The sequence below is a fragment of the Amycolatopsis sp. NPDC104587 genome, assembly GCF_055583645.1.
Genome location: NZ_JBVJNO010000024.1, coordinates 1 through 57,671 on the forward strand (window position 1 = coordinate 1; position 57,671 = coordinate 57,671).

At 71.0% G+C, this 57,671-nt stretch carries 47 protein-coding genes (1 of these 47 running past the window's edge); 12 read left to right on the forward strand and 35 right to left on the reverse strand.

All coding sequences use genetic code 11. The features are described from left to right. Positions 1-112: 112 nt before the first annotated feature. From secA to ACZ61C_RS45570, 7 genes are all read right to left on the reverse strand, one after another. Positions 113-3,001, reverse strand: a complete 2,889-nt coding sequence (secA, locus tag ACZ61C_RS45540; protein ID WP_465314217.1) for a preprotein translocase subunit SecA — start codon at positions 2,999-3,001, stop codon at positions 113-115. 204 nt (positions 3,002-3,205) lie between these two features. After that, on the reverse strand, positions 3,206-3,892 hold the full coding sequence (hpf, locus tag ACZ61C_RS45545) for a ribosome hibernation-promoting factor, HPF/YfiA family (RefSeq protein ID WP_465314218.1): 687 nt from the start codon (positions 3,890-3,892) through the stop codon (positions 3,206-3,208). Between the two features lie 1,102 nt (positions 3,893-4,994). Next, positions 4,995-5,765, reverse strand: a complete 771-nt coding sequence (locus ACZ61C_RS45550; RefSeq protein ID WP_465314299.1) for a ComF family protein — start codon at positions 5,763-5,765, stop codon at positions 4,995-4,997. A gap of 72 nt (positions 5,766-5,837) precedes the next feature. Continuing rightward, entirely contained in the window at positions 5,838-7,610 is a 1,773-nt protein-coding gene (locus tag ACZ61C_RS45555) for an LpqB family beta-propeller domain-containing protein (RefSeq protein WP_465314219.1), read from the reverse strand. Further along, positions 7,607-9,328, reverse strand: a complete 1,722-nt coding sequence (gene mtrB, locus ACZ61C_RS45560) for an MtrAB system histidine kinase MtrB (protein WP_465314220.1) — start codon at positions 9,326-9,328, stop codon at positions 7,607-7,609. The genes ACZ61C_RS45555 and mtrB overlap by 4 nt, the downstream gene beginning before the upstream one ends. Before the next feature lie 7 nt (positions 9,329-9,335). Continuing rightward, the gene (gene mtrA, locus ACZ61C_RS45565; protein ID WP_005150760.1) at positions 9,336-10,013 is read right to left on the reverse strand and encodes an MtrAB system response regulator MtrA; all 678 of its coding nucleotides are present in this window, start codon (positions 10,011-10,013) and stop codon (positions 9,336-9,338) included. Between the two features lie 156 nt (positions 10,014-10,169). Then, complete coding sequence (locus ACZ61C_RS45570) at positions 10,170-10,484, reverse strand: bifunctional 3-phenylpropionate/cinnamic acid dioxygenase ferredoxin subunit (protein ID WP_465314221.1); 315 nt, start codon at positions 10,482-10,484, stop codon at positions 10,170-10,172. Positions 10,485-10,648: 164 nt separating this feature from the next. Between ACZ61C_RS45570 and ACZ61C_RS45575 the strand changes: the two genes are divergently transcribed. Continuing rightward, positions 10,649-11,434 carry an IclR family transcriptional regulator gene (locus ACZ61C_RS45575; protein WP_465314222.1) on the forward strand — a complete coding sequence of 262 codons (786 nt, stop codon included), beginning with the start codon at positions 10,649-10,651 and terminating at the stop codon, positions 11,432-11,434. Here ACZ61C_RS45575 and ACZ61C_RS45580 read toward each other — a convergent pair. Further along, complete coding sequence (locus ACZ61C_RS45580; RefSeq protein ID WP_465314223.1) at positions 11,431-12,399, reverse strand: helix-turn-helix transcriptional regulator; 969 nt, start codon at positions 12,397-12,399, stop codon at positions 11,431-11,433. The two genes, ACZ61C_RS45575 and ACZ61C_RS45580, sit on opposite strands and share 4 nt — an antisense overlap. Before the next feature lie 64 nt (positions 12,400-12,463). Here ACZ61C_RS45580 and ACZ61C_RS45585 point away from each other — a divergent pair, with 64 nt between their 5' ends. The 3 genes from ACZ61C_RS45585 to solA all read left to right on the forward strand — a co-directional run bounded on the left by ACZ61C_RS45585 (position 12,464) and on the right by solA (position 16,188). Beyond that, positions 12,464-12,913, forward strand: a complete 450-nt coding sequence (locus ACZ61C_RS45585) for a hypothetical protein (RefSeq protein ID WP_465314224.1) — start codon at positions 12,464-12,466, stop codon at positions 12,911-12,913. Positions 12,914-13,003: 90 nt separating this feature from the next. Beyond that, on the forward strand, positions 13,004-15,061 hold the full coding sequence (locus tag ACZ61C_RS45590; RefSeq protein ID WP_465314225.1) for an FAD-dependent oxidoreductase: 2,058 nt from the start codon (positions 13,004-13,006) through the stop codon (positions 15,059-15,061). Beyond that, positions 15,058-16,188, forward strand: a complete 1,131-nt coding sequence (solA, locus tag ACZ61C_RS45595; RefSeq protein WP_465314226.1) for an N-methyl-L-tryptophan oxidase — start codon at positions 15,058-15,060, stop codon at positions 16,186-16,188. The genes ACZ61C_RS45590 and solA overlap by 4 nt, the downstream gene beginning before the upstream one ends. On the opposite strand, the gene ACZ61C_RS45600 is transcribed toward solA, so the two are convergent. The 3 genes from ACZ61C_RS45600 to ACZ61C_RS45610 all read right to left on the reverse strand — a co-directional run bounded on the left by ACZ61C_RS45600 (position 16,177) and on the right by ACZ61C_RS45610 (position 18,231). Continuing rightward, positions 16,177-16,830, reverse strand: a complete 654-nt coding sequence (locus tag ACZ61C_RS45600) for a dTMP kinase (protein ID WP_465314227.1) — start codon at positions 16,828-16,830, stop codon at positions 16,177-16,179. The two genes, solA and ACZ61C_RS45600, sit on opposite strands and share 12 nt — an antisense overlap. A gap of 61 nt (positions 16,831-16,891) precedes the next feature. Continuing rightward, positions 16,892-17,656, reverse strand: a complete 765-nt coding sequence (locus ACZ61C_RS45605) for a hypothetical protein (protein ID WP_465314228.1) — start codon at positions 17,654-17,656, stop codon at positions 16,892-16,894. Then, the gene (locus ACZ61C_RS45610; protein ID WP_465314229.1) at positions 17,653-18,231 is read right to left on the reverse strand and encodes a papain-like cysteine protease family protein; all 579 of its coding nucleotides are present in this window, start codon (positions 18,229-18,231) and stop codon (positions 17,653-17,655) included. Before ACZ61C_RS45610 ends, ACZ61C_RS45605 begins: the two co-directional genes overlap by 4 nt. Positions 18,232-18,478: 247 nt before the next feature. Between ACZ61C_RS45610 and ACZ61C_RS45615 the strand changes: the two genes are divergently transcribed. After that, positions 18,479-19,477, forward strand: coding sequence for a hypothetical protein (locus tag ACZ61C_RS45615; protein WP_465314230.1), 999 nt, complete (start codon positions 18,479-18,481; stop codon positions 19,475-19,477). Here ACZ61C_RS45615 and ACZ61C_RS45620 read toward each other — a convergent pair whose 3' ends face one another. Beyond that, positions 19,478-20,083 carry a TetR/AcrR family transcriptional regulator gene (locus tag ACZ61C_RS45620; protein WP_465314231.1) on the reverse strand — a complete coding sequence of 202 codons (606 nt, stop codon included), beginning with the start codon at positions 20,081-20,083 and terminating at the stop codon, positions 19,478-19,480. 49 nt (positions 20,084-20,132) lie between these two features. Here ACZ61C_RS45620 and ACZ61C_RS45625 point away from each other — a divergent pair, with 49 nt between their 5' ends. Next, complete coding sequence (locus ACZ61C_RS45625; RefSeq protein WP_465314232.1) at positions 20,133-21,560, forward strand: MFS transporter; 1,428 nt, start codon at positions 20,133-20,135, stop codon at positions 21,558-21,560. Position 21,561: 1 nt separating this feature from the next. On the opposite strand, the gene ACZ61C_RS45630 is transcribed toward ACZ61C_RS45625, so the two are convergent. The 4 genes from ACZ61C_RS45630 to ahcY all read right to left on the reverse strand — a co-directional run bounded on the left by ACZ61C_RS45630 (position 21,562) and on the right by ahcY (position 24,213). Beyond that, a complete protein-coding gene (locus ACZ61C_RS45630; RefSeq protein ID WP_465314233.1) occupies positions 21,562-21,903 on the reverse strand; it encodes a VOC family protein in 342 nt (113 codons plus the stop codon). Further along, positions 21,900-22,349, reverse strand: coding sequence for a type II toxin-antitoxin system VapC family toxin (locus ACZ61C_RS45635; protein ID WP_465314234.1), 450 nt, complete (start codon positions 22,347-22,349; stop codon positions 21,900-21,902). The genes ACZ61C_RS45630 and ACZ61C_RS45635 overlap by 4 nt, the downstream gene beginning before the upstream one ends. Further along, positions 22,343-22,630: a FitA-like ribbon-helix-helix domain-containing protein gene (locus tag ACZ61C_RS45640; RefSeq protein WP_465314235.1), complete on the reverse strand. Its 288-nt coding sequence runs from the start codon at positions 22,628-22,630 to the stop codon at positions 22,343-22,345. The genes ACZ61C_RS45635 and ACZ61C_RS45640 overlap by 7 nt, the downstream gene beginning before the upstream one ends. A 110-nt stretch (positions 22,631-22,740) precedes the next feature. Further along, the gene (gene ahcY / locus ACZ61C_RS45645) at positions 22,741-24,213 is read right to left on the reverse strand and encodes an adenosylhomocysteinase (protein ID WP_465314236.1); all 1,473 of its coding nucleotides are present in this window, start codon (positions 24,211-24,213) and stop codon (positions 22,741-22,743) included. A 91-nt stretch (positions 24,214-24,304) separates the two neighbouring features. Between ahcY and ACZ61C_RS45650 the strand changes: the two genes are divergently transcribed. Further along, the gene (locus tag ACZ61C_RS45650; RefSeq protein WP_465314300.1) at positions 24,305-26,560 is read left to right on the forward strand and encodes a hypothetical protein; all 2,256 of its coding nucleotides are present in this window, start codon (positions 24,305-24,307) and stop codon (positions 26,558-26,560) included. A gap of 48 nt (positions 26,561-26,608) precedes the next feature. Here the strand turns inward: ACZ61C_RS45650 and ACZ61C_RS45655 are convergent, their stop codons facing one another. From ACZ61C_RS45655 to ACZ61C_RS45665, 3 genes are all read right to left on the reverse strand, one after another. Continuing rightward, positions 26,609-27,271 carry an LPXTG cell wall anchor domain-containing protein gene (locus ACZ61C_RS45655; RefSeq protein WP_465314237.1) on the reverse strand — a complete coding sequence of 221 codons (663 nt, stop codon included), beginning with the start codon at positions 27,269-27,271 and terminating at the stop codon, positions 26,609-26,611. Between the two features lie 270 nt (positions 27,272-27,541). Further along, on the reverse strand, positions 27,542-29,068 hold the full coding sequence (locus ACZ61C_RS45660) for an amino acid permease (RefSeq protein ID WP_465314239.1): 1,527 nt from the start codon (positions 29,066-29,068) through the stop codon (positions 27,542-27,544). 86 nt (positions 29,069-29,154) lie between these two features. Further along, positions 29,155-30,072, reverse strand: coding sequence for a cation diffusion facilitator family transporter (locus ACZ61C_RS45665; protein ID WP_465314240.1), 918 nt, complete (start codon positions 30,070-30,072; stop codon positions 29,155-29,157). A 153-nt stretch (positions 30,073-30,225) separates the two neighbouring features. Here ACZ61C_RS45665 and ACZ61C_RS45670 point away from each other — a divergent pair, with 153 nt between their 5' ends. Continuing rightward, on the forward strand, positions 30,226-33,144 hold the full coding sequence (locus ACZ61C_RS45670) for an AfsR/SARP family transcriptional regulator (protein WP_465314241.1): 2,919 nt from the start codon (positions 30,226-30,228) through the stop codon (positions 33,142-33,144). A gap of 599 nt (positions 33,145-33,743) precedes the next feature. Here the strand turns inward: ACZ61C_RS45670 and manA are convergent. The 5 genes from manA to ACZ61C_RS45695 all read right to left on the reverse strand — a co-directional run bounded on the left by manA (position 33,744) and on the right by ACZ61C_RS45695 (position 38,197). After that, complete coding sequence (gene manA, locus ACZ61C_RS45675; protein WP_465314301.1) at positions 33,744-34,973, reverse strand: mannose-6-phosphate isomerase, class I; 1,230 nt, start codon at positions 34,971-34,973, stop codon at positions 33,744-33,746. A gap of 54 nt (positions 34,974-35,027) precedes the next feature. Then, positions 35,028-36,122 (reverse strand): hypothetical protein, encoded by a 1,095-nt coding sequence (locus ACZ61C_RS45680; RefSeq protein WP_465314242.1) that lies wholly within the window; start codon positions 36,120-36,122, stop codon positions 35,028-35,030. Further along, positions 36,106-36,327 (reverse strand): Trm112 family protein, encoded by a 222-nt coding sequence (locus ACZ61C_RS45685; protein ID WP_465314243.1) that lies wholly within the window; start codon positions 36,325-36,327, stop codon positions 36,106-36,108. The genes ACZ61C_RS45680 and ACZ61C_RS45685 overlap by 17 nt, the downstream gene beginning before the upstream one ends. Positions 36,328-36,404: 77 nt before the next feature. Beyond that, positions 36,405-37,760: a phosphomannomutase/phosphoglucomutase gene (locus ACZ61C_RS45690; RefSeq protein ID WP_465314244.1), complete on the reverse strand. Its 1,356-nt coding sequence runs from the start codon at positions 37,758-37,760 to the stop codon at positions 36,405-36,407. Between the two features lie 80 nt (positions 37,761-37,840). After that, positions 37,841-38,197, reverse strand: coding sequence for a DUF3499 domain-containing protein (locus ACZ61C_RS45695; protein WP_465314245.1), 357 nt, complete (start codon positions 38,195-38,197; stop codon positions 37,841-37,843). 79 nt (positions 38,198-38,276) lie between these two features. Here ACZ61C_RS45695 and ACZ61C_RS45700 point away from each other — a divergent pair, with 79 nt between their 5' ends. Next, the gene (locus ACZ61C_RS45700) at positions 38,277-38,741 is read left to right on the forward strand and encodes a metallopeptidase family protein (protein ID WP_395926432.1); all 465 of its coding nucleotides are present in this window, start codon (positions 38,277-38,279) and stop codon (positions 38,739-38,741) included. Positions 38,742-38,830: 89 nt separating this feature from the next. On the opposite strand, the gene ACZ61C_RS45705 is transcribed toward ACZ61C_RS45700, so the two are convergent. Then, a complete protein-coding gene (locus ACZ61C_RS45705; protein WP_465314246.1) occupies positions 38,831-42,100 on the reverse strand; it encodes a glycosyltransferase in 3,270 nt (1,089 codons plus the stop codon). A gap of 299 nt (positions 42,101-42,399) precedes the next feature. After that, positions 42,400-42,687, reverse strand: coding sequence for a WhiB family transcriptional regulator (locus tag ACZ61C_RS45710; RefSeq protein WP_465314302.1), 288 nt, complete (start codon positions 42,685-42,687; stop codon positions 42,400-42,402). A 261-nt stretch (positions 42,688-42,948) separates the two neighbouring features. On the opposite strand from ACZ61C_RS45710, the gene ACZ61C_RS45715 reads away from it, so the two are divergent. Then, the gene (locus ACZ61C_RS45715; RefSeq protein ID WP_465314303.1) at positions 42,949-43,710 is read left to right on the forward strand and encodes a site-2 protease family protein; all 762 of its coding nucleotides are present in this window, start codon (positions 42,949-42,951) and stop codon (positions 43,708-43,710) included. 238 nt (positions 43,711-43,948) lie between these two features. Here the strand turns inward: ACZ61C_RS45715 and ACZ61C_RS45720 are convergent, their stop codons facing one another. From ACZ61C_RS45720 to mshB, 3 genes are read right to left on the reverse strand one after another with little or no spacing between them, the layout of a single operon-like run. Further along, complete coding sequence (locus ACZ61C_RS45720; protein ID WP_465314247.1) at positions 43,949-44,740, reverse strand: hypothetical protein; 792 nt, start codon at positions 44,738-44,740, stop codon at positions 43,949-43,951. Continuing rightward, positions 44,733-45,125 (reverse strand): hypothetical protein, encoded by a 393-nt coding sequence (locus tag ACZ61C_RS45725; RefSeq protein WP_465314248.1) that lies wholly within the window; start codon positions 45,123-45,125, stop codon positions 44,733-44,735. Before ACZ61C_RS45725 ends, ACZ61C_RS45720 begins: the two co-directional genes overlap by 8 nt. Continuing rightward, positions 45,122-45,967, reverse strand: coding sequence for an N-acetyl-1-D-myo-inositol-2-amino-2-deoxy-alpha-D-glucopyranoside deacetylase (mshB, locus tag ACZ61C_RS45730; protein ID WP_465314249.1), 846 nt, complete (start codon positions 45,965-45,967; stop codon positions 45,122-45,124). The genes ACZ61C_RS45725 and mshB overlap by 4 nt, the downstream gene beginning before the upstream one ends. Positions 45,968-46,080: 113 nt before the next feature. On the opposite strand from mshB, the gene ACZ61C_RS45735 reads away from it, so the two are divergent. Next, entirely contained in the window at positions 46,081-47,862 is a 1,782-nt protein-coding gene (locus tag ACZ61C_RS45735) for an ABC transporter ATP-binding protein (protein ID WP_465314250.1), read from the forward strand. Positions 47,863-47,965: 103 nt separating this feature from the next. On the opposite strand, the gene ACZ61C_RS45740 is transcribed toward ACZ61C_RS45735, so the two are convergent. The 6 genes from ACZ61C_RS45740 to typA form a co-directional block, all read right to left on the reverse strand. After that, positions 47,966-48,982 (reverse strand): ABC transporter permease, encoded by a 1,017-nt coding sequence (locus ACZ61C_RS45740; RefSeq protein WP_465314251.1) that lies wholly within the window; start codon positions 48,980-48,982, stop codon positions 47,966-47,968. An 83-nt stretch (positions 48,983-49,065) separates the two neighbouring features. Then, the gene (locus ACZ61C_RS45745) at positions 49,066-49,995 is read right to left on the reverse strand and encodes an ABC transporter permease (protein ID WP_465314252.1); all 930 of its coding nucleotides are present in this window, start codon (positions 49,993-49,995) and stop codon (positions 49,066-49,068) included. After that, complete coding sequence (locus tag ACZ61C_RS45750) at positions 49,988-51,004, reverse strand: ABC transporter permease (RefSeq protein WP_465314253.1); 1,017 nt, start codon at positions 51,002-51,004, stop codon at positions 49,988-49,990. Before ACZ61C_RS45750 ends, ACZ61C_RS45745 begins: the two co-directional genes overlap by 8 nt. Positions 51,005-51,192: 188 nt before the next feature. Then, positions 51,193-53,004, reverse strand: coding sequence for an ABC transporter family substrate-binding protein (locus tag ACZ61C_RS45755; protein ID WP_465314254.1), 1,812 nt, complete (start codon positions 53,002-53,004; stop codon positions 51,193-51,195). Positions 53,005-53,294: 290 nt separating this feature from the next. Continuing rightward, positions 53,295-55,031 (reverse strand): ABC transporter family substrate-binding protein, encoded by a 1,737-nt coding sequence (locus tag ACZ61C_RS45760; RefSeq protein ID WP_465314255.1) that lies wholly within the window; start codon positions 55,029-55,031, stop codon positions 53,295-53,297. 376 nt (positions 55,032-55,407) lie between these two features. Beyond that, positions 55,408-57,333: a translational GTPase TypA gene (gene typA, locus ACZ61C_RS45765; protein ID WP_465314256.1), complete on the reverse strand. Its 1,926-nt coding sequence runs from the start codon at positions 57,331-57,333 to the stop codon at positions 55,408-55,410. Positions 57,334-57,527: 194 nt separating this feature from the next. Between typA and ACZ61C_RS45770 the strand changes: the two genes are divergently transcribed. After that, positions 57,528-57,671, forward strand: the 5' portion of a protein-coding gene (locus ACZ61C_RS45770; protein ID WP_465314257.1) for a hypothetical protein. The gene runs 12 nt beyond the window's last position; the window shows 144 of its 156 coding nt (coding positions 1-144); its start codon is at positions 57,528-57,530; its stop codon lies off the right edge, out of view.

The following is a 57,671-nucleotide window of genomic DNA, read 5'->3' on the forward strand; positions in this document are numbered from 1 at the left end:
CCCCCCCCCCCCCCCCCCCCCCCCCCCCCCCCCCCCCCCCCCCCCCCCCCCCCCCCCCCCCCCCCCCCCCCCCCCCCCCCCCCCCCCCCCCCCCGGTTCCGTGGTCACTTCGTCAGCGACGCGGGCCCTTCTTGCCCTTCTTCGCGGCGTCGCGCTGGGCAGCGCGGCGGTCACGGCGAGTCCCGCCGCCGCCTCCGCTCGCGGCCTCGGCTCCGCCGTCGGCGTGGGACTCGACCTCGCCGTCCTCGCCCGGGCCGGACAGGGTCACGCCCGGCTGCTGACCACCGCCGCCGAGGCCCTTGCCGCGGAGGGCGGCCGGGACGGACTCGGTGTCGGTTGTCGGCGGCTGGGGCGGCGCCGGACGGGCGTGGCGCCCCTCCGCCGCGGCCTGGCCGTTGCCCGAACCGACTCCCGCGGGCAGCGCGGCCGCGTCCTCGGCCGGGGGCGCCTCGGCGCGCTCGACCTGCAGGTTGAACAGGAAGCCGACGGCCTCCTCCTTCAGCGAGTCGAGCATCGCGCGGAACATGTCGAAGCCCTCACGCTGGTACTCGATCAGCGGGTCGCGCTGCGCGAGCGCCCGCATGCCGATGCCCTGCTTGAGGTAGTCCATCTCGTACAGGTGCTCGCGCCACTTGCGGTCCAGCACCGTCAGCATCACCTGGTGCTCCAGGGTCCGCATGCCGTCCGGCCCGACGAGCGCGTTGATCTCTGCTTCGCGCTTGTCGTAGGCGTCGCGGGCGTCCTGCAGCAGCGCCTCGCGCAGGCCGTTCGCGTCGAGGTCGCCGTCCTCCATCAGCTCTTCCCAGTCGAGGCTGACCGGGTAGAGCTGCTTCAGCGCCGTCCAGAGCTTCTCGTGGTCCCAGTCCTCGGCGTAACCGTTGGCCGTCGCACCGTCCACATAGGCGTTGACGACGTCCTGGAGCATGCCCTCGATCTGGTCGCGCAGGCTCTCGCCGGCCAGGACGCGGTGGCGCTCGGCGTAGATCACCTTGCGCTGCTCGTTCATGACCTCGTCGTACTTGAGGACGTCCTTGCGCTGCTCCATGTTGATCTGCTCGACCTGCGTCTGCGCGCTCTTGATGGCCTTGGAGACCATCTTGTGCTCGATCGGCACGTCGTCGGGCAGCCGCATGGTCGTCATGACGCGCTCGACCATCGTCGCGTTGAAGCGGCGCATGAGCTCGTCGCCGAGCGACAGGTAGAAGCGGGACTCGCCCGGGTCACCCTGACGGCCCGACCGGCCGCGGAGCTGGTTGTCGATGCGGCGCGACTCGTGGCGCTCCGTGCCCAGCACGTACAGGCCGCCGGCTTCGCGGACCTCTTCGGCCTCGGCCTTCGACTCTTCCTTGACCTTCTCCAGGACGGCGGGCCACGCGGCCTCGTACTCCTCGGAGTGCTCGACCGGGTCCAGGCCCTGCTCGCGCAGCACGTGGTCGGCAATCAGGTCGGGGTTGCCGCCGAGCACGATGTCGGTACCGCGGCCCGCCATGTTCGTGGCGACCGTGACGGCGCCCTTCTGGCCGGCGCGCGCGACGATCAGCGCCTCGCGGTCGTGGTGCTTCGCGTTCAGCACCTCGTGCGGCACGCTCAGCTTCACCAGCAGCTTCGACAGCCGCTCGGACTTCTCGACGCTCGTCGTGCCGACGAGGACCGGCTGGCCCTTCTCGTGCCGCTCGGCGATGTCCTCGGCGACCGCCTCGTACTTCGCTTCCTCGGTCTTGTAGATCAGGTCCGGCTGGTCGGCGCGCACCATCGGCCGGTTCGTCGGGATCGGCACCACACCCAGCTTGTAGGTCTGGTGGAACTCGGCGGCCTCGGTCTCGGCCGTACCGGTCATGCCGGACAGCTTCCCGTAGAGCCGGAAGTAGTTCTGCAGCGTGATCGTGGCGAGCGTCTGGTTCTCGGCCTTGATCTCGACCTTTTCCTTGGCCTCGATCGCCTGGTGCATGCCCTCGTTGTAGCGGCGCCCGTGGAGCACGCGGCCGGTGAACTCGTCGACGATCGCGACCTCGCCGTTGCGGACGATGTAGTCCTTGTCGCGGTGGAAGAGCTCCTGGACCTTCAGCGCGTTGTTCAGGTACCCGACCAGCGGGGTGTTCGCGGCTTCGTACAGGTTGTCGATGCCGAGCTGGTCCTCGATGAACCGGACGCCCTTTTCGGTGACCGCGACGGTGCGCTTCCGGACGTCGACCTCGTAGTGGTACTTCGAGTTGATCAGGTTCGTCTTCTCGACGCGCTCACGCGAGCCCATGGTGGTGGTGTCGATGCCGTTCATCAGCGGGGCGAGCCGCGCGAACTCGACGTACCAGCGCGACGACTGGTCCGCCGGGCCCGAGATGATCAGCGGCGTCCGGGCCTCGTCGATGAGGATCGAGTCCACCTCGTCGACGATGGCGAACTGGTGCCCGCGCTGCACGCAGTCGTCGAGGCTCCACGCCATGTTGTCGCGCAGGTAGTCGAAGCCGAACTCGTTGTTCGTGCCGTAGGTGATGTCGGCGTTGTACTGGGCGCGCCGGACCTCCGGCTGCTGCTCCGAGAGGATGACGCCGACCTCGAGCCCGAGGAAGCGGTGGATGCGGCCCATCCACTCCGAGTCGCGCTTGGCCAGGTAGTCGTTCGTCGTGACGACGTGGACGCCCTTGCCCGGGATCGCGTTGAGGTAGGCGGGCAGCACGCAGGTCAGGGTCTTGCCCTCACCGGTCTTCATCTCGGCCACCTGACCGAGGTGCAGCGCGGCGCCGCCCATCAGCTGGACGTCGAAGTGGCGCTGGCCGAGCACCCGCTTGGCCGCCTCCCGGACGACCGCGAAGGCCTCCGGCAGCAGCTCGTCGAGGGACTCGCCATCGCCGTTCCGCTTGCGGAACTCTTCGGTCTTGGCCCGCAGCTCGGCGTCGGTCAGGTCCTTGACCTCGTCTTCGAGGGTGTTGATGTGATCGGCGATCCTGCCCAGCCGCTTCACCATCTTTTGCTCACCCGCGCGGAGCAGGCGGTTCAGCACCATCCGGTCGACCTCACTAGCTGATCATGACTGCGCCCGGGCCGGTCCCGGGCAGGTTTTCCCGCGGCGGCCGCCGTGGTCGGCGCCACCGTCCCACCCCATCGTAGGGAACGGTGGGCGTCGTGTGCACACGCCGTAGGTCCTGACATGCGGATGGCCCGCACGCGGGCGCGTGCGGGCCATCGGCGAGGCCTCCTTCGAACCGGCTCAGCCGAGCCGGATCACGCCGTAGTCGAAGCCTTTCCGCCGGTAGACCACGCTGGGCCGGCCCGCATCCGAGTCGTTGAAGAGGTAGAAGTCGTGGCCGACCAGCTCCATCTCGTAGAGAGCCTGGTCCACCGTCATGGGCTCCGCGGTGTGCTGCTTCTCGCGGACGACGCGGCCGGGCTGGTGACCCAGGTCGTCGTCGGCCCAGCTCTGCTGGTGCGGCAGGTGGATCTCTCCGGCGACCACGAAGCCGTTCGTCTGCGGTTCGGCTTCGGGTGCGTCCAACACCGCGGTCTGCGCGGCGGGACTGGCTGCGGCCGGGGATCCACCACCCGGCAGTGCCGAGGTCGCTTCGGCGACCGACTCCGGGCGGCTGCGCCCGTAGTGCACGCGCCTCCGGTCGTGTGTCCTCCGCAGCCGGTTCTCCAGCTTCGTGACTGCGGAATCGAGCGCTGCGTAGAAGTCGGCGGCACACGCTTCAGCGCGTACGGCCGGGCCACGCCCCTTTCCGGTGATTTCGACGCGCTGGCAGCTCTTGGCCTGGCGCCGATTGGGTTCGTGGAACAGCTCCACGTCGTACCGGATGACTTTCCTGTCGTAGCGCTCGAGGCGGGCCAGCTTTTCGCTGACGAGTGCCCGATAGTGGTCGGGCACCTCCACGTTGCGGCCCTTAACGACGATGTCCATACACGACCTCCCTCGCTGAGATGACTGCGAGCTGTTGAGTTCACACACGGCGCCGGTATTGCGGGGACGGAAGCCCGGATCGCGGGCTGAGAAGGAGTTCGGGAACGGTTCACGACGTCTCGTGCCGGAGCCCGAACGCGGACTCAGCGCACCTCCGGCGCCAGGGACATGGGCTCGTCACCTCCCTGCCTGCGGGGATTGCTGATTGCGGAGCACGTTAGCTTCCTCACGCCCGTTGCAACAGCCCCCGAGCCGGGGGATGTCGAGGAATGAGACTCCGTCACCCGGCGCAGTGAGCGGGGGGTGAACACCAGAAAACACCCGCTGGTCGGACGCGGTGCACGCAGCGTGCTTTCACACGGACGGCGCATCGCTGCCGGCTGGTGGACGCCGAGGGTGACGGCCCCGTCCACCGCAGCCGCCACTCCGGTGGAGTGGTGTGGCAGCCGAGTGGTCGTGATCAACACCCTCATGCCCGGACAACGGGCGCGAGGCGGGTTGCGTTCCCCGCGGATGTCACTCGTGTAGGTGACGGTGGGGTCACCCGGCCGCGAGGGTTGTTTGGTGGTTGCTCCTTTTGCTGGTGGGGGTGGTGGTCGGGGAATGGCTGGGTGGGTTCGCGCGATGGGTTGAAGTCGGTCTTGGGCTCACCTGCATCTCACTTCGCGGCCCGGGGGTTGGTGCGGAGGCCGGGATGATGGCTCGCTCGGCCTGAGCCGCTCGCCGAGATGGCAGGTGCGCCGGTCTCACCCGGCCGCGGGAGTTGCTTGGTTGCTCCTTTGCCGGTGGGACCGGGGGGGTCGGGTCGGAGGCCGCCGCGGACGGAGGTTGACGGGCCGGTGTACGCGACGGGCTGAACGCCGGCTGCATCTCAGTCGGCAGCTCGGCCCCAGCCGCCCGCCGAGGTGGCACGTGCGCGGGCACCGGTCTCAGCCAGCCGCGAGAGTTGTTTGGTTACTCCTTTGCCGGCAGGACCGAGTGGCCCGGTCGGCGACCGCCGCGACCCGGGGGACGGCGGGCTTGGTGTGCGCGACGGGCTGAACGCCGGCCGCAGCTCGGCCTGACCCGCCCGCCGACGTGGCACCTCCTCAGTCGCCGGCTCTCACCCGGCCACGAGCAGGGTGAGAACAGCCGCGACTTCGAATCCCTCCGAAGCCAGCGCTCGGACACAAGCCGCGGCCGTGGCTCCCGTCGTCACCACGTCGTCCACCACCACGATCGGGAAGCCCGGTGGTGGCCGGCCGGATTCGCGGAAACGTAGCCTTCCGGCGAGGTTGGCCATGCGCTCCGCCCGGTCCAGGCCGACCGCGTCCCGGGCTCCGCCCGCCAGTTCCAAAGCCGGGGCGACGACAACCTCGAAACCGCGCGTGACCAGTGAGCTTGCCGCGCAAGAGGCCAGCCGCTCGACGTGCGGGCCGCCGCGCACCCGCGACGCCGAGGGGCGGCTGGGCGCCGGGACCAGGCAAACCACGCGCGGCGGGGGCGTGGCGACGGCCGCGCGGGGCGCGGTGGCGGCATCCGCCGAGAACGCCGGAGAGGCGCCGCCCAGCTCGGCCGAGCGGGAAGCCGAACCCGGCGGACTGGCCCGGGCCGCCGAAACCCGCAACGGCAACACAGCCAAGGCCGCCGCCAATGCCCGCCCCAGCGAAGGCGCCAGATCCCGCCGTCCCCGCTCCTTGTACGCGATCAGCAACCGCCGTCCGACGCCTCGGTACCGGGCCAGGGCGAACACCCGCACCACACCCGCCGTCGGGACGCGGACCACCTCCGACACCGAGCCCCACACCTTCGCGCACTCCGCGCAGCACGGCGCCCCGCGGGCTCCGCACGCGGCGCAGCGGCTGGGTATCAACAGGTCGAGCAGTTTCTTCAGCACACGGACAGTGTCACCACCGGCACCGACAGTTTCGAACGTCCGGACGTCACCCGAACCGGTGAAACACGATCAGCCCGGGTAGAACGGATCCGCGTCCTTCATCGTGTGGTTCTGGGGCCGCCACACCTCGCCCAGGGCCGACGCCGTCCACAGGCCGGTCGCGTCCGCCACCACGATCTGGCGGCTGGGGGCCGCCGTCACGCCGTGGAGCGGGACCGTCAGGTTGGAGCTGTTGAACGCGTCCATGCGCTGGCCGTCCACCGTCACCTTGACCACCGGCTGGGAGTTCGACCTCGTCACCGCCACCAGCGAGTCCGGGCCCACCCAGTCCACGTCGACGACCTCCTGGAGGTCGTGCGGCTGGAGGTGGCGGGGCTCGCGCAGGGCCACCGTGTCGTTCGTGCCGACCACCGAAGCCACCCACAGCTGGCCGTTGACGATCGCCGCCACGCGGGCGCCGTCGCGGGAGAACCGCAGCTCCGTGATGCTGCCCTGCTGGGCCAGGTCCGTCGCGTTGACCTGCAAGGGCGTCCACTGACCGTTCGGGCCCACCACCAGGCGGCCCACCGAAATCTGGTCGACGACCGTCCACACCTCGCCGGTGCCGGGCCGCCACGTCGGGCGGCTCAGCGTGCTGCCGCCGAGGGTGACCGGGGTCAGGTCGTGGCCGAGGTCGCCGATCCGCAGCCGGACCTGGCCGCCGTCGCGCTCCACCACCGCCAGGCGCTTGCCGTCGATCGACTGGGCCGCGCTCACGACGTCGTAACCGCCGTTGCCCGCCGGCCCGGGCACCGGAGCGCCGTCACCCAGCGAGCGGACGCGGCCGCCCACCGTCATCAGTCCCAGCAGCTCCAGGCTGAGCGACAGCGGCGCGCCGTACGCGGGCAGCTCGTTCGACCGCCAGTCCGGGTGGTTCGCCACCAGCGGGGCGCCGTCGGCGAGGATGCGGATCCGCGCCGAAGTCACGTACTGGAGCGAAAGGACGATCTGCGCCGCGATCAGCTTCCGGACCTCGTCGGGGACGCCCGTCAGCCCCGAGAGCTGCACCACGAGCGTCCCGTCGTCGAGGCTCTTGACGTTCGTGTCGATCTCGATCGGCTCGCCGAGCAGGTTGCGCACCGCGCCGGCCAGGCTCGTCGACGGGCCGTTCACCAGCAAGTCCATCACCTTGCCCGGCAGCCCGGACTGCGGCTTCGCGACGACGTAACGCCGGTCCTGGACGAACGTCGCCGCCGTGTCCGAGTAGAAGCTCACCGGCACCGCGGTGTAGTTCTCGCTGAAGTCGGACTCGGTCGCGTACAGCTCGGGTGGCGGGTCGATGATCCGCCACTGGCCGCTCGCCTGCTTGCGGACCTTCACCTGCACCAGCGCCGAGCTGTAGTCCGGCACGAACGCGCTGTTCTGGTCCAGCGTGCCGATGTCGATCCCGCGCACGTTGACGACCACGGTGTTCGGGTCGGGCTGCGGGTTGGTGTCGAATACCGTGCCGAAGGTGTTCTGGATGATCGTCAGGCTGCGGCTCGGGCGCCAGTTCGCGCGGCCCGCGTCGTCCAGGTAGGCGCGGGCGGCCGCGTAGCCCTGGCCCGGCTTGAGCGTCGCGCCGATGAAGTCGCGGACCAGCGTCAGCGCGTCGATGCCCGGCTGCGGCTCGGGCACGACGTCACCCGAGCCCTGCCCCTGGCGTTCGCCCGAGACGACGACGGGCTGGGACTCCAGCGGCACGTTCGCACAGCCGGCGACCAGCACCAGACACACCAGGGCAATCAAAAGCTGCTTCAATCGGAGCTTCGCTCCGAGCCGGGGGCTCCGCCACCCGGACCCCCGGAATGCTTGTGGTGTCAATGCCCGATTTCCTCACGCTCGGCAAAAATCGCCTCAGGCGCCGGCACCTCGATGATCCCGAGCGGCACCTCGGCGGCGACGCGGTCGGGCGGCGGCAGCACCAGCGGCGGGTCACCGGCCGGCACGTCCTGACGGCGCGGCAGCAGGAGCCGGAAGCAGGCGCCCTGGCCCAGCTCGCCCCACGCGTCGAGCTCGCCGCCGTGCAGGCGCGCGTCCTCCTGGCTGATCGCCAGGCCGAGCCCGGTGCCGCCGGTGCGGCGGTTGCGCGACGGGTCAGCGCGCCAGAACCGGTTGAACACCAGGTCCGCCTCACCGAGCCGCAGGCCGACGCCGTGGTCCCGGACCGTGATGGCGACGGCGGTTTCGTTCGCCCCGACCGTCAGCACCACCGGCTTGCCCTCGCTGTGGTCGACGGCGTTGGCGAGCAGGTTGCGCAGGATCCGCTCGACGCGCCGGGCGTCGACCTCGGCGACGACCTCCTCGTCGGGCAGCACCAGCTCGACCGAGCTGCCCGCGTTGCCGGCGATCACCCGCACCTGCTCGACCGCGCGCGTCGCGATCGGGCGGACGTCGATGAACTCCGCCGACAGCTCCTCGACGCCGGCGTCGAGCCTGCTGATCTCCAGCAGGTCGCCGAGCAGGGCCTCGAACCGGTCGAGCTCGTCCACCAGCAGCTCGGTCGAGCGCGCGAGCCCGGCCGGGAACTGCTCGCGCGACGCGTGCAGCACGTCCGCGGCCATCCGGACGGTGGTCAGCGGCGTGCGCAGCTCGTGCGAGACGTCGGAGGTGAACCGGCGCTGCAGGCCGCCGAACTCCTCGAGCTGGCGGATCTGGCCCTGGATGCTGGCGGCCATCCCGTTGTAGGACACGGCGAGCTTCGCCAGGTCGTCTTCGCCGAGCACGGTGAGGCGCTGGTCGAGGTCGCCGCCGGCGAACTGCTCGGCCGCCGCGGCGGCCTGCCGGACCGGGCGCACCACCTGGCGGGTCACCAGGTTCGTGATGCCCGCGAGCAGGAGCAGCAGCACGAGCCCGCCGACCAGCAGCGTGTTCTGCACGGTCGAGACGGTGTTCTGCTCGGTCGTCAACGGGAACAGCAAGTACAGCTGCAGCGGGCTGGCGACGGTGTTCAGCGGCGTGCCGACGATCAGGTACGTCGTGCGCATGCCGGCGCCGTCGGCGACCGTGTGCTCGAGCCAGCTCATCTGGTCGGCCTCGACGAACTGGCGCAGCCGCGGCGGCACGTTCTCGAACGGGCCCGCGGACGCCGACACGGCGCCGGACTGGTCGCGGCCGCCGCTGGCGAGCACCGGGACGAACGTGCCCGCCGCCGAACCGGCCGCGTCCTGGCTGGTCGGCGTGATCGCGATCTTCTTCAACGCGTTCTGGAGCCGGAGCGTCATCGCGTCGTAGTTCTCGCCGCCGAGCCCGACCAGCTCACCGGCGGCGGTGTCGGCGGCCGCGCGGGTCTGCGCGATCGCGGCTTCGCGCTTGGTGTCCAGCAGCCGCTCGGTGATCTGGTTCTGCAGCACCATGCCCAGCACGAACACGACGGCCGAGGACAGCGCGAGCGTCGACACCGTGACGCGGAACTGCAGCGAGTGCTTCCACAGCTCGTTGAACGCGACCGCGCGCCGGCGCGCGAAAACGACGACACGCCGGACCAGGCGTGCCGTCGAACGCGCGAACGCGGGAAGCCGTCTCGGGGCCTCGAGGGTCATCGACTCATCACGGCGGGCCGGCCTTGTACCCCACGCCGCGAACGGTCAACACCACCTCGGGGTGTTCCGGGTCCTTCTCGACCTTCGAGCGCAGGCGCTGGACGTGCACGTTCACCAGGCGCGTGTCGGCGGCGTGCCGGTAGCCCCACACCTGTTCGAGCAGCACCTCGCGGGTGAACACCTGACGCGGCTTGCGCGCGAGCGCCACCAGCAGGTCGAACTCCAGCGGGGTCAACGGGATGGCCTTGCCCTCACGCGTGACCTCGTGACCGGGCACGTCGATCGCCAGGTCGCCGATCGTGAGCGACTCCGCGGGTTCGGCCTCGGTGCGGCGCATCCGGGCGCGGACCCGGGCGACCAGCTCCTTCGGCTTGAACGGCTTGACGACGTAGTCGTCGGCGCCGGACTCCAGGCCGAGGACGATGTCGACGGTGTCGCTCTTGGCGGTGAGCATGACGATCGGCACCCCGGACTCGGCGCGGATCGCCTTGCAGACGTCGATCCCGTTCATCCCGGGCAGCATCAGGTCGAGCAGGACGAGGTCGGGTTTCAGCTCACGCAGCGCGGGCAGCGCGCGTGAGCCGTCGGCGACCACGGCCGTGTCGAACCCCTCCCCACGGAGCACGATGGTGAGCATCTCCGCGAGAGCGGGGTCGTCGTCGACCACGAGAACACGTGCCTTCATGTCCACATATTCGCACTAGTTCCGGCGCCCGCACGCACGACCCGCGTGTTTGACCACCAGAAAGATCAAGATCGGCACCGGCCCCTGCTCCATCCGGGTGCCCCTGGACGGTCCGTGAAGGCCGGGATGCGGCCTTCACGGACCTGCGGAGGAAGCTCAGGGAAGGGCTGGGACGGGCGCGTCGACGAACACGGCGCCGTCGGTCACGACCACGCGGTGGGTCCGCACCGGCGCCTTGGCCGGCAGGCAGGTCGGCACGCCGGTGCGCAGGTCGAACCGCGCCGCGTGCAGCGGGCATTCGACGAAGCAGCCCTCGAGCCAGCCGTCGGCGAGCGAGGCGTCCTGGTGGGTGCAGGTGTCGTCGATCGCGAAAAAGCCGCCTTCGGTGTGGAACAGCGCGATCGGGACGGGCCCTTCGATGCGGAGGGACTCCCCCTCGGGCAGGTCGGCGGTGGCGCAGGCGCGGATCATCGGGGCCTCCGGGAACGGGTGACGGGAAACCGGGACAACGGGTGAAAGTTGCGCATCGCGCGACACTGCGCTTCCTGCGCAACAATCCGGTTCCGACGGCGGCCGCGTCAAGAGATTCGCCCACTCAGCCGATAGGGACGGCGCAAAACGGATACTGTTGCGCTATGCGGAACCAGGACTCGGGCAACGCAACTCAAAGCCAGGTGCAGTCGGTCGACCGGGCGATCAGCGTCCTCGAGCTGCTCGCCCGGAACGGCGAAACCGGCATCACCGAAATCGCGGGCGAGCTGGGCGTCCACAAGTCGACGGCGTCGCGGCTGCTCAGCGTCCTGGAGTCCAGAGGCCTCGTCGAGCAGCTCGGCGAACGCGGGAAGTACGCGATCGGGTTCGGCATCGTGCGGCTGGCCGGCGCCGCGACCGGCCGGATGGACCTGGCGAAGCTCGGCCGCGTCAGCTGCCGCACGCTGGCCGAGGAGCTCGGCGAGACCGTCAACATCGCCATCGCCGACGACGGGGTCGCCATCAACATCAGCCAGGCGCGGGGCGCGGCGGCGATCACCACCCAGAACTGGACCGGCCAGCGCACCCCGCTGCACGCGACGTCCAGCGGCAAGATCCTGTTGGCGTACATGGGCGACACCGAGCGCAAGCGGGTGCTCAAGCGGAAGCTGGAGCAGTACACCCCGCGCACGACGGTCGAGCCGGACGAGCTGATGACCGAGCTGGAACGGGTCCTCGAAGACGGCTTCGCGGCCTGTTACGAGGAGCTCGAGCTCGGCATGCACGCGGTCGCCGTGCCGATCCACGGCCCGGGCGGGGACGTCGTCGCCGCGATGAGCGCGTCGGGGCCGTCGTACCGGCTGTCGAAGCAGCGGGTCAAGCAGATCGTGCGGCCGATGACCGACGCGGCGGACGAGCTTTCCGCGCAGCTGGGCTACTTCCGGGACTAGGGGTACAGCCGGGCCATCGCCGTGATCGTCTCCGCGAGGTGCGTGACGAGCTCGGCCGGGGCCAGCACCTGCGCGTCCGCGCCGAGCCGCAGCAGCCCGGCGGCCGCGTGGGACACGCTTTCCAGCGGGATCGTCGCGCGCTGCCAGCCTTCGGCGTCCGGCGGTTCGAGCGTGCGCAGCGCCGAGCGGGTGGCCCGCGGGCCGAGGATGTCCGGCAGGGCGGCGATTCCGGCCGGAGAGAGCCGTACGACGGCCGTCTCCGCGGCTTCGCTCTCTTCGTACCGCTCGACGTGCTCACGCCAGAACTCCGCCAGGTCGAAGCCTTCGGGCCGGGTGAAGTGCTCGTCCAGCGCCGTGAGCCGTTCGATGTTGGTGACGCGGTAGGTGCGCGGCCGCGGCCCGGCGACCAGGTACCAGACACCCGCCTTGAGGACCAGGCCGAGCGGACGCAGCCGCCGCGTCACCACACCGGGCGTCGGCGACCAGCGGCGGTAGCGGACCTCGACGACCTGGTCCTGCCACAGGGCTTCCGCGGCCGCGAGCAGCTGAGGCACCGGGTCCGCTTCGCGGTACCAGCCGGGCGCGTCGAGGTGGAACCGCTGCCGGATCCGCACGGACGCGTCCCGGTACGGCGTCGGCAGCGCCGCCATCAGCTTCAGCTCGGCCGCGGCCACCTGGGCGCCCAGGCCCAGCTCGGCGGCCGGCTGCGGCAGGCCGGTGAGGAACAGCGAACCGGCCTCGCCCGCGGTGAGGCCGGTCAGCCGGGTCCGGTAGCCGTCCAGCAGCTGGTAGCCGCCGTTCGGGCCGCCCTCGGCGTAGATCGGGACACCCGCTGCGGCCAGCGCCTCGACGTCGCGGTACACGGTCCGCGCGGTCACGCCCAGCTCGGCGGCGAGGCGCGACGCGCTCATCCGCCCGCGGTTCTGCAGCAACAGCAGCAGGGACACCAGCCGGCTCGCACGCACCCGGTGAAGTCTGCCAGCGACCACTGACAGAAGATGTCAGTGACGGCGGCCCAAGATCACCGGCATGACCGATTTCGCCTTCTTCCACGGCTCCTGGACCGTCGTCAGCCGGCGGCTCCGCACCCTCTTCGCCGGCAGTGACGACTGGGACGTCTTCCCCGGCACCACCACCTGCACACCGCTGTTCGACGGCGGCGGCAACACCGAGGAGATCCTCTTCCCGGACCGCGGTTTCCGCGGCTTCACGCTGCGCCTGTTCGACGTCGAGCGGAAGGAGTGGTCGATCTACTGGGCCAACAGCCGCACCGGCGTGCTCCAGCCGCCGGTCGTCGGGACCTTCACCGACGGCCGCGGCGACTTCTACGGCGACGACGTCCACGAAGGGAAACCGATCCGGGCGCACTACTTCTGGTCGGACATCACGGACACCTCGGCCCGCTGGGAGCAGGAGTTCTCCGCCGACGGCGGGCAGAGCTGGGAACCCAACTGGGTCATGGAGTTCACCCGGGCCTGAGCGGGCACCTTTTCGGGCGCTTGACAGTGCGTCGCGCATGACGCACTTTGTTGCCGAAGACGCAACTTCGTCGCCCCGGAAGGGAACGCGATGGCAGCACGGCCCCGGGTGGTCGTCCTCGGCGCCGGCCTCGTCGGCTGCGCACTGGCCGACGAGCTCACCGAACGCGGCTGGACCGACGTCACCGTCCTGGGGGTCGACGACGCCGGCGACCAGCCGGGGCTGGTGTTCCGGACCGACCCGGACCGGACGCTGACCGAGTTCGCGAAGTACACCGTCGCGAAGTACGCGGGTCTCGACGGCCAGTGGTGCTTCAACCCGGTGGGCAGCCTGGAGCTCGCGACCACGCCGGAGCAGCTCACGGAGCTGAAGCGGCGGCACGGCTGGGCGACGTCGTGGGGGGTGCGCGGGTTCCTGCGCACCCCCGACGAGTGCGCGGACCTGCACCCGCTCCTCGACCGGACCCGCGTGCTCGGCGGGTTCCACGTCCCCGGCGACGGCCTCGTGCACGCCCGGCGCGCGGCCGAAGCGCAGGCTCGGCGGGCGAAAGCGCGCGGAGCCCGCTTCACCACGGAGAAAGCCGTCACGATCGAACGTGCGGCCGGGCGCGTCACCGGTGTGGTCACCGCGGCCGGGCGGTTCCGCGCCGACGTGGTCGTCTCCTGCGACGGCTCGGGCGGGCTCGTCGGGCTGAGCGTCCCTCAGGTGCCGCTGACCCACGAGTATTCGCTGACGTCGCCGCTGCCGGATCTGGCCGGCCACAACGACGAACACGTCCAGGCGGGCAAGCCCGTACTGCGTCACCTCGGGACCGGGAGGTACGTCCGCGAGCACGTCGACCGGCTCGGCTTCGGTGTCGCAGCGGCGGTCGACCTGCTGCCCGCGCTGCGCGACGCCGGCGTCGAGTCGACCACGGCGGTCGTGCTCCCCGGGACCCCGGACGGCAGGCCGCTGCTCGGTGAGCACCCGGACCTCGACGGCTTCTGGGTGGCCGAGGCGATCCGCGTCGAGCACTCCGCGGGAGCCGCGCGTGAGCTGGCGCGCTGGCTCGTCGACGGGCAGCCGTCGCTCGCCCTGCACGGCTGTGACCTCGCCCGGTTCGCGCCGTCGGCCCGGTTCACCGCGCCGGTGCGGACCAGCCCCTTTCACGAGCGCCAGGAGGCACTCGGTGCGCGCTTCGGGACGGTGGACGGCTGGGCGCGGCCGGAGCGGTACGCAACCGAAGTGGGCGCGGAAGCGCGCGTGGCCCGTGAGCGCGTCGCGATGTTCGATCTCACGCCCGCGCCGCGGCTCGCCGTCACCGGGCCGGGCGCGCTGCCGTTCCTGCAGGCCATGACCACCAACGACCTGGCGACACCGCCGGGCACGGTGACCCGCACCCTGCTGCTCGGCGAAGACGGCGGCCTGCGCGGAGAGCTGGCCGTCGCCCGGCTCGGCGTCGAGCGCTTCCACGTCGGCGCGGGTGGCCGGCTGGACTTCGACTGGCTGCGGCGGCACCTGCCCGGCGACGGCACCGTGCAGATCCACGACACCACCCCGGGAACGTGCTGCCTCGGTGTGTGGGGACCGTCGAGCGGGGAGGTCCTGCCCGAACTGTCCACAACGGACTGCGCTGCCGAGGAGACGTACGTCGGCGAAGTCCCGGTCGTCGCGTTGCGACTGTCCACTGTGGGCGAACCCGGTTGGGAGCTGCACACCACGGCCGACCTGGGCCGCCGCCTGTGGGACGAGCTGCGCGAACGGGACATCGCCGTCGCCGGTTATCGAGCGTTGACCAGCCTGCGTTGGGAAGCAGGAGGCCTTGTCGCCGGGGTCGACTTCACCACCGAGCACGATCCTTACGAGGCCGGGCTCGGCTTCGCCGTCCGCATGGACAAAGGGTATTTCCTGGGCCGCGACGCGCTGAAGGACCGTTCCGAAGCGACGGTGAGCCGCCGCCTGACGCGCCTGACGGCCGACGACGTCGTGCTGGGCAAGGAACCCGTGTACGTCGAAGGCCGCGCGGCCGGGTACGTCACCAGCGCCGGTTTCGGCCACACCACGGGAAGAACCGTCGGTTACGCCTGGCTGCCGGTCGAGTACGGCGAGCCGGGGACGCCGGTGGAGATCGAGCACGCCGGGACCCGCGTGCCGGGGAGGGTCGGATGACGCACTACGACGTGATCGTGGTCGGCCTCGGCGGCATGGGCAGCGCCGCGGCCTACCGGCTGGCGCAGCGCGGGCAGCGGGTGCTCGGCCTCGACCAGTTCGCACCGGTGCACAACCGCGGGTCGAGCCACGGCGGTTCGCGGATCACGCGCCAGGCGTACCTCGAAGGCCCCGAGTACGTCCCGCTCCTGCTGCGCGCGCACGAGCTGTGGGACGGCCTGGAGCGCGACAGCGGACGGCGGCTGTTCACTCGCTGCGGCGGGATCATGGTCGGCACGGCGAACTCGCGGACGATCACCGGCAGCCTCGCGTCGGCGACGGCTTTCGGCGTCCCGCACGAGCTGCTCGACGCGCGGGAGATCCGGCGCCGGTTCCCGGCCATGGCGCCGTCGGCGGATGAGGTCGGGCTGTACGAGCCGGGCGCCGGGCTGGTGTCCCCCGAGGGCAGCGTCGCCGCGCACCTGCAGCTCGCCGCGCGGTGCGGCGCGGAGCTGCACCACGAGGAGAAGGTGTTCACCTGGAGCACGATGGCCGGCGGCGTGCGCGTCGGCACCTCGCACAACTACTACACGGCCGACCGGCTTGTGCTGGCTCCGGGCGCGTGGGCGGCCGAGCTGCTGCGCGACTTCGGCGTCGCGTTCACGGTCCGGCGGCAGGTGCAGTACTGGTTCGCGCCGTCCGGTGGGGTGGCGCCGTTCCGGGAACACCCCGTCTACATCTGGGAAGGCGACGGCTACACGTTCTACGGCTTCCCGGCGCACAACGCGCCCGCGGACGGCGTGAAGGTCGCGTTCCACAGCGGCGGCCGGCCGTGCACACCCGACGGGATCGACCGGACCGTCTCCGCCGACGAGATCCACGAGATCACGTCGGTGGTGAAGCGGCACCTGCCGACGCTGCCCGGCGCGTTCCTCCGCGCGGCGACGTGCATGTACACCGACACCGCCGACGAGAGCTTCGTGGTCGCCCGGCACCCGGCCGAAGAGCGCGTCGTGCTCGCGTGCGGCTTCTCCGGCCACGGGTTCAAGTTCGCCCCGGTGATCGGCGAGGTCCTCGCGGACCTGGTGGTCGACGGCGGCACGGCCCACCCCATCGGCCACTTCGACCCGGCGCGGCTACTGGCCTAGCAGCGTCGTCGCGAGCCCGTCGAGGTCGACTCCCGTGACGCCGTCCAGGACGTGCCACGGCGCCAGCCAGCCCGACGCGGCCAGCTCGTCGTACACCGCGGCGCACCGGCGCTGGAGACCGTCGTCGGTCTCGAAGGCGTCACGCTCCCGGTCGGTCTCGACCGCCGCGCGGCGTTCGGCGCGCTCGGCCGCCACCGCGGGCTCGACACGCAGCAGCAGCTGCGCGTCCGGGCGCGGCAGGCCGAAGCGGCCGACCTCCAGCTCCCACACCCACTTCACGACTTCGCCGTTCGCGTCCTGCCGTAGGCGTGCGGCCGCGTAGGCGGCGTTGGACGCGACATAACGGTCCAGCAGGACGACGTCGTGCGCGTCCCGCAGCGCGCGGATGTGGTCCGCGGCGCCGCTGCGGTCCAGCGCGTAGAGCACGGCCATGCCGTACACGGAGTCGGCGAGGTCGCCGTGCCCGCGGTGCAGCGCCTCCTTGACGAGGTCCGCGTGCACGCTCTCGCCGTACCGCGGGAACGCCAGCGACACCACGCTCGCGCCCTTGGCGCGCAGCTGCGCCGTCAGCCCGTCGGTCAGCGTCCGCTTGCCCGCGCCGTCGAGCCCTTCGATGACCACCAGTCGACCCACGCGCGTCATTATCCGTGGTGGACCGACGGGCCCGGTGGAAGGGGATCGACACCGGGCCCGCCGGCACGTCTCATGCGGGGTTCCGCCGCAGGTGGAGCACGTACCCGGCGCCGCTGACCGCGAGCACGCCGACGAGGATCAGCAACGGCACCCAGCCCGTGTCGTGGCTCGACGGCGCCGGGCCGCCGTCGCCGCGGGGCATCACCTGGGAGGTGGCGTCGTAGCCGCCGGCCTCACCGTCGCGGGCGTAGGCCGAGCCGGGCAGCTTGTCCTCGTACCGCCCCGAAACCGTCCGCTGATAGTCCGCCACGGGCACCGCGGCCCGGTCGTCCGACAACGGCGTGACCCGGCCGTCGCGGACGGCGTACCAGGCGTCGACCTGCGGCTCGTGGAGCAGCTGGGCGCCCGCCGGCAGCTTCCGCGCGTACGCGCTTTCGACGTCACCCGAGGCGATGTTGCCGATCTGCCAGGCGCTGTCGCCGTCGCGGACCGACCAGAGCGTCGCGGTGCGGCCGTCGGAGGCCCGGACGGGGATCGCGAAGTAGGCGAAGTCCCCCGGCACCGCGCCGGGCTTGCCCCCGACGAAGTCCGGCGAGAGCTCGTAGACGGCGTAGGCGTCCGGCGCGATCTCCACCGAGACCGGCGCCTGCGCCCCCGGGGCCTGCGCGAAGAACCGGACGAGGGTGTCCCGGAGCCCGGGCGCCGCGGCCGCGGTGTGTGCGGCCACGGCGTCGGCGCTGCTGATGCCGGCGGCCTGGGCCGCGCCTGACACCGGTGCCGTCATCAGCAGCGCCGAGCCGGTCAGCACGGCGAGCACGAGCGCCCGCCTGCTCATCGGGCGATCCCGGTGAGCGTGTGCGTCCAGGTGAACGACGAGTTGTGCGTGTAATAGCCGTAGGTGGACCAGTTGTAGCGCCGGGACGCGCCCGGGTCGCTCCAGGTGACCCAGTCGCCGCCGGTGTCGTAGCCGGAGACGACGTGCGTGTGGCCGCCGCCGGAGCGGTAGCCGACGCGGGTCTCGATCGGCCGGTCGGCCGCGGTCTGCGTCCGGACGTCGGCGTAGGAGACGCGGTGGTCGAGGTACCGGCCCGGCGAGCTGAACCCGAGCCGGGCGAAAGCGCGTTGCGGGTCGGCGAGCGTGCCGGTCAGGTTCGCGCAGTCCTGGCCGGTCTCGCCGTGAGCGAGCTGGCAGAAGCGCGTCTGGCTGACCCCGACGCCGTGGGACGCGGCGATCGTGGCGCCCGAACCGGCCCAGCACCACTGGTTCTTCTGCTGCGCCTGCATCGTGATCCGGGTCTGGTGGGCGGGCGGCACTCGGGGCGCGGCGGCCAGGGCCTGAGCCGGCGCGACCAGGCACAACATCAGGCACACGGCCAACGTGGCGGGTACCCGGCTCGACTTCACCAGCACGGACGGCCTCCTGCTCGAACGTGGGCGAACCAGCGGTGGTCACAACGGTGAACAACGCGGTCACAAGGAGCAAGAACGCCATCTGGCTGAACGGACCGTTCCGGGGCACAGCCGGAACGCGGAACAGTCACCATCACGTGGCCAACCACCCTGAACGGGGGTCGGCACCGCCACTCTACGCTGCTAACGTGAACGTTCCGCGGTGTTCACGCCCAGCGCACACACTGGTCGGGTGAAGGGACGAGCGGTGGCACAAGACGGGAACCTCCCACTGATCATCGATGGCGCCCGCGCGACCCGGGCATCGGTCGCCGAGCTGCCCAAAGAGCTGACCGAGGCGCTCCGCACCGGCGAGTTCCACCACGCCCTGCGGCTGGCGATCGCGTACCGGGGCCTCTCCCTGGCGCGGCTGCGCGCCCACCTCGCCCTGCGCGGGGTCCAAATCGGACAGTCGACGCTGAGTTACTGGCAACGCGGGCTGCGCCAGCCCGAGGTGCCGAAGGCGCTCCCGGCGGTCCGGGCCCTCGAATCGGTCCTCCAGCTGCCCGCGGACGCCCTCGTGGTCCTCATCGGACCGCGACTGGTCCGCCGTGGCCACCAGCCCGCGGCGTCGTTCCACGACCTGCGTTCCGGTGACATGGGGTCGATCGTCGAGGACCTGCTCGCCGAGCTCGGCGCGTACCCGTCGTCGAACCACTACAACGCCGACCTCGAGCTGCTGTCGGTCCACGACACGATCCAGTTCGACGCCGAGCACCGCCAGGTCAGCCTCCGCACGCGCCTGGTGACGCGCGCCCGGCGGCACGGCCCCGACCGCTACCTGACCGTCTACAACGGCGATCCGGGCTGCCGGATCGACGACGTCGAGCTGATCACCGACGAGGGCTGCCGCGTCGGGCGGATGCGCCGCAACCCGGATGCGGACACGATGGCAACGGAGCTGCTGTTCGACCGCAAGCTCGCCGAGGGCGACATCCACGTGTTCTGCTTCGAGGTCCGCGACGACTCGGGCTCGGCGTCACCGGGGTACTACCGCATGCTGCGCGACCGGTGCGCGAGCTATCTGGTCCAGCTGCGCTTCGACCGCAACGCGCTGCCGGCCCGCTGCACGCGTCAGGTCCGCGCCCGCGACGACGCCCTGCCGGTCGTGGCGGAGGAGCTGGCGTGCGACATGGGCGGCGTGAGCAGCGCGTTCTTCAGCGACGCCGGGCCGGGACTGGCCGGCGTCGCCGTCGAGTGGAACTGATCACCCCACTCCGTTGCGCAGTGCGGTGAACAGCCGTTCCAGCCGTTCGCGGTGGTCGGCCGCCACGGCTTCCGGGTCGCCCTGGTCGATGAGCCGGCTCGCGGTCTCCACCAGCACCGTGCCGTAACCGCCGATGAAGAACGCGGCGAACAGCGGCCCGTCGCCGTCGTAGACCGGGTCGCTCGCAAGCTCGTCGGCGAGGAGCCGCTGCAGGTCCGAGCCGATCTCCCGCACCCGCGCGAGCAGCGCGGGTGACGCCGCGACCGTCCGGAAGAACGGGATCGCCCCGTCGGCGACGCCGGACAGCCCGTGGCGCTCGTCGAGGAGCCGGAAGGTCGCGGCGCGCAGGGAGTCGAGCACGTCGACGCCCCGAGCGCGGTCACGCACCGCGGAGCGCAGGACGTCGGCCGCGTCGACCTGGCGGTCGAGCAGGAGGTCCTCCTTGCGCGGGAAGTGCTTGAAGACCGTCACGCTCGAGACGCCGGCCTCCCGCGCGACTTCGGCGACCGTGACCTCGTCGAACCCGCGCTCGAGGAACAGCCGGGTCGCGACCTCCGAGATCTTCGCCCGTGTTTGCGGCCCGCCCCGCTCGCTGGTCCTGGGCATCCGACCACCCTCCCTTGTGTCACTAAACTTAGTGAGTTAACTTAGTGGCATGACCACCGACATTGTCACCGCCCGGTCCCCCCGGTCCTTGCGCGAGGCGTGGATCGCCCTGGCGGGCCTGTCCGCGGTGTTCCTCTTCGAGATGCTGGACAACTCGATCCTCAACGTCGCGCTGCCGACGATCGGCCGCGAGCTCGGCGCGTCGACCACCACGCTGCAGTGGGTGACCGGCGCCTACGCGGTCGTCTTCGGCGGCCTGATGCTGGCGTTCGGCGCGGTCGCCGACCGGTTCGGCCGGCGCCGGGTCATGCTCATCGGCCTGGCCCTGCTCGGCGCGGCGAGCCTGGCGACCGCGTTCGTCACCGACGCGGAAGAGCTCATCGCCGTCCGGGTGCTGATGGGCGTCGCGGCCGCGATGACCACCCCGGGGTCGATGGCCCTGGCCTTCCGGCTGTTCGACGACGACGGCCTGCGCGTCCGCGCGACGACCCTCATCTCGACGGTCGGCCTGGTCGGGCTGGCGATCGGCCCGACCGCGGGCGGTTTTGTGCTCGCGATCGCGCCGTGGCAGGTCCTGCTGCTGGTCAACGTGCCGATCGCGCTCCTCGCGATCGCCGGCATCCGGTCCGGCATCTCTCCTGACAACCTGGCCGACCTGCACCGCGACCCCATCGACGTCCCTGGCGCGGCCTTGGGAACGGTGACGATCGTGCTCGCGCTCGTCGTGCCGACGCTGTTCGTCCACGAAGGCACCGGCTCCTGGGCACCGTGGGCGGCCACCGCGGCGGCCGTCGTGACGGCGGTGCTGTTCGTCCTCCGCGAGCGCTCGGCGCGGTACCCGCTGCTCGACCTGAAGCTCGTCGCGCACCCTCTCGTCTCCAGCGGCCTGGCGTTCAAGGCCGCGGCCGGGCTGGCGACCGCGGGCCTCGGCTACCTGGTGACGCTGCAGCTGCAGCTCGACTGGGGCTGGCCGCCCGCGCTCGCGGCCGCCGGGCTGCTGCCGCAGGTGGTGGTCCTGGTCGCGGGCGGCGCGTTTGTCGGCCCGTTCGTGCAACGCGTCGGCCTCGAGCGGGCGGCGTGGCTCAGCGCTTCGGCGGTGGTGGCCGGGCTTGCGTTCTACGGCCTGTTCAGCCGGCTCGGGTACGTGTGGGTCGCCATCGCGCTGGTGCTGGTGGCCGCCGGGATGCGCGTGGTCGGCGCGGTCGCCGGCGTCAACGTCCTGCGCGGCCTGCCGGAGAACCGCACGACGATCGGCGCGGCCCTCACCGACACGGCGACCGAGGTGACGTCCGGCGCCGGCATCGCGGTCACCGGCACGATCCTCGCGGCCCTGTTCACCGGCGACATCACCACGGCGCACTGGAGCGCGCTGCAGACCGCGCAGTTCCGGGACGCCGTGATGATCGCGGGGGTCACGCTCACCGTCGTGGCCGGCGCGCTCGTCGGGTGGGGCATCGCCCGCTCGCGGCGCGCCTGAGTCAGGCGGGCCCGCCGCCGATGCCGAGCTCGTTGCCCTCGGGGTCGCGGTAGATGATCTTGCGGACGCCGTTGTCGTACGCCTCCCGGTCGGCCGGTTCGATGCCTCGCGCGGAGATCCCGGCGACGCGTTCGTCGAGGTCTTCGACGAAGAGCGTGTGCATGGCGAGCCCGGCCCGCTCGGGCCGCTCCACGACGTAGACCGAGCCGTGTGCCGTGACTTCCCACAGCACTTCGGTCTCGTGCACGACGAAGGTCGGCGGGGAGCCGAAGAGCTTTTCGTACCACGCGACAGCGCCCGCGAAGTCGCGGACGGCGATGCCCGCAAAGAGGTTGACGGTCACAGCACCTCGAACCCGTTGGCCTCGGCCGCTTCGGCTTGACGCTGGTCGCGCGTGACGAAGGTGACCGGTTCACCGGCGGTCAGCTCGGCCGTGTCGTGCATCGCGACGGCGATGTGGATCGCGTCGAGGGTGCGCACCGGGTAGTTCTCGGTGACCAGCCGCCGGGCCGCCGGGATAACCCGGTCCGGATGGAACGGGATGAGCACCAGGTCCCCGTCCGGGGAGGCGAGGTGGTCGAAGTGCGCCAGCACCGCGGCGGGGTCGGGAATGCGGCCGGTCCGCTTGGCGGCCGTCATGGCCCCGGCGAACTCGATCCGGGTGAAGTCGCTGCTCACGATCGGGCCACCACCCTCGAGGAGCAGCTTGCGGAACTTGTCGTGCTCCGGCTCGTCCGGCAGGTAGGCGGTCACCAACGCGCTGGTGTCGACGTACAGCATGGTCACCACTCCCCTCGGGTCCAGTCGAGCGCCTCGCTCACTGCCGTGCCCCAGCCCCGGGACAGGTCTTCGATCTCGTCGAGGGTAGGCACCTGAGCCGGCGGCTCCACGTGCACGATCTTTCCCTCGGCGATCAGTCGCCGCTTCCACTCAGTACGGGTTTCGGTCTTCGCCACTAAGCCCCTCAGCGCTTCCGTGACCAGGTCGTTCATGCTGCGCCCTTCGGCTTCGGCTCGCGCTTTCAACCGGGCGTGCAGCTCGTCGTCGATCCGGGTGATCAACTGTTTCACCTCACCATGATAACACGTCACCCATTCGAGCTATCACTGTTCATGACGCAATACAAAAGGCCGCCCCGAACACTTTCGGGGCGGCCTTGACCTGCTGAAACGCGAAAACCTCAGTACCGGTAGTGCTCCGGCTTGAACGGCCCTTCGACATCCACATCGATGTATTCGGCCTGTTCCTTGGTGAGCTTCGTCAGCTCTCCGCCTAGCGCGTCCAGGTGGATCTTCGCCACCTTCTCGTCGAGCTTCTTGGGCAGCCGGAAGACCTCGTTGTCGTACTCCTCGTGCTTGGTGAACAGCTCGACCTGCGCGATCACCTGGTTGGAGAAGCTGTTCGACATCACGAACGACGGGTGCCCGGTCGCGTTGCCGAGGTTGAGCAGCCGGCCCTCGGACAGCACGATGATCGTGTTGCCGTTCGGGAAGATCCACTCGTCGACCTGGGGCTTGATGGTGATGCGCCGGATGCCCGGGTAGCGCTGCAGGCCCGCCATGTCGAGCTCGTTGTCGAAGTGGCCGATGTTGCCCAGGATCGCCTGGTGCTTCATCTTCGCCATGTGCTCGACCAGCACGACGTCCTTGTTGCCGGTCGTCGTGATGACGATGTCGGCCTCCGGCAGCGCGTTCTCGAGCGTGCGGACCTGGTAGCCGTCCATCGCCGCCTGCAGCGCGCAGATCGGGTCGATCTCGGTGACGACCACGCGCGCGCCCTGGCCGCGCAGGGACTCCGCCGCGCCCTTGCCGACGTCGCCGTACCCGCAGACCACCGCGACCTTGCCGCCGATGAGGACGTCGGTGCCGCGGTTGATGCCGTCGATCAGGGAGTGGCGGATGCCGTAACGGTTGTCGAACTTCGACTTCGTCACCGCGTCGTTGACGTTGATCGCCGGGAACAGCAGCTCACCGGCCGCGGCGAGCTGGTACAGCCGCAGCACGCCGGTGGTGGTCTCCTCGGTGACCCCGCGGATGCCCTCGCCGATCTTCGTCCACTTGCCGGTGTCGGCCGCGACCGACGCGCGCAGCAGCTCGAGGAACACGCGGAACTCGTCCGAGGTGTTCTCGTCCGGGGTCGGCACGACGCCCGACTTCTCGAACTCGGTGCCCTTGTGGACGAGCATGGTGGCGTCACCGCCGTCGTCCAGGATCATGTTGGGACCCTCGCCGTCCCAGGTGAGCATGCGCTCGGTGCACCACCAGTACTCCTCGAGCGACTCGCCCTTCCACGCGAACACCGGGACGCCCTTGGGCTCCTCGGTGCTGCCGTGCGGGCCGACGACGACCGCGGCCGCCGCGTGGTCCTGGGTCGAGAAGATGTTGCAGGACGCCCAGCGCACCTCGGCGCCCAGCGAAACGAGCGTCTCGATCAGCACGGCGGTCTGCACGGTCATGTGCAGCGAACCGGAGACCCGCGCCCCGCGCAGGGGGTAGACCTCCGCGTACTCGCGCCGCAGCGCCATCAGGCCCGGCATCTCGTGTTCGGCGAGGCGGATCTCCTTGCGGCCGAATTCGGCGGCTTCGAGGTCGGCTACGGCGAACTCGATGCCGCCGCGGGTCTGGTGCCGCTGGGCAACGCTTTCGGGGGTCATAGTGGCGATTCCTCCAAGACTCGACGACACCGGAACACTACCGTTGTCCGCTCCACAGTCCCCAGATGGTTAGGAGACCCTTACCGTGGCCATGCCCGGCTCGGACACCCGCGTCGTCGAAATCCGCGTCGCCGGGCTCGTGGGCACCAGCGGCGAAACGCTGCTCGACGCGGTCGCGACCGTCGACGTCGCCGGCGACGGGCTGGGCCGGGTGATCCGCCCGGCGGACCGGCTGCGCCGCCCGGCGCCCGGCCCGGTGCTGCCGGCGCTGGGCCGGTCGATCCCGCGGACCCTCGAGGGGTACCTGTGGCACGGCATGACCTCCGGCGGCGCCGCGAAGGCCACCTGGGCGCTGCTGTTCCCGTTCTCGCTGGCCAACGTCGCGTTCTGGATGCTGCCGCCGGCGTCGCCGGACAGGCGGCTCGCGCGGGTCTTCGGCGCGGTCTGCCGCGGCCTGCTGCGCGTCGGCGCCCTGCTGCTGACCATGCTGCTGATGGGCCAGCTCGCGGCGATCGCGCTCGACCTGTTCGCCGCGCAGTGCCTCGCACCCGGGTCGGGCTGCCTGCCCGTGGTCCCGGACGCCGTCCGCTCGGTCCCCGCGCGGATCGCGGTCGGTGTGCTGCCCCTGCTGCTCGTGATCTTCGTGCTGCACCGGATCTCGTCGGCGACCTGGGCGGTGCACGCCGACGGCGACCTGACCGAGGGGCCGCTGCGGATGCGCGCCGACCCGGAGACACCCGCATTGCGCTGCCTGCACACCGTCGCCGCGCTGGCGTCGGTCGCGTTGCTGCTGCTCGGCGGCCCGTTCCGCGTGCCGGGCGAGGGCTTCGACCTGGTCGTGTGGATCGTCACGCTGGCGCTCGTGCTGGCCACCGTCATCGCCGCCGCGATCGGCGTCGACACCGGCCGGTTCGCCCGGCCCGGGGTGCTCGCGTTCGCCGGGCTGCTGGTCGTCGTGGCCGCGGTGCGGCTGCGCCCCGGCACGGGCCCGCTGCCGGGGACCAACGGTGTCGTCGAAGGGCTGGGCGCGGCGCTGGTCGTCGTCACGGTGCTGTTCGCGCTGTTCCTGGCGCCGGCCGCGGTGCTGGCCCGGCCCGGCTGGAAGCACAAGCCGCGCCGGCTGCGGCCGTGGGCGGGCGGCTGGGCGGCCGCGCCGGTGCTCGCGCTGGCCGGGCTGCTCGGCGGCGGCTTCGGTGCCGGTCTCACCGAAGCCGTGCGACGGCTTTCCGGCGCCGAACACCTGCAGGTGCCCGACACGTACGTGCTGGTCACGGTGCTGTGGGGCGCCGGACTGGCGCTGGCCGCGGTGCTCGCCGGGCTGGGCTTCGCGGTCGCCGTCCCGCTGCGCCGGCTGCGGCGGGGCGTCCCGGCGATCGTCGAGCTGATGGAGCACGACGAGCGGCAAGAGGCCCAGGCCGCGGCGGCGTGGGCGCGTTCGGCCTGGGAGCGGCGGCACCTGCACCACCTGGCGCTGACCGTCGCTTCGGCGATGTCCGCGGGCGGCGCCGCGCTGCTGGTGCTGCGCTTCGGGTTCGGAGTGGTCCCCGGCTGGTTCAAGCCGCTGTCGGCGATCGGGGTCGTCGCGCTCGGCGCGCTGGCCGCGGGCCTGCTGCGCGTCGTCTACACGGCCGCGCGCACCCCGCAGCGCAGCCGGCACCTCGGTGCGCTGGCCGACCTCGTGTGCTTCTGGCCGCGCGCGGCACACCCGACCGTGCCGCCGTGTTACGCGCTGAAGGTCGTCCCGGAACTGGCGGCGCGGGCGCGCGAGCACCTCGCCGACCCGGGGACGCGCGTGGTGCTCTCCGGCTACAACCTCGGCAGCCTGCTCACGGTGATGGCCGCCGCCCGGCTCGCGGCCGAACTGCCGCCCGAGGACCTCGAGCGCGTCGGCGTGCTGACCGCCGGTTCGCCGCTGCAGTGGGGGTACCAGCGCGCGTTCCCGGCGTTGCTGCCGCAGGAGGCGCTCGAGCGGCTGTTCGCCGACCTCGATGGCCGGTGGCGCGCCCTGTGCCGCGGCACCGACATCTTCGGCGGCGGCGTGACGACGTGGCGGCACGAGGTCTCCGACCGGCAGCTCTACGGCGTCGGCTTCCAGCCCGAAGGCGGCTCGGGCCCGCTGAAGGCGAAGGCCGACGAGAACGGCGTCCTGATCCTCGGCGGTGACCACTGGCTGCCGGACCCGCTGCGCGGCCCGACCGGGCGGCACCGCTGGGCGGCGGGGGTGCTCAAGCACCAGGACTACGTCGTCGACGCCGAATGGGACCACGCCGTCGCGATGGCCGCCGGTCTCGGCAAGCCGCGCGGCGGCGAACAGGGCCTGCTGTGGGACTTCCCCTCGAAACGGTGAAGGCCCCTCGCCGGAGCGAGGGGCCTTCGACCGTGAGCTAGCTCAGCTTCACTCGGAAGCCTTGCGGCGGAACTTCAGCAGCGCGAGCAGGCCGCCACCACCGAGCAGCAGCAGCGCGGCGATCCACACCAGCCACATGTTGTCGAAACCGGTGTTGGCCAGGCCGCCACCGGTGCCGGACTCGTTGCCCGCCGGGACGGCGGCCGGAGCGGTGGAGCTGGTCGGCGCGACCGAGGTGTCGGAGGTCGCCGGGGAGCTCGGCTTCGTGGTCTCGGTCGGCTTGGTGACCGGCGGCTTGGTGGTCTCGGTCGGCTTGGTCTTCGTGCCGCAGAGGAACCACTTGTCGATGTCGGCCTGGTGGCCGTTGCGGCTGAACGGCGCGCGCAGGTCGTTCCACGGCGCGTTCTTCTCGAGGCCCTTGGCGCCCGGGGTGTAGTCGTTGAAGCCGTCGTCGCCACCGATGACGACGATGCGCTTCACCGTGACGCCCTCGTGCACCTGGGAGATGTTGAGGCGGTTCCGGACGATCTTGAAGTCGACGTCGCTCTGGCTGAGGTCCGTGCCCTCGGCGCACGGCGTTGCCTTGCCCGGCGTCGGGTGCGGGCGGTTGTCGTCACTGTGGCAGGCCAGCGCGGAGCCGGCGGTGCCGAGAAGGGCGGCGGTGGTCAGCGCGACGATCGCGATCGCGCCGCGGAAGGTACGACTGCGCATTCAGAACTCCTGTACCGGCGGGGAAGAGAACCTGCGAAATCTGTGATCGCGTCGCTACCGACGGTTGAATCACGCTGCTGTAATTCACCCATCGGTGCCACACGAAGGATCGAAAGGTATCGCACGTCACTTCGCCCGCTACACGGGGTCCCCTTTTAGGCACAAAAAGCAAGATCGTCATCCGCTGACCGGTCCGCACAGATCCGCAAAAAGCCCCGCCGAACTGCGTGAACAAAGGTCGGCGGGGCCACCACGATCGAGTGGGTGAAGCTAGGCGTCCGGCGCCTTGGCGGGCGCTTCGACGCCGTCCGCCTGCCGCTTGCCGAGCAGCGAGTGGCGGCGGCTGTAGGCGAAGTAGAGGACCACGCCGATCACCATCCACACGATGAACCGCAGCCAGGTCAGCACGGTCAGGTTCAGCATCAGCCAGAGGCAGGCCAGGATGGCCAGGATCGGGATCAGCGGCACCAGCGGCACCTTGAACGCGCGGGGCAGGTCGGGCCGCGTCTTGCGCAGCACCAGGACGCCCGCCGACACCAGCACGAACGCGAAGAGCGTGCCGACGTTGACCATCTCTTCGAGCTTGTCGGCCGGGAAGAACGTCGCCGCGAGGGCGACCAGGCCACCGACGATCAGCGTCGCGCGCTTGGGCGTGCCGTGCTCGCCCGTCTTCGCCAGGCCGCGCGGCATCAAGCCGTCGCGGGACATCGCGTAGATGATCCGGACCTGGCCGAGCATCAGCACCATGACGACGGTGGTCAGGCCGGCCAGCGCGCCGAAGGAGATGAGGTTGGCCGCCCAGTCGACGCCGTTCGCGGAAAACGCCGTGGCGAGCGTCTTGTGGCTGCCGTCGCCCGCCGAGGTGGCCAGGTCCTTGTACGACGTCATGCCGACGACCACGAGCGAGACCGCGACGTACAGCACGGTGACGATGATCAGCGAGCCGAAGATGCCGCGCGGCACGGACTTCTGCGGGTTCTTCGTCTCCTCCGCGGTGGTCGCCACGATGTCGAAGCCGATGAACGCGAAGAACACCAGCGAGGCGCCGGCCAGCAGCCCGAAGACCCCGTACGAGCTGCTCGCGCCGCCCGCGATCAGCGAGAAGAGCGACTGGTCGACGCCGGTCTCGCCGGAGCCGCCGGTCGAGCCCGGCGGGACGTACGGCGAGTAGTTGGCGCCCTTGATGTAGAAGATGCCGAGGATGATCACGAACAGCACCACGGCGACCTTGATGCCGGTGATCACCATCGAGACCCGCGAAGACAGCTTGGTTCCGACGGCGAGCAGCGTCGTCAGGATCGCCACGACGACCAGCGCGCCCCAGTCGACCGTGACGCTGCCGATGTCGAACGTCGTCTTCGCACCCTTGCCGAACAGGTAGCCCAGCACCGTTTCGAGGTAGACCGACCAGCCCTTCGACACGGCGGCGGCGCCGACGGCAAGCTCGAGGATCAGGTCCCAGCCGATGATCCACGCCATGAACTCGCCGAACGTGGCGTAGGAGAACGTGTACGCGCTGCCCGCGACCGGCACCGTCGAGGCGAACTCCGCGTAGCAGAGCGCCGCCAGCGCGCACGCGATCGCGGCGAACACGAACGCGAGCGAGACCGACGGGCCCGCGTAGTCACCGGCCGCGCGGGCGGTGAGCGTGAAGATGCCCGCGCCGATCACGACCGCGACACCGAAGACCGTGAGGTCCCAGGCGCTCAGGTTCCGCCGGAGCTTGGTGTCCGGCTCGTCGGTGTCCGAAATGGACTGCTCGATGGATTTAGTGCGCCACAATCCCGTTCCGGGCACCGTTGACCTCCTGCGGCTGGCCTGCATGTATCGCAGTAGGTCACCCTATCGGGTCAGGAGCGTGACGGCTCGCCGAGCGCGCGACCCTACCGCGCGAGACTGCGGTCGAGGTCCGGTTCGAGGTAGATCAGCTTCGCGACCGGCACCTTGGCGCGCACGCGGGCCTCGGCGTCGTCGATGGCCGTGGCCAGCTCGGCGGTGTCGAGGCCGGGCACCATGGCCAGCTTCGCCGCGACCAGCAGCTCGTCCGGGCCCATGTACTGCGTGCGGATGTGGATGACCCGCTCGACCTTGCCCGCGGCGAGCTCGTCGACGATCGTCGCGAGGACCCCTTCGGTGACGCCTTCGCCGATGAGCAGGCTCTTCATCTCGACGATGAGGATGATCGCGATGACGCCCAGCAGCGCGCCGATCGCGAGGGTGCCGACGCCGTCCCAGACCGGGTTGCCGGTGACGACCGAAAGCCCGACGCCGAGGAGGGCGAAGACGAGCCCGATCAGCGCCCCGGCGTCCTCCAGCAGCACCACGGGGAGCTCGGGCTCCTTGGCCTGGCGGATGAAGCCCCACCAGCTCGTGTTGCCCTTGATCTTCCTCGACTCGCCGACGGCGGTGTAGAAGCTGTAGCCCTCCAGGCCGACCGCGACGACCAGGATGATCACCGCGACGATCGGCGCGTCGAGCGGTTCGGGGTGGCCGACCTTGTGGACGCCTTCGTAGATCGCGAAGGCCGAGCCGAGGGTGAAGAGCATCAGCGCGACGATGAAGGAGTAGAAGTACCGGTCGCGGCCGTACCCGAAGGGGTGTTCCTGGTCGGCCGCGCGCTTCGACGTCTTCTGGCCGAGCAGCAGCAAGCCCTGGTTGGTGGTGTCGGCCAGCGAGTGCACGGACTCCGCGAGCATCGACGACGACCCGGTGACGAGGAAGCCGGCGAACTTCGCGGCCGCGATTCCGGCGTTCGCCGCGAGCGCGGCGATGATCGCCTTGGTTCCGCCTCCAGCTGACACGACCGCTCCCCTGGTTGGTCCTGAATGTCCGGGTGGAGCGTAATGGGAGCAGCCCCGGTCGGTCGTCACCGGCCGGGTCGACCGGAGCGCCGTTTCTGTCGTACCCCTCCGCTACCGTGACTTTCCCTGCTCACCAGACTGGGGGAAGGTGACATGGCGCACTTCGCCGTGCTCGGTCCGCTCGCGGTCGAGAGCCCGCCGGGCCAGTGGCCGGTCCTGCGCGGCGATCGCCAGCGCACGCTGCTGGCCGTGCTGCTGCTCAACGCCAACCAGCACGTCCACGTCGACGTGCTGGTCGAGGCGCTGTGGCCGGAGCGGCCACCGAAGTCGTGGACGTCGAACCTGCACACCTACCTCTCGCGGCTGCGCGACCGGATCGACGGCCTGCGCGTCGACCACGGGCCGCCCGGCTACCGGCTGCGCGTCGAGCCGCAAGAGCTGGACCTGCTCGGCTTCCGGGAAGCCGTCGCCGAAGGGCGCCGCGCCGGGGACGCGCTCACCGCGGCGGGGCACTACCGGCGGGCGCTCGGGTTGTGGCGGGGGCCGGTGCTGGCCGGGCTGCACGTGCCGCGGCTCGACGCCGACGTCGCGCGGCTGGAGTCCGAACGCCTGGCCGTCTTCGAGGACTGCGTCGACGCCGAGCTCACCGCCGGCCGGCACGGGGAGCTGACCGGCGAGCTGCAGGCCATGATCACCGAGCACCCGCTGCGGGAGCGGCCGGCCGCGCAGCTGATGATCGCGCTGCACCGCGCCGGGCGGCAGGGGGACGCGCTCGAGGTCTACCGGCGGCTGCGGACCACGTTGATCGACGAGCTCGGGGTCGAGCCCGGCGCGGAGGCCCGCCGGGTGCACGCGGCCGTCCTGCGGGGTGAAGACCCCGTGCCGCGGATGCCGCCGCCGGTGTGGCCGGTCTGCCAGCTGCCGCCGGACATCGGGGACTTCACCGGGCGTGACGCCGAGCTGGCCGAGCTCGCGGACGTGCTGAGCGACGGGCAGCGCGTCCCCGTCGCGGTGCTGAGCGGCGAGCCGGGCGCGGGCAAGAGCACCCTGGCCGTGCGGGCCGCGCACCGGCTGCGGGCGCGCTTCCCGGACGGCCAGCTGTACGTGCCGCTGGCGGGCCGCGACATCGGCGCGGTGCTCGCCGACCTGCTGCGCGCGCTCGGGGTGCCCGGCCCGGCGGTGCCGGACGACGTCGGGGCGCGCGCGGCGGCGTTCCGCGGCCGGCTCACCGACCGGCGGGTGCTGGTGGTGCTCGACGACGCCGTCGACCCCGGGCCCGTCCGCACGCTGCTGCCGGGCACGCCGGGCTGCGCGGTGCTCGTGACGAGCCGGCGCCGGTTGAGCGGGCTGGCCGGCGCGCACCGGCTGCCCCTCGGACCGCTGTCGGAGGACGACGCGGCGTCGCTCCTGAACCGGCTGGCGGGCGAGCGGGCCGGCCGGGAGCGCGCCGACGCCGTCCGGATCGTCGCGGCGTGCGCGCGGCTGCCGCTGGCCCTGCGGATCGCGGGCAGCCGGCTGGCCATCCGCCCGCACCTGCGGCTCGGCGAGCTGGCCGACCGGCTCGAGGACGAGGTCCGCCGGCTCGACGAGCTGACCGTCAGCGACCTGGCCGTGCGCAGCAGCATCGCACTGAGCTACGAGGGTCTGCGGCCACCGGCGCGGCGCGCGTTCCGGCTGCTCGGCCGGTGCCGGCTGGCCGACCTCCCGGCCTGGGCGGTCACCACGCTGGTCGACGACCCGGACGCCGACGAGGCCGTCGAAGAGCTCGTCGAGGCGAGCCTGCTGGAGGCGCGCGGCCCGGACGGGACGGGCGAGGGCCGGTACCGGATGCACGACCTCGTCCGGTTGTACGCGGCGGAAGGGCCGCCGGAGCGAGGTGGCGAGGCGACGGTGCTCGCGGCGACGCTGGCTCTCGCCGACGCGGCCGCGGCCCGCCTGCCGCGCACGGTGCCGATGCCGCCGATGACCCACGAGCCGCTCGCGCAGCCGTTGCCCGGCGCGCTGGTGGCGCGGCTGCTCGAGCGTCCGGACGAGTGGTTCGCGGCCGAGCGGGCGAACCTCCTGCTGCTCGTCGGGACGTTGGACGCGCGGGAAGCGTTGCTGCTGCTGGACAAGCTCAGCGTGTACCTGTACCTGCACGGCCATTACACCGACATGCGCGCGGCGTACGAAACGGTGTTGGCGGCCACGGAAGACCTTCGGGCAGCGGCGATCTTGGCCCTGCTGCGGCACGCGCGCGGGCAGTATGAGGAGGCTGCGTCGGCGTACCGTGATTGTGCGAAAGAGCTTGAAGCGCAGGGGGATCGTCATACGCACGCCTGGGTCTTGGCGAACCTGGCGCATTGCCTGATCGGGCTGGGACGTGCGGAAGAAGCGTTGCAGACCGCCGCGGACGCTCGCGAACTGTTCACTGTGGACGGTCAGCCGGAGGCTCTTCTGGTGCGCACCGCGGAGTCGGCGGCCCTGTTGCGGCTCGGCCGGGTGGCCGAAGCCCGGGAGGTCGACCGGCTGGCCGTGGCTTCGGCGCGCGAAGCAGGTGACCCGCGCCAGATCGGCACGGCGCTGCACGGGTTCGCGTGGTCGTCCCTGCTGACCGGCGACGGCGCCGCGGCGACCACGGCGATCACGGAGTCGGTCGACCTGCTGCGCGGCTCGATGGCCCGCTCGGCCCTGGCGAAGTCACTACGCACACTGGGCGCGATCTCGGCGGCGACGGGGTCCCGCGACCGAGCGACAACGGCGTTCGGCGAGGCCCGTGAGCTGGCGCGGGAGCTGGACGAACGGCCCCGCGAGCTGTCGTGCACCCGCGCCCTGGCGGCGAGCTGGATCGGCGAAGGCCGGGCGGCGCAGGCGATCCCGGTCCTGCGGGCGTGTCTGGCCGAGTTCCGCGAGATGGGCGGAAAGTCCGCGACGGGCCTGACGTGGTTGGTCCTCCAGCAGGCCTGCAAGGCAACCGGCGACGCTGCGGGCGCCCTGGAGGCGGCCACTGAAGCGGCAAACCTGACCGACCCGCGCGACGCAAGCGCGGCCGTCCTACGCCAGGCCCTACTCGCCTTAACAGCCCCAGTCTGACCCGCCGACGGCCGTGTCGACCCTCCAATCACGCGTGATGCCCCTCCAATCACGCGAGATGCCTCCCCGATCACGCGAGATCCGCCTTCAATCACGCCAGATCCGTCCCCAGCCACTCCAGGCCGGTCCCGATCACGCGAGATCCGTCCCCAATCACGCCGGATCCGCCGCCAATCACGCGAGTTCCGCCCGCAGTCACGCCAGACTCGCCCCTGATCACGTGCGGCCCACCCCCGCCCTCGCCGCGGCGCGGGACGCGCTGAGCAAGCACTACCTGCGGGAGCTGCGCCAGCCCTGGCCCAACCGCGCGAGATCCGTCCCCGACCACACCGGACCGCCCGCGACCGCCCCGCCTCCCCTCAAGCCCCGAGCTGGGTGGTGCCGCCCCCTCGCGGCACCACCCTCAGCCCATGGGCGCCGGGCGTTGCCGTCCGGCGCCACCCCCAGCGGACCGGCTGCGCGCGTCGGCGCACCAGGGTCCCCCCTTGGTGTTGATGGTTCCCGATGCCGCCACACGGAACGCACACAGAACCGCCGCCCCGTGAAACAACGAAAGCCACCGCCGGTGCGACCGGTGGTGGCTTCCGAACGAACCCGGGTCAGTCCTCGCAAGTCCCCGCAGTGGCGCGGAACAGCTGGGACCGCGCGCCCCCCACGGCGCGGACCCGCACCGGCGGATCCGCCGCCGGCAGCCAGACCGACTGGCCGCGGCGCAGCTCGACCTTCTCGCCGTCGTCGGCCGTCACCAGCAGGTCGCCCGCCGTGCACAGCAGGATCTGGGGGCCCGCACTGTCGACCGAGATCTCGTCGTCCTGGCCCGCCGCCCACTCGACGCGGGACAGCTCGAACTCCGGCGCGTCGGTGCGATACACCGAAAGGCGCTCGCCCGTGTCACCGCACTGGACCGGCATCTCGCCGAACGCGAAGTCGACCACGCGCAGCAGCTCCGGGACGTCGACGTGCTTCGGCGTCAGACCGCACCTGAGGATGTTGTCCGAGTTCGCCAGGATCTCCACGGCCGTGCCGTGCAGGTACAGGTGCAGGTTGCCGGCCGGCAGGTAGATCGCCTCGCCCGTGCGCAGCGTCAGCCGGTTCAGCAGCAACGCCGCCAGCACGCCCGCGTCCCGCGGGTGCGTCTCGCCCAGCTCGAGGATCGTCCGGCACTCGACCGCGAACTCGCCGTGCTCCTGGACGTGCCGGACGCACGAGTCCAGCACCTCCGGCAGCAGCGAGTCGAGCGACGCCTGGGGCAGCGTGATCCACGTCGTGAACAGCGCCCGCAGCCCGGACGGGTCCGGCTGCGCCTCGATCAGCCCGGTGTACTTCGCCAGCCCCGGCGTCTCGATCGCCTTCAGCAGCTTCACCGTGCGCTCCGGCTCGCGGAACCCCGCCAGCGCGTGGAACTCCGTCAGCGCGCAGACCAGCTCCGGCTTCGCCGTCGGGTCCGGGTAGTTGCGGTTCGCCGCCTCCCGCGGGATGCCCAGCTTCTCCTCGCGGGCGTGCCCCTCCGCGGCCTGCGCCGCCGACGGGTGCGCCTGCATCGACAGCGGCTCCTCCGCGGCGAGGATCTTCAGCAGGAACGGCAGCCGCCCACCCCACCGCTTCGCGCAGCGCTCGCCGAGCTGACGCACCGGGTCGGCGTCGACCAGCTCGAGCAGGCTCCGCTCGGTCCCGTCGGGGCCGATGACGTGCGACGGGTCACCCGGGTGGGCGCCCATCCACAGTTCGGCCTCGGGGTGCGGCGCGGGTACCGGGCGGCCCAGCAGCTCGGGGATCGCCGTCCGCGATCCCCAGGCGTAGGGCCGCACCGCGTTGCGCAGCAGCTCCACTGTCACCTCAACTCCACTCCTTCGGCACCGGCCGGCGCCGGTGCTCGGCGCGTCTCACGCCGTGGCGGGTGCGAAGCGGCCCGCGCCGCCGATGCTGCCCGCCGCCAGCCCGAGATAGACCGCCGCCAGTTCGAACCGCAGCGCCAGCACCGCGGCCCGCACAATTTCGTCGGCTTCGATCTCCTCGGCCGGCGCGATGACGTCCGCCCCGGGCAGCAGGTCCTCCGCTTGGAACCGCGCCGCGTCCGTCGCCGGACCGGTTCGCACCGAGAGAAGCAGCACCCGAGTCTGGATTTCACCAGAGGAATCGTCCGGATCGGCGAAGATGTCACGCTCCCGGCCGCCCGATTGTGCCGCCCGCCGCAACGCGGGACGCGCGAGTGCCTGCCGATAGTCTTCAACGTCACACACCGTGGCCGCGTGGGCCGCGAACGCGTGCGCAGCGTGCTCGCCGACGGCGACCGCCACCGGGTCGAGCCCCCACAGCAGGGGCACGTGGTCGGCGACGCGCAGCGCGAGCGCCTTCGCCGGGTTCGCGAACGACTCCCGCGCGAGGTAGTCCTTTTCGGCTTCCAGGTCGAGCTGGTCGGCCAGCGCCTGGACGTCCGAGACGAGCAGGCCCAGCGCGTTCGCGGTGAGCAGCCCGGCGGCCAGGCCGCGCGGGAACGCCAGCTCCGGCGGCACCGGGATGCGCGGCGCCAGCAGCAGGCCCTTGCCCGCCACGGCGGCCGCCACCGGCCCGTCCGACGGGGCGGAGAGCACCACCGAAGCGCCGAAGCGCGCGGCGCGTTCCAGCGACGCGGCGAGCTCGCGGTCGCCGGCGTCGTCGGTGTGCGCGAAGACGACGTCGAGCGCGCCGATCCAGCTCGGCACCACTTCGGCGACGACGACCGGGACCGGGCACGACGGGGCCAGCAGCGCCGCGAGCAGCCGGGTGAGCGTCCGGCTCACCCCGGGCCGGTCGATCAGCACGACCGACCGCGGACGGCCGACGTCGAGCCGCTCGGACAGCTCCAGCTCAGCGGCCATCTCCGCGGTCGCGCGCACCTGGGCGCCCGCCATCGCGGCGGCCCGGAGGAGCCCCGAGCTGTCGGCCTCGGCCAGCCGCCCGGGGTCGTCGAGCAGCGAGTCGTCAAGCACTGTCGGCATCGGAGTTTCCGGTGTCGCCGGGACGGGTGGCCTCGTCGAGGAGCAGCACCGGGATCCCGTCACGGACCGGGTACACCCGGCCGCACTCGGTGCAGGTCAGCGCGTCGGCCTCGGGGTCGTCCGGCGCCCCGGGGCGCAACGGGGCGTGATCGGGCGACGGGCACGCCAGGATCTCGAGGAGCTGGGCGTCGAGCGTGATGGCCATGGTTCCTCCATACCACGCAGAGAGGTGTGATGAAGGGCACCTTCAGGACACAGTTCGTCCCTTCATCGTGGACGGGGTCAGCTGCGGATGATCGCGAGTACTTCGTCCACCAGCCCCTGCACGGCCTCGGCGTTGGCGGCTTCGACGTTGAGCCGCAGCAGCGGCTCGGTGTTCGACGGGCGCAGGTTGAACCAGGCGCCGCCCGGCAGCTGCACGGTCAGGCCGTCCATCTCGTCGAGCTCGACGCCGGAGCGGGTCCCGAAGCTGTCCTTGACCGCCATCATCTTCGCGACCTGGTCGTCCACGGTCGAGTTGATCTCACCCGAAGCGGCGTAGCGCGAGTACGCGCTGGTCAGCTCCGACAGCGGGCCGGCCTGCTCGCCGAGCGCGGCGAGCACGTGCAGCGCCGCCAGCATGCCGGTGTCGGCACGCCAGAAGTCGCGGAAGTAGTAGTGCGCGGAGTGCTCGCCGCCGAAGATCGCGCCGGTCTTGGCCATCTCGGCCTTGATGAACGAGTGCCCGACGCGCGTGCGGACCGGCTTGCCGCCGTGCTCGGCGACGATCTCCGGCACACCCTTGGACGTGATCAGGTTGTGGATGATCGTGCCGCCCGGGTCCTTGGCCAGCTCGCGCACCGCGACCAGCGCGGTGATCGCGCTCGGCGAAACCGGCTCGCCCCGCTCGTCGACGATGAAGCAGCGGTCGGCGTCGCCGTCGAAGGCCACGCCGGCGTCCGCGCCGACCTCGCGCACCTTCGCCTGCAGGTCGACGATGTTCTTCGGGTCGAGCGGGTTGGCCTCGTGGTTCGGGAAGGTGCCGTCGAGCTCGAAGTACATCGGCAGGACCTCGATCGGCAGCCCGTCGAAGACGGTCGGGACGGTGTGCCCGCCCATGCCGTTCCCGGCGTCGACGACGATCTTCAGCGGCCGGCTGCCGGACAGGTCGACGAGGTTGCGCAGGTAGGCGGCGTACTCGGTGAGGACGTCCCGCTCGGACACGCTCCCGCGTTGCCCCTCGAACTCGGGCACGCCCTGCTCGACGGTGTCGCGGACCTCGGCGAGCCCGGTGTCCTGGCCGACCGGCGATGCGCCGGCGCGGCACAGCTTGATGCCGTTGTACTTGGCCGGGTTGTGGCTCGCGGTGAACATCGCGCCCGGCATGTTCAGCGAGCCCGACGCGAAGTACAGCTCGTCGGTGCTCGCCAGGCCGATGCTGACGACGTCGAGGCCCTGCGAGGTCACGCCGTCGGCGAAGGCCGCGGCCAGGCCGGGCGAGGAGTCGCGCATGTCGTGGCCGATCACCACCGACGGCGCCTCGGGCTTGATGAGCAGGGCGAACGCGGCACCGAAGGACCGGACGAGGTCCGCGTCGAGCTGCTCGCCGACCACGCCGCGAATGTCGTAGGCCTTCACGATGCCCGAAAGGTCTGGCACGCCGTCTCCCCGCGAATAGTCGTCCCGGCGCCCGCTGCGCCGCGCGGAAAGCCTACCGGCGGCGGAGGTGGGTGACGCGCTCAGGCGCGACCGGGGAGCACCCGGAGGTGGCCGCGGCGCCCCGAAGGCCCGTCCGGCTCGGTCACCGGCGGCGCGGGCTGGTCCGACCGGCCCGCCTCGCGGACGGCCTCGGCCAGCGCGGTCAGCTCGTCGGCCGACGGGTCCGGAGCGGCGAAGGCGCCTTCGTGGCGGACGACTTCCCAGCCCTTGGGGACGGTCAGCCGCAGCGCGTGGGCTTCGCAGAGGTCGTACGAATGGGGCTCGGAGGCGGTGGCAAGCGGGCCGACGACGGCGGTGGAGTCGCTGTAGGCATACGTCAGCGTGGCCACAGCCGGCTCGAGACAGCCGGTACGCGAACACTTCCGTACGCTCCGCACGATCGGAAACGATAGCGCGTCGCCGCAAGCTAGGAGGAGCGACACGCGCTGGGACGTGCGGACCGCATAGACTTCCGGGGTGGCGACGGCTCGTGACTACCGACAACGGCGGCGCCTGCGACGGGACCGGCACGGCCGGGGCCTGCGCGGGACGCTGTACCCGGCGACCCTGCCCGCCGCCGCGAGCCGCGCGGAGCGGTTCGACGCGCTGGTGCTCGACGCGCTGGAACCGATCGAGGCCCGCTGGCGCCACGAGCTGACGAAGCTCGATGTGGCGGTCGACGACGTGCCGGAGGTCCGCGAGAACGGGCGGGCGCCTTCGGACGGGGTCCTGCACGACGGCGCGGTGCCGTTGTCACGGCTGGTGCCGGCCGGGGTGGACCGGACCGGGATGCCCACACGGGCGCGGATCGTGTTGTACCGGCGGCCGTTGGAGGCCCGGGCGAAGGATCCGTCCGAGCTGGCCGAGCTGGTGCACGACGTGCTGGTGGAGCAGGTGGCGGGGTATCTGGGCGTGGAACCGGACGTCATCGAGGGCGAGTGACCCGAGCGCCCCAAGGCCACATTCGTTGCGTCTGACGCACCCAAGGCGGCCTTCGGTGCGTCTGACGCACCCAAGGCCGCCTTGGGGCGTCACCGCCGGCGGCGCGCCGGGACCGCCGTCAGCAGTGTGAACAGCACCGCCGCCAGCTGGGCCAGCAGCAGCAGGTTCCGTTCCGTCCCCGGGTACTCCACCGTCACCTCCGACGACGTCGGCGGCACCGACACCGCCACCTGGTGCCCCCAGGCCGGCACGATCGGCACGCTCTTGCCGCCCACCGAAGCCTTCCAGCCCGCTTCCTGCTCGGCGGCCAGCACCAGCAGTCGCCCGGTCGGGCCGTCCGACACGCGGACCCGGACGTCCGGCAGGCCCGCCTGCACCGGCGCCACGCCCGGGGCGCTCCCCGGCGCTCCACCGCCCGTGACCGCCGCTTTCGCCTGCTCCGGCGAGATCAGGATCACCTGGCCCGCCGGGGGAAGCAGGCGGAGCACACCGCGGCCGTCGGACGTCGGGGCGGCGACCGACACCATTTCCTTCGCCAGCGGCGGGTACGCCTGCGGGTCGACGCCCGCCGGCAGGACCACGTACTGCACCCCCGCGGCCGCCGCCGCGGCGAACGTGCGTTGCACTGCCGCCGCGTCGCCCTGGCCGAGGTCGCGACGCCAGGCGGCCAGCCGGGCCGGGGTGCCGGGGGTCGGAGCCAGTTCGTCGTCGCCGTAGTGGGGCAGCCGGCCGCCGATCTGGCGCGTCGCGTCCGGCGCCAGGTCGAGCACCGAACGGCCGGACGCCGACAGCTCCGCCGTCACCTCGGGCGCGAGCGAAGGCCGGGCGCCCGCGCGCAGCGGGCCCTGGCCGCCGACCGCCACCGCGCTCGCCGCCAGCGCCAGGAACACCACGACCCCGGCCGCCGCGAACACCTTCGGCAGCCACGTCGCCGGCATCCCGGCCGCACCGCCGCGCTGCCACGAACCGAGCACCACCCACAGCAGCCCCGCGCCGACGATCAGCAGCGGCACCCCCGCGTGGCCGTGCGTCGCCACGCCGCCCTGCAGCGGCGTCGCCGTCACCAGCCGCACCACGACCAGGCCGCCCGCGCCCAGCGCACCCAGCGCGAGGCCGCCCGCGGCGAGCTTCGTCGGCCGGACGACCAGCGCCACCAGCGCCGCCGCGATCACCACGACCCCCACCGGCCACGCGCCCGCGCCGCCCGGGTCGAGCCCGGCCAGGTCGGTGCCGGACACCGTCGCGGCCGCGCCGCCGAGTCCCTGCACGAGCAGCTCCGGGTGCCGGAGCAGCACCGTCGGCCACGGCAGCAGCAGCGCGAGCGGCACCAGCACCACGATCCCGACCGACGCGATCCGGCGCGCCAGCCCGGTCGGCGCGGGCAGCACGACGAACCCGATCAGCAGCCCGGCGAGCGCGAGCCCGTGCGCCAGCGGCGAGAACGCGCCGAGCAGCGCCACGCCGAACGCCGAGAGCGCCGAGACGTGCAGCCACCGCGTGTCCGCTCGCACCAGCAGCCCGGCGATGCCCGCGGCGACCGGCGGCAGCACCAGGTGCACCACCACGACGTCGAGCCGGCCCTGCGCCACCCCGGCGGTCGCGGCCGGCAGCAGCGCGTAGGTCGCGGCGACGACCGCGCGGACCCACCTGCGCACGCGAAGCCGTCGTGTCGCCGCATACGCGCTCAACGCGGCCAACGGGATGTCGCCGAGGAGCAGGGTCGCGACCAGCGCGGCCGGGCCGCCGATCGGCGCGAACACCGCGCCGAGCGTGCCGAGCACCGGCAGCGTCGCGGACGTCGGCGCGCCGGTGCCGCCGGCGATCGCGTGCCACGGCGCGAGGTACGACGCCCAGAGCTCCCCCAGCCCGCCGACCGGGAGCAGCTTGCCGCCGAAGAGGTCGAGCCCGAGGCGGGCCCGGTTGACGAACAGTCCCAACGCCGTCATCACGACCAGGAGCACCACGGGCGGCGCGAAGATCGTCGCGGCGAGCACGCGCCGCCGGCTCACCTCGACAAAAACGAGCTCGGGCTCGGGCGTCTCCTCGGCGACGTCGACCGGTTCGGGCGCCGGGGTTTCCGGCAGCGCGACGGCGACGAGCGTGCCCGGCCGGCGCAGCCCGGACCCGCGTGAGCTGACCCCGCGCAGCGCGCCCGCGGGCAGGGCGTCCGGCCCGACCGGACGCGTCTCGCGAGCGTCGAGCGCTTCCGGCGTCACCCACGCCGACTCGGTTTCGACGGTTTCGGGCACGGTCCCGAGCGCGACGTCGTTCTCCACGCCCCGGCGCACCAAGCCGACGACACCCGCGCGAGCGGCGTTGCGCAGCCGCGTCCAGCGTCCGGTGAAGAGCCCGCGAACCGTGCCCGGCCGCGGATTCCGCCGTCGGTGGGCACGCGCGGCACGCAATCCGCCGCGTCCACTGAGGAGGTACGTCGCGGCGGCGAACTCGGCGCGCGCTTCGCCGGTGCGGCGCAGCACGACGAAGGCCAGCGCGCGCAGCACCGAAAGCAGCGGGAGCCGGATCATCCCCAGCCAGAAGGAAAACGGCGAGCAGTTCACGAGGAACACGCGCAGGCCGTGAGCGCGGTTCGTGACGGCGAGCGGCCCGGTGACCGCGTCGACCGTGCGTCGCCCGGTCGTGACGGCGCGCGCGTGCCGCACCCGCGCGGCCGGCACGGACAGCACCAGCCCGCCGGCCGCGTTCGCGCGCCAGCCGAAGTCGAGATCTTCGCGCAGCAGCGGGAAATCCGGGTCGAAGCCGCCGAGGTCGTCCCAGGCGTCGCGGCGCACGAGCGAGCCCGCGCTGGGCACGGCGAGCACCTCGGCCGGCTCCTCGCCGGTGGCGGCGACCTGCTGGCGGTGCCCGGACGCGTCGGTCGACAACCCGGCTTCGACGATCAGCCGCGGGTCGGCCCAGTCGAGCCCGAGCGAGCCGAGCACGGTCGCCGACGGCGTTTTGGTGGCGACGTTCAGCAGTTCCTTCAGGCAGTCCGGCTCCGGCGCGCAGTCGTCGTGCAGCAGCCACAGCCACGATCCCGGGTCGCCGCCCCACCGCTCGGTGGCGTGCTCGACGGCTTCGGCGACCGCGGCGGCGAAGCCGGTATCACTCGAAAGCGTGATGACGCCGGAGAGCACGGGAGAAGGATCCGGGCCCGCCGACTCGGGGTCGGCCGCCTCGGCGAGCAGGCGCGGGGTCGCGTCGGTCGAGCCGGTGTCCACCGCGAGCACGTACCGCGGCCGGACCGTGCTGCGGCGCAACGAAGAAAGCGCCAGCGGCAGCCAGTTTTCGCCGTTGTGACAGACCACAATGGCCAGAACGGGCGCGGTGCGCAGGACGGGCGGCGCGGCGGTGCGGGGCAACAAACGCTCCAGATCAGGCGACGGATCGGTGCGGCCACCCTACGGCCCCGGCCCGTCACCCGATGGTGAACCCACACACACCGCGTGCCATGCAAAGCGCCCACGCGGTGAAACCACGCGGGCGCGTCACACAAACCAGCAGGACCCCGACCGAACCGGCTGATCCACGCTCAGCCGAACCACAGGGGGTCCGGGGGCGTGCCCCCGGGCGGGGTCTGGGGGTTGCACCCCCAGAAGACACGGGAGGCGCGAGAGTGGTTCGCGCTTTCGGCGAACACACGCCTCCCCTCGCAGCTCCCCTAGATCGCTCGTTTCTTCAGCTTCCGGCGCTCCCGCTCGGACAGACCGCCCCAGATGCCGAAGCGCTCGTCGTGGGCCAGCGCGTACTCAAGGCACTCGTCCTTGACCTCGCAGCCCAGGCAGATCCGCTTGGCTTCACGGGTGGAGCCGCCCTTCTCGGGGAAGAACGCCTCCGGGTCCGTCTGCGCGCACAGAGCGCGTTCCTGCCAATCCTGCTCTTCGTCGGTGGCATCGATGAGCTCGGTGAGATCTCCCAGAGCCTGCTCCGGGATCTCGCCCCAACCCATGACGTGCCCCCATTCCTTCCCATCGGCTTCCAACCGCACGTCCGCCTCCTCGCTCCCTAGCACTCCCCAGGCTGGCGGTGGTGAAACGACACTCGCCGTCCCCTCGACGGCGAATGACATCACTGTGATTACACCCGTGTAGTGCGGTCAGGTCAAGCGGAGTAGCGAGTTCGGGGGACCCTTCGGCCCGATCGCGCAAGGGGACACGCCGGTAACTTCACACCGGGCATACGGAAGACTGGAGGCGTGCAGAAGTCAGCAGTGCGCCCCAGCCCGGTCTTCCTCGGCATCCTCGCGCTCACCGTCGCCGGTGGCGTCATGGCCGCGTTCGGTGACATCAACACCATCTTCGTCCGCGACCGCGACCCCCTGCTCATCGCCGGCGTGGTGATCTTCGTCGCCGCCGGCTGGGTGGCGTCGTTGTCGTTGCACGAGTTCGGCCACGCGATGGTCGCCTACCGCGGCGGCGACTACAGCGTCGCCCACAAGGGTTACCTGACCCTCGACGTCCGGAAGTACACCGATCCGGTGCTCTCGATCGTGCTGCCGCTGGTCTTCCTGATCATCGGCGGCATCCCGCTGCCGGGCGGCGCGGTCTGGATCAACCGCGGCGCGCTGCGCTCACGGGGAACGTCGTCGTGGGTGTCACTGGCCGGCCCGCTGAGCAACCTCGCGGTCGGCGCGGCGCTGGCGCTGGTGGTCTCGGTGGTCCCGATGTCGGGCGGCCTCGTGATCGCGATCTCCTACCTGGCGCTCCTGCAGATCGTGACGTTCATCTTGAACATCCTCCCGATCCCGGGCCTCGACGGCTGGGGCGCGATCGAGCCGTACCTGCCCCCGCAGGCGCGCGAGCTCGGCGCGAAGGTCCGCCCGTGGGCGCCGATCATCCTGTTCGCGATCCTGTGGTTCATCAAGCCGGCGAACGCGGCTCTGTGGGACGGCGCGTACTCGATCTTCGGCTTGTTCGGCGGCTACGTGGACGGCGCGCAGATCGGGGCGAGCGTGTTCCGCTTCTGGAACTGACGCCGGGACTCAGCGGCGTATACCCGCGCCTCCACGGCATGCCCGCGGCCCGAGTTGCCGCGCTCACCAGTGGCGACCGCCGCGGGGCAGACGAGCCCGTCGAAGCCGAGCGCCGGGCACCGGCCGGGCGAGGCCTCGTCACGCGGCAAAAGCGGCCCGGATGCGGTCAACGCCCGCGAGACCGTCGGTCGCGCGTGTGCCGAAGCCGCCCTCGCCGAGGGCTCGGCGGCGGGGAAGGTCAGCCCCGGTGCTCCGTCAGCCAAACGTGTGCGCGCTTCCAAGCCACCCGCAGGCCCGAACGCTCACCGAGGTAGTCCCCCGCCGCCCCCACCACGGGGAGCATGCCGATCGCCCGGTGCAGGAAATTGCCGCGGGGGCGCTTCTCCAGCTCGCCCGTGATCGCCAGCAGGCCGCGGCCGAGGCGCCACAGCGTGCTTGCCGCCGCCTTCACCGTCGCCTTGCCGTGCTTCTTCTCGGACTCCGTCAGCTCCTCGGTCAGCTTCGCCGCTTCGTCCGCCTCCGCCGCTTCGTCGTGGTCCGGGTGCCGGCCCGCCGCCAGGTCCGGGTCGACGTCGCGCTCGAAGAGCACCCACGCGATCAGCCGGACCCTCGTGCCGACGTCGGTGACGCCGTACTCGCCCGCGATCGCGCACAGCAGCAGCCCCTGGGACGCCGTTCCCAGCGCGTCCTGCACCGGGAGCCGGTCGGCCAATGCTCCGCCGAGGCCGGGGATCGACGTCAGCAGCGCCGTGAAGCGGCCGACGCGGTTCATCCACCAGCTCGACCGGTCGTACCCCGTCATCCGCGCCCACGCGGCCGTGCCGGGCACCTTCACCGACGTCACGCCGTGGATCAGCTTCGCCTTGAGCCCGGACTCGACACCGGCGAGGTCGTCGGTCTCCTCCCGCCGGGCGCGCGCCTGCAGTCCGAACGGGTCGGACTCGCGCAGCGCGTCCAGCATCGGCCCGCACGCCCGCACGAACGGCCGCAGCACCGCCACGACCTGCTTGTCCGAAATCGCCTCAGCCACGTCCCGGTTTCCTTCCCGCCGCCCGGCCCAGCCCGCCGCCGAGCACCATCGCGCCGGGCAGCGCGCTGGCGCCGAGCAGGAGCAGCGCCCGCCAGTCCTGGATCAGCACGAGATCACCGCCCGGGCCCAGCATGCCGACTCCGAAGACGACGAGCACCCACACGGCGAGGGGTACCCACGAAAGAGAGGGACGCACCAGCTTCGCCGTGGTCGCCACCAGCCAGGGGGTCGTCACCGCGCCGACCAGCACGGTCACCGGCACCGGCACCACCCCGATCCGCAGCGGCAGGAAGAACAGCTCCAGCACGCCGAGCAGCACGGTGTCGAAGGCGAGCAGCACGAGGAGCAGCCACTGCTCCCGGGTCAGTGGCTCCGGCACGGTCACAGCCCGCCGAACAGGTCGTCCGCCGCGCCCTCGGCCGGCCCGTGGGCCAGCACGAAGGAGTCCTTCGCGGGGATTGGCTGGGCGATCTCGTTCGTGAGGGCGAAGTACGGGACGGCGCCGTCGACCACGGTCAGCTGCGTCGCGTGCGCGCGCAGTGCCGCGATCTTCGCCGGGAGGTACGCGGCGACGTCGAGCGTCGTCGTGATCCCTTCGTCCGGGGTTGTCGGCAGCTCGTCGTCCGGCGGGACGCGGTAGGCGGGCGGCTCGCCGGCCCGCAGCGCGGCCAGCCCGGCGTGCGTCACGCTCCTGGCCGCCACCGTGTGGAACACGCGCACGACCGGCTCGGCGCGGGTCGCCGCCGCCATCGTCACCTCGTGCGCGCGGATGTGGTCGGGGTGGCCGTAACCGCCGAAGGCGTCGTAGGTGACGACGACCTGCGGCCGCACCTGGTCGATCAGCTCGGCGAGCTGCGCGGTCTGCTCGTCGAGCGAGCCGCCGGTGAACGCCCGCGGGTGCGACGCCGACGGCGTGCCCGCCATGCCCGAATCGCGCCACCGGCCGATCCCGCCCAGGTAACGATGTCGTGACACCCCCAGCGCGGCGCACGCGGCCTTCAGCTCGGCGACGCGGTACCCGCCCAGCTGGTCGGCGGCCCAGGCGCCCAGGCCGGCGAGCTCGGGCAGGCCGGCCATGACCTCACCCTCCTCACCGAGCGTGCAGGTCACCACGGTCACCTCGGCCCCCTCGGCGGCGTATCGTGCGATCGTGGCGCCGGTGGTGATGCTCTCGTCGTCGGGATGGGCGTGGACGAAGAGCAGCCTGCGCGGTACCGGGGAGATCACGGGTTGAGCGTAATTCCCGTGCTCCGACCTTCGTCGGGGACACCCTCGGTTATCCTCGCGCGAGTCGCGACCGCCGCGTCGCGATCGTCTGTACCCCCACGAAGGGCATCTTGGTGAGCACTGAAGCAACTTCGGCGGACGTCGCCGGCGTGTCCGGATCCGTTCTGTCGATCTCCGACCTGAGCGTGTCGTTCCAGACCGAGGACGGCGTCGTGAACGCCGTCAAGGGCATCGGGTTCGACGTCAAGCCCGGCGAGATCGTCGCCGTGGTCGGGGAGTCCGGGTCCGGCAAGTCCGTCACGTCGATGTCGGTGCTGGGCCTGCTGCCCAAGACCAGCCGGATCGCCGGCGAGCTCCGCCTCGGAGAGCGCAACCTCGCGGACCTCAAAGAGAAGGACATGCAGAAGATCCGCGGCAACCAGGTCGCGATGATCTTCCAGGAGCCGATGACCGCGCTGAACCCGGTCTACACCGTCGGCTGGCAGCTGCGCGAGGCCCTGCGCTCCCACCAGGAGATCTCCAAGGCCGCCGCGGACGCGCGCGCCGTCGAGCTGCTCGACATGGTCGGCATCCCGAACCCGGAGCTGCGGTTCAAGCAGTACCCGCACCAGCTGTCGGGCGGTCTGCGCCAGCGCGTCGTCATCGCCATGGCGATTTCGTGCGACCCGAAGGTGATCATCGCCGACGAGCCGACCACCGCGCTCGACGTCACGGTGCAGGCGGAGATCCTGGGCTTGCTGCGCAAGCTGCGCGACACCCTCGACACCGCGATCGTGCTGATCACCCACGACATGGGCGTCGTCGCCGACATGGCCGACCGCGTCATCGTGATGTACCAGGGCGAGATCGTCGAAGAGGCTCCTTCTCGCGAGCTGTTCGCGTCGCCGAAGGAGGACTACACCCGGCGGCTGCTGGCCGCGGTGCCGGTGCTCGGCCAGCGTCCGGAGGGGCGCCGCCTGCTCGACGACGCCGGGATCGCCTCCGACAGCACCGAGGCGGCCAAGATCGCCGAGGAGATCCGGCTGGCCGACGCCGAGCTGGAAGCCGTGATCGAGGAGGCCGCGCCGGCCCTCGAGATCAAGAACCTGGTGCTCGAGTACCCCGGCCGCCGCGGCCAGAACAAGAACCGCGCGGTCGACGACGTCTCGCTGACCATCGCCAAGGGCGAGATCGTCGGCCTGGTGGGCGAGTCCGGCTCGGGCAAGACGACCGTCGGGCGGTGCGCCGTCGGCCTGCTGCGGGCGACCGAGGGCACCATCGCGATCGCCGGCAAGGACATCACCCAGATGTCGGCCAAGGAGATCCGGCCGCTGCGCCGCTTCTTCTCGATCGTGTTCCAGGACCCGGCGTCCACCTTGGACCCGAAGATGACGATCGGTGAGTCGATCGCCGAGCCGATGGTGCTGCACAAGGTGCTGTCCGGCAAGGAGCTGTCGGCCCGCGTGCGGTCGCTGCTCGACAAGGTCGAGCTGGGCGGGCACTACATGAACCGCTACCCGCACGAGCTCTCCGGTGGCCAGCGCCAGCGCGTCGCGATCGCCCGCGCGCTGTCCCTCGACCCGGCGCTGCTGATCGCGGACGAGCCGACGTCGGCGCTGGACGTGTCGGTGCAGGCCCGCGTGCTGGACCTGTTCCTCGACCTGCAGCAGTCGCTGCAGTTCGCCTGCCTGTTCATCAGCCACGACCTGGCGGTGGTCGACCTGCTCGCCGACCGCGTCGCGGTGATGCAGCACGGCAAGCTCGTCGAGATCGGCACCCGCGACCAGGTGCTGCACTCGCCGCAGCAGGACTACACGCGCCGTCTCCTGTCGGCGGCCCCGGTCGCCGACCCGGTGCTGCAGGCCGAGCGCCGCGCGGCCTGGGAGGCCGGCAAGCTGGCCCCGGTCGCCGACTGACCCAAGCGCCCCAAGGCGGCCTTCGGTGCGTCTCACGCACCGAAGGCCACCTTGGTTGCGTCTGACGCACCCAAGGCCACATTGGGGCGCTTGAAGGCCGGCGTCAGCCGACGCGGATTCGGGGGTCCAGGATGCCGTACAGGAGGTCCGCCACCAGGTTCGCGATCACCACGCTCGCCGCGATCACCACCAGCCAGCCCATCAGCACCTGGGGGTCGTTCTTGTTGACCGCCTCCACCAGCAGCGTGCCCATGCCGTGCCAGTTGAAGACCGTCTCCGTGATGATCGCGCCGGTCACCGTGGCGCCGAAGTTGACCGAGAACAGCGTCATCACCGGGATCAGCGCGTTGCGGAACGCGTGGCGCCAGATCACCCGGCTGTTCGACGCGCCCTTCGCGCGCGCTGTACGCACGTAGTCGGCGCCCAGGACCTCCAGCATCGACGCCCGCTGGAAACGGCTGTACGCGGCGAACGTGATGGCCATGATGGACAGTGTCGGCAGCAGGAACGCGCCGACGTACTTCGCGAGCGCGTCGCCCACGCCGGTGGCCGAGAGGCTCTCCGGGCTCGTCGTGCGCAGCCAGGGGTCGCCGAGGACGTCGGCCAGGCCCAGGTCGCGCACCCAGATGTTGGCGCGGATCGCGTAGCCCTTGAGGACGATCGCGACGCAGAAGATCGGCATCGAGAACATCAGGAACGCCAGCGTCGTCGCCGCGTAGTCCCAGATCGAGTACTGCTTGACCGCCGCGAGCACCCCGACCAGCACACCGAAGAAGAGCGCCAGGAGTGAGGCCGCGAGCACCAGCTCGAGCGTCACCCCGAACGCGGCCATCACCTTCGGCTGCACCGGCGTGAACGCGTTGCCCTGGGCGATCGAGATGCCCCAGTCGCCGCTGAGGAAGTGCCCGAGCCAGGTGAAGTAGCGGGAGACGACGCTCTGGTCGAGGCCGAGCTTGTGCTCGGTGTCGGCGATCGCCTGTGCGCTGATCCCGGGTTTGCTCCGCAGCTCGCCGAGCGGGTCGCCGGTGTTGGCCACCATGACAAAACAGAGGAACGTGCCGACCAGCAGGACCGGGATCGAGATGACCAGCCGGCGGAGCACGTAGAGCACCAGGTTCATCCGAAACCCCCAGTTCCGGCGGCCCTCACGGCGGTGAACGGACGCGGGGGCGACCGGAACCCGGTCACCCCCGCGTCGTGCGTTCAGGCCTTCATTCTCCGCTGGCGCGGGTCGAAGGCGTCGCGAAGACCGTCACCGATGAAGTTGATCGTCAGTGAAATCAGCACGAGCACGATGAACGGCCCGAAGAACAGCGCCGGCCGCGTCTGCAGCTGGGCGTAGTTCTCCAGGATGACGCGGCCGAGCGAGGTGTCCGGCAGCTGGACACCGAGGCCGATGAACGACAGCGCGGCTTCCGCCAGCACGGCCTGCGCGACCGCGAGGGTCGCGTTGACCGTGATGCTGCCGACCATGTTCGGCACCAGGTGCTTGAAGATGATCCTGGTGACGCCGGCTCCCGAAGCGCGCGCCGCGTCGACGAACTCGCGCTGCGACAACGACATCGCTTCGGCCCGGGTGATCCGGGCGATGGGCATCCACGCGAACGCCGACAGCACCAGCGCGACGATGTACCACGTGCCGCCGCCGAACACCTTGGCGAGGATGGCCGCCGCGGCGATCTGCGGGATGATCAGGAACAGGTCCGTCACCCGGGAGATCGCCGAGTCGGTGAACCCGCGCAGGTAGCCGGCGACCGCGCCGAACACCACACCGATCACGGTGGCGAGGATCGACACCGTCAGCGCGATCAGCAGCGAGTACTGCGTCCCGCGCAGCACCTGCGACACCATGTCCTTGCCGACCTGGGTCGTGCCGAGCGGGAAGTCGCCGTTGGGCTTGGCGAACGACGGGAACGAGCTGTCCTGGTAGCTGTGCTTCCAGAAGATCGGCATCAGGATGCTGAGCAGCACGATGAGGACCAGCACGGCCGTCGACGCCATCGCCAGCTTGTGGTGCAGGAACTTGCGCAGCACCAGCTTGCCCTGGCTGCGCGGCTCCGGCAGGGCCTCCGAAGGGAGCGTGCCTTCGGTGCTCGCGGCTTCGCTCGCGATAAGAGAGTTCAAGTCAGCCAACGCGAATCCTCGGGTCCAGGATGCCGTACATCAGGTCGGCGATCAGGTTGGCGATGATCACGAGGGAGGCGATCACCACGAGCCAGCCCATCATGACCTGAGTGTCGTTCTTCGTGACCGCTTCCACCAGCAACGTGCCCATACCGTGCCAGTTGAAGACCGTTTCGGTGATGATGGCGCCGGCGAGAACCGAGCCGAAGTTCACCGAGAACAGCGTCGTCACGGGGATGAGGGCGTTGCGGAACGCGTGCCGGAAGATGACCCGGCCGTTGGCGAGGCCCTTGGCGCGCGCGGTGCGCACGTAGTCCGAGCCCATGACCTCGAGCATCGAAGCGCGCTGGAACCGGCTGTACGCGGCGAAGCTGATCGCCATGATCGACAGGGTCGGCAGCAGGTACGCGCCGATCGTGCTGGTTATGAAGTCCCCGACGCCGTCGGTCTTCAGCTGCTCCGGGCTGGTGGTCCGCAGCCAAGGGTTGCCGAGCACGTCGGACAGGCCCAGGTCGCGCACCCAGCCGTTGATCTCGATCGCGTAGCGCTTCAGCACGATCGCGACGCAGAAGATCGGCATCGAGAAGAGCAGGAACGCGAGGGTGGTCGCGATGTAGTCGATGATCGAGTACTGCTTCACGGCGGCCAGCACACCGATGATGATGCCGATGACCAGCGCGAGGATCTCGGCCCCGACGACCAGCTTGAAGGTGACGCCGAGAGCGGCCATCACCTTGGGGGCGACCGGCGCGAGGGCGTTGCCCTGGGCGATGGAGATGCCCCAGTCGCCGGTCAGGAAGTCACCGAGCCACGAGAAGTAGCGGGGGATGATGCCCTGGTCGAGACCGAGCTTGGTGGCCGTGGCGGCCAGCGCTTCCTTGCTGATCTGCGGGTTCTGCCGCAGCTCACCCAGCGGGTCGCCGGTGCCGGCGACCATGACGAAACACAAGAAAGTCCCGACCAGCAGGACGGGGATCGATATCGCCAGACGGCGAAGGATGTAGATCACCAGGTTCAACGAACTGCTCCTCATCCGGGCCTGGTCGTCAGAAGTGCGCTGGACCGCTACCCGGTTGTCTACCGTAGTGGTGGTAACCCTACGGTCAACAGCTACTTCCGGTGGGTACCGGGGGCCCGGCTTGTGGCCGGACCCCCAGTACCTCCCAGGTCATCTGGAGCGAGGGGAAAGAAGAGTCGGGACGAGCCCTACTTCTTCTGCTCCCACTCGCCGACGTTCCACAGAACACCGTCGTACGACTGCATGTAGACGCGGTCGACGCCCTTGAACGCCCACATGCTCGGCGTCTGGAACAGCGGCAGCGAAGCGTAGTCGTCCGCGATGGCCTTGTCGGCCTCCTGGTACTTCTGCAGCTTGACCTGCTCGTCGGTGGCCTTCACCGCGGCGGTGTACGGGTCGTCGATCTTCTTGTCGCACAGCGCCTGGTAGTTCTGCTCACCACCGTTGTCCGGGCAGACGTAGATCGAGCGCGACTCCGCCTTGAACGGCTGGGCGGACCAGCCGAACAGCGCGATGTCGTAGTCACCGGTCGAGACGCGGCCACCCTTGAGGAAGTTGGCGTCCGTCTCGTCCTTGACCTCGATGCCCGCGGCCTTGGCCTGCGAGATGATGATCTCGACGGTCTGGCTGCGACGCGCGTTCTGGTTGTGCGTGATCTTGAACGAGGCACGCACGCCGTTCTTCGCGAAGATGCCGTCGCCACCCTTGACCCAGCCGGCGTCGGTCAGGGTCTTGGCCGCCGCGTCGGCGCCCAGGCCCGCCTTGCTGCTGTACAGGTCGGTGTAGCCCTCTTCACCCTGGAAGAACACCAGGCTGTTGAGCGGCTCCGCGTCCGCCTGGACCTCCTTGAGCAGCTTGTCGGTGATCTCCTTGCGGTTCACCGACTCGAAGAACGCCTTGCGCAGGTCCTTGTCCGCGAACATGCGCTTGAAGTTCAGGTCGAGGTGCTCGTAGGTCAGCTGCGGGGCCGAACCGTAGGTCACGCCCTGCGCCGCGAGGCCCTTCATCGTCTGGGCCGCGGTGGCGTCCGGCTGGGTCGACGCCGCGACGTCGATCTCACCGTTCTGCAGCGCGGTCGCCATGGCCTTGGTGTCTTCCATGGCGCGGACGACGACCTTCGACGGGCCACCCTTGCCGCCCGCCCACTGCGGGTTCTTCTCGAGGGTGACGGCCTTCTGGTTGGCGTCGAACGCGGTGATCTTGTACGGGCCCGACGACGGCATGATGTCCGCCTTGAAGCCCTTCCACTCGTTCGTCCAGAAGTCACCGGCGGCCTTGACCTGGGCCGGGTCGCCGGTCGGGGCCAGCTTGGTGATGTCGGCAATGCCGGTCTTGGCCTCGAGGATGTGCGCGGGCATGATCGCCGGAGCGTTGAACAGGCCCTTGTAGTCGAGGTACGGCTCGCTGTAGTCGGTGACGAAGGTCAGGTTGTCCTTGCAGGTCGCCTTGTTGATCAGCGAGTAGCCGGTGGTCGAAGCCGAGTTGAACGGGTTCTTGCCGTCCGGGCCCTTGGCCAGGCCGCTCTGCGACAGCCACGCCAGGTACATGTCCTTGCAGTCGTACGGCTGACCGTCCGACCACTTGATGTTCGGCTTGATCTTGTAGGTGACCTGCTGCGGTTCCTTCGACGTGACGTCCCACGACTCGAAGACGTCGCTGTTCAGCAGCACCTTGTTGTTGCCGTCGAGCTTCAACGTACCGGAGAGCACCGCGGCCAGGATGTAGTTGTTGTACGAGCTGTTGGTGTCCGGGGTCTGGTTGTTGTACCCCGAGTACCCGTCGTCGATACCGATCGTGACGGTACCGTCGTACGCCTGCGTGTCCGCGAGCTTGAACAGGTCACCGGTCTCGGCCTTGCCGACAGCCATCGCCTTGACGTCGGTCGACGATCCGTTGGTGTCCGTGCTGCCCGAACCCGAATCGCCGCCGCTGCAGGCGCTCAGCAGCAGCGAAGCGCCGGCGACGAGCGACAAAGCGGAGACTGCTTTGGATCTCCTCATGAAGTGTGCCCTCCTAGCACTGAGCCCTTGAATATCGGGACAAGGGCCCACACCGCTCCGGTTTGGATGGGCCGGAGCCTACGACACGCCAAGCGACACTCAACTGGCGCACTGCGGGTGCACGCTAGAAAGGAAAAGCACCGACAGTCACCAGTTCAGGGTCGATCGTGACCAAAGGGTGACTTCCAGTGGACATCCAGAAATACGACGGTTACCTCACGGATTCAAAGACTCCTACTCGAAGGCGTCAGTGAAGATCACCCGGTAGTACTGAATGCGTAGCCGAGCGATTACTTCGGGCCGCGAGTCCAGTTCACCGCCGACCCGAACGGGCCCACCATGGGGGGACCCGGCGTGACGCCCGAGATGCCGGAGCCGATCGCCAGGGTGTCAGCCATCTGGAACAGCGGAATCACCACGTTCTGGCGCCAAAGTTCAGGCTCAAGAGTGGTCAGCGCTTCGGCGATCGGGGTCGCCCCGGACAGCGCCGCGTCGATCGACGGCTGCAGCGCCGGGTCGCAGAACCCGGCCGAATTGCCCGGAACGACGGGTTTGTTCGGGTCGGCGTTCGTGGCGGTCTGCTCCAGCCGGCAGCCGAACGTCGACGCGAGCACCGACGCCGTGTCGCCGCCGGTCGCCTGCGGCACGACGGCGATGTCGATCCCGACGTTGCCCGCCGAGTCGCCGGTCGGCTGCTGGACCCCGTCGACCACCGGCATCGCGAGCAGGCCACCGAACAGGTCGCGCGGCTGCGGCGTGATCGCGTTGACCTCGACGCCCTGCGCCGCGAGCTCGCCGGTGAGCTCCTTCGCGATCGTCGCGTACGGCTCCTGCGTGCCCGGCGAGGCGATGACCAGCGAGAGCGCCTTGCCGTTCTTGCGCCAGCTGCCCGCGGTCTTGGTGTAGCCGGCCGCCTTCAGCGACTCCTCGGCCTTGGCGAGGTCGGGCGCGGTGGGCGGGCCGGGCGGGATGGTCGCCGTGTACCCGGCGACCGACGGCGGCTTGACCTGCGCGTCGGCGTGCAGCTGCGCCGACGGGCCGCCGTTGACGCCCTCGGTGATCAGCTTGGTCCGGTCGATCATCGCGGCGATCCCGGCGCGGACCTGCGTGTCCTGCAGCGTGGCGCTGACCGGGCGCAGCAGCACGTCGGCGACCAGCGGCCGGGCCACGGTGTGCAGCTTGACCGCCGGGCCGAGGTCGCCGAGCCGCTTGAGCCCGTCGCCGTCGGTCCTGGCGAGCGCGAACTGGTCGTTGCCGCTCTGCAACGCGGCCAGCAGCGTCTGCCGGTCCGAGCGGCGCAGCACGATCCGGTCGATCGCGGCGGGTTTCTCCCAGTAGCGCTCGTTGCGCTCGAGGATGACCTCGCCGCGGGCGGTGTCGAGGCTCTTGATCGAGAACGGGCCGGCGATGGCCGGGAAGTTCGAGGCCAGCGCCCCGCGCCAGCCGTCGGGGGCGTCCTTGAGCAGGTGGGCGGGCAGCAGGTCCGAGAAGAGCGTCTGCCAGCCGGGATACGGCTTCGCGAAGGTGACCTCGACGCGCTTGCCGCCTTCGCGGGACTGCAGGTCGGTGATCTGCCGGTAGCCGGCGGGGCCGATCACGCCGGGCTGGTCGCGCATCTGGGTGCGCAGGTAGTCGAAGTCCTCGGCGGCGATGGGCGCGCCGTCGGACCAGGACGCGTCCGGCCGGATGTCGTACCCGACCACGAACGGCTGCTGCGAGACCACCGCCGCGGACTTCATGAGGTTCTTGTCCAGCTGGGTGCTGCCGTCGTCCTTCTGGCGGAACACCGAGGGCAGCAGCAGCTGCGAGAGCGCCGAGGTCACCTGCGAGGAGTCCGCGAGGTTGTGCGGGTTGTACCCACCGAGCACGTCGTCGACCCCGACGACGATCTGCGACGGCGTCTTGCCGGTGGTCGACACCGGCGCCACCGACGACGAGACGACCGGCGGTGGCGGGGTGTTCGAGCAGGCGGCGAGCAGCACGGCCGCGAGTGCCAGTACCGGCCCCGCCTTGCGATTCACCCGCACGCCCCGTCCTCCCAGATTCTCCCCGATCGGGTCAGCCATGCTCCCATGACCGCCTTCGCGTCCGGAACCGAGATTCCCACACCCGGATCGGCCGGGTCCGGCACCCCTTGGTGCCACTATCGAAAAGGACGCACGGAGGACCGTCCGGGTTCCCGGACCGTTCCGGAACGGCGGAACGAACACGGCCCGGACACGGGACGGGATTCACGCGAGGGTGAACACCAGGCTTCGAAGCCGTCGGAGCCCTATAAAGATATAAGGAGAAGAACGGCCGAATTCGTGACTTCGGGTCGGCCGGATATCCACCCAGGGTGACCGGCAGCGGAAACGAAAAACCTCCCGGCGGTGACCGCCGGGAGGTTTTCGCGATTTCGGATCAGGCGTTGTCGCGGCTCTTCGCGCGCGAACGCTCCTTCGCACGGGTGTTGACGTCGAGCGTGACCTTGCGGACGCGCACGACCGCCGGCGCGACCTCGACGCACTCGTCGACCGAGCAGAACTCCAGCGCCTCTTCCAGGCCCATCTTGCGCGGGCGGGCCAGCGTCTCCATCACGTCGGCGGAGGACTGACGCATGTTCGTCAGCTTCTTCTCCTTGGTGATGTTGATGTCGAGGTCCTCGAAGCGCGGGTTCTCGCCCACGACCATGCCCTCGTACACCTCGGCGCCCGGCTCTACGAAGAACGTGCCGCGGTCGGCCAGCTGGATCATCGCGTACGCGGTGACCGGGCCGGTCCGGTCGGCGACCAAGGAGCCGCTGTGCCGGGTGCGGATCTCGCCCGCCCACGGGAAGTAACCCTCGAACACGTGGTTCGCGATGCCGGTGCCGCGGGTCTCGGTGAGGAAGTCGGTGCGGAAGCTGATCAGGCCGCGCGACGGGAGCACGTACTCGAGCTTGATCCGGCCGCTGCCGTTGCCGCTCATGTCCTCCATGCGGCCCTTGCGGGCGGCCAGGAGCTGGGTGATCGCGCCGAGATGCTCTTCCGGCGAGTCGATGTAGAGACGCTCGAACGGCTCGTGCAGCTTGCCGTCGATCGTGCGCAGCACCACCTGCGGCTTGCCGACGGTCAGCTCGAAGCCCTCGCGCCGCATCTGCTCGACGAGGATGGCCAGCGCCAGCTCACCACGGCCCTGGACCTCCCAGGTGTCGGGGCGCTCGGTCGGCAGGACGCGGATCGAGACGTTGCCGATCAGCTCCTGGTCGAGGCGGGCCTTGACCAGCCGCGCGGTGACCTTGTCACCGCCGTTGCGCCCGGCCAGCGGCGAGGTGTTGACGCCGATGGTCATCGAGATCGCGGGCTCGTCGACGGTGATCCGGGGCAGCGCCACCGGCGTCTCGGAGTCGGCGAGGGTGTCGCCGATCGTGATGTCCGGGATACCGGCGATGGCGACGAGCTCGCCCGCGCTGGCCTCGGTCGCCGGGACGCGGGTGAGCGCCTCGGTGACCAGCAGCTCGGAGATGCGGACGTTCTGCACCGTGCCGTCTTCGCGCATCCAGGCCACGGTCTGGCCCTTGCGGAGCTTGCCGGCGTGGATGCGGATCAGCGCGATGCGGCCGAGGAAGTTCGACGCGTCGAGGTTGGTGACCAGCGCCTGCAGCGGCGCGTCGAGGTCGGCGGCCGGCGGCGGCACGTGCCGGAGCAGCGTGTCGAACAGCGGGTCGAGGTTCTCGCTCTCGGGGATCTCCCCGTCGGCGGGCTGCTCCAGGCTCGCCTTGCCGGCGCGCGCGGAGGCGTAGACGACCGGGAGGTCGAGGATCGCGTCGTGGTCGGCGTCCTCGATGTCGCTGGCCAGCTCGAGCAGCAGGTCGTGGGTCTCCTCGACGACCTCGGCGATGCGGGCGTCCGGCCGGTCGGTCTTGTTGACCAGCAGGATCACCGGCAGGCCGGCTTCGAGGGTCTTGCGCAGCACGAAGCGGGTCTGCGGGAGCGGGCCCTCGGACGCGTCGACCAGCAAGACGACGCCGTCGACCATGGCCAGGCCGCGCTCGACCTCACCGCCGAAGTCGGCGTGGCCGGGGGTGTCGATGACGTTGATCGTCACCGAGCCCTCGGGCGTCTGGCGGTGGATGGAGGTGTTCTTCGCGAGGATCGTGATGCCCTTTTCGCGCTCCAGCTCCCCGGAGTCCATCACGCGGTCGACGACCTCGGCGCGTTCGGCGAAGGCGCCGGACTGCCGGAGCATGGCGTCCACGAGGGTCGTCTTGCCGTGGTCGACGTGGGCGACGATCGCGACGTTGCGCAGGTCGGGCCGGGTCTTACCGGTCGCCCGGCCGGTTTCGACGGTAGCGCTGGCTGCGGGCACGCGAGAACTCCTGAACTTCAAGGGTTGGATGGCCGCGTAAGCCCGTCAGGCATCCCGTGACCGGCTCTGGTCACACGCGGACCTCACCCAGGATACCTGCCACCCCATTGTGAGCGGCCCCACGCCCCCACGTCGGTTAGGCTGACCTAACGTGGAAACCCGGTGAACGTCGCCGAATCGGAAGGTGCGTGCGCGTGGGCAAGAAGCCGCAGGACCCGCGAAAGGTCGTGCGCAAGCTGATGAAGGCCGGCAAGGTCAAGAAGAAGTGCTGCCGGTCGAAGCCGCGCTGCAAGAAGTGCCCGGTGCTCGCGCTGAAGAAGGCGAAGGAGAAGCTGGAC

Coding starts and splice junctions, on each gene's coding strand:
- ACZ61C_RS45605 (WP_465314228.1), bottom strand. CDS start 17,656: ATGAGCAGGCGGGCGCTCGTGCTCGCCGTGCTGACCGGCTCGGCGCTG.
- ACZ61C_RS45590 (WP_465314225.1), top strand. CDS start 13,004: ATGGCAGCACGGCCCCGGGTGGTCGTCCTCGGCGCCGGCCTCGTCGGC.
- ahcY (WP_465314236.1), bottom strand. CDS start 24,213: ATGACCCCCGAAAGCGTTGCCCAGCGGCACCAGACCCGCGGCGGCATC.
- mtrA (WP_005150760.1), bottom strand. CDS start 10,013: ATGAAGGCACGTGTTCTCGTGGTCGACGACGACCCCGCTCTCGCGGAG.
- solA (WP_465314226.1), top strand. CDS start 15,058: ATGACGCACTACGACGTGATCGTGGTCGGCCTCGGCGGCATGGGCAGC.
- hpf (WP_465314218.1), bottom strand. CDS start 3,892: ATGGACATCGTCGTTAAGGGCCGCAACGTGGAGGTGCCCGACCACTAT.
- ACZ61C_RS45620 (WP_465314231.1), bottom strand. CDS start 20,083: ATGCCCAGGACCAGCGAGCGGGGCGGGCCGCAAACACGGGCGAAGATC.
- ACZ61C_RS45685 (WP_465314243.1), bottom strand. CDS start 36,327: ATGGCCATCACGCTCGACGCCCAGCTCCTCGAGATCCTGGCGTGCCCG.
- ACZ61C_RS45740 (WP_465314251.1), bottom strand. CDS start 48,982: ATGAACCTGGTGCTCTACGTGCTCCGCCGGCTGGTCATCTCGATCCCG.
- ACZ61C_RS45625 (WP_465314232.1), top strand. CDS start 20,133: ATGACCACCGACATTGTCACCGCCCGGTCCCCCCGGTCCTTGCGCGAG.
- ACZ61C_RS45710 (WP_465314302.1), bottom strand. CDS start 42,687: ATGGGTTGGGGCGAGATCCCGGAGCAGGCTCTGGGAGATCTCACCGAG.
- secA (WP_465314217.1), bottom strand. CDS start 3,001: ATGGTGCTGAACCGCCTGCTCCGCGCGGGTGAGCAAAAGATGGTGAAG.
- ACZ61C_RS45585 (WP_465314224.1), top strand. CDS start 12,464: ATGACCGATTTCGCCTTCTTCCACGGCTCCTGGACCGTCGTCAGCCGG.
- ACZ61C_RS45655 (WP_465314237.1), bottom strand. CDS start 27,271: ATGCGCAGTCGTACCTTCCGCGGCGCGATCGCGATCGTCGCGCTGACC.
- ACZ61C_RS45670 (WP_465314241.1), top strand. CDS start 30,226: ATGGCGCACTTCGCCGTGCTCGGTCCGCTCGCGGTCGAGAGCCCGCCG.
- ACZ61C_RS45575 (WP_465314222.1), top strand. CDS start 10,649: ATGCGGAACCAGGACTCGGGCAACGCAACTCAAAGCCAGGTGCAGTCG.
- ACZ61C_RS45570 (WP_465314221.1), bottom strand. CDS start 10,484: ATGATCCGCGCCTGCGCCACCGCCGACCTGCCCGAGGGGGAGTCCCTC.
- ACZ61C_RS45650 (WP_465314300.1), top strand. CDS start 24,305: ATGCCCGGCTCGGACACCCGCGTCGTCGAAATCCGCGTCGCCGGGCTC.
- ACZ61C_RS45600 (WP_465314227.1), bottom strand. CDS start 16,830: ATGACGCGCGTGGGTCGACTGGTGGTCATCGAAGGGCTCGACGGCGCG.
- ACZ61C_RS45680 (WP_465314242.1), bottom strand. CDS start 36,122: ATGCCGACAGTGCTTGACGACTCGCTGCTCGACGACCCCGGGCGGCTG.
- ACZ61C_RS45755 (WP_465314254.1), bottom strand. CDS start 53,004: ATGAGGAGATCCAAAGCAGTCTCCGCTTTGTCGCTCGTCGCCGGCGCT.
- mtrB (WP_465314220.1), bottom strand. CDS start 9,328: ATGACCCTCGAGGCCCCGAGACGGCTTCCCGCGTTCGCGCGTTCGACG.